The 55,126-nt window shown below is 63.1% G+C and carries 54 protein-coding genes and 1 pseudogene; 32 read left to right on the top strand and 23 right to left on the bottom strand.

What is annotated here, in order from left to right; all coding sequences use genetic code 11:
- Positions 1-43 precede the first annotated feature (43 nt).
- Together NKI20_RS20150 and msrA are read left to right on the top strand one after the other, a co-directional pair.
- The gene (locus tag NKI20_RS20150; RefSeq protein ID WP_352833434.1) at positions 44-304 is read left to right on the top strand and encodes a hypothetical protein; all 261 of its coding nucleotides are present in this window, start codon (positions 44-46) and stop codon (positions 302-304) included.
- Between the two features lie 111 nt (positions 305-415).
- Positions 416-1,147, top strand: coding sequence for a peptide-methionine (S)-S-oxide reductase MsrA (gene msrA, locus NKI20_RS20145; RefSeq protein WP_352833431.1), 732 nt, complete (start codon positions 416-418; stop codon positions 1,145-1,147).
- Positions 1,148-1,349: 202 nt separating this feature from the next.
- Here the strand turns inward: msrA and NKI20_RS20140 are convergent, their stop codons facing one another.
- The gene (locus tag NKI20_RS20140; RefSeq protein WP_352833428.1) at positions 1,350-2,354 is read right to left on the bottom strand and encodes a cytochrome d ubiquinol oxidase subunit II; all 1,005 of its coding nucleotides are present in this window, start codon (positions 2,352-2,354) and stop codon (positions 1,350-1,352) included.
- A gap of 108 nt (positions 2,355-2,462) precedes the next feature.
- Positions 2,463-3,824: a cytochrome ubiquinol oxidase subunit I gene (locus tag NKI20_RS20135; RefSeq protein WP_023762216.1), complete on the bottom strand. Its 1,362-nt coding sequence runs from the start codon at positions 3,822-3,824 to the stop codon at positions 2,463-2,465.
- Positions 3,825-4,060: 236 nt separating this feature from the next.
- Between NKI20_RS20135 and NKI20_RS20130 the strand changes: the two genes are divergently transcribed.
- Positions 4,061-4,987: an ABC transporter ATP-binding protein gene (locus tag NKI20_RS20130; RefSeq protein WP_352605932.1), complete on the top strand. Its 927-nt coding sequence runs from the start codon at positions 4,061-4,063 to the stop codon at positions 4,985-4,987.
- A gap of 14 nt (positions 4,988-5,001) precedes the next feature.
- Entirely contained in the window at positions 5,002-5,763 is a 762-nt protein-coding gene (locus NKI20_RS20125; RefSeq protein WP_352605982.1) for an ABC transporter permease, read from the top strand.
- Positions 5,764-5,794: 31 nt separating this feature from the next.
- Here NKI20_RS20125 and NKI20_RS20120 read toward each other — a convergent pair whose 3' ends face one another.
- Positions 5,795-6,832: a phosphatidylglycerol lysyltransferase domain-containing protein gene (locus tag NKI20_RS20120; protein ID WP_352605934.1), complete on the bottom strand. Its 1,038-nt coding sequence runs from the start codon at positions 6,830-6,832 to the stop codon at positions 5,795-5,797.
- A gap of 356 nt (positions 6,833-7,188) precedes the next feature.
- Between NKI20_RS20120 and NKI20_RS20115 the strand changes: the two genes are divergently transcribed.
- Positions 7,189-8,379, top strand: coding sequence for a flavin-containing monooxygenase (locus tag NKI20_RS20115; RefSeq protein ID WP_352833423.1), 1,191 nt, complete (start codon positions 7,189-7,191; stop codon positions 8,377-8,379).
- Between the two features lie 130 nt (positions 8,380-8,509).
- On the opposite strand, the gene NKI20_RS20110 is transcribed toward NKI20_RS20115, so the two are convergent.
- Complete coding sequence (locus tag NKI20_RS20110) at positions 8,510-10,513, bottom strand: PhoX family protein (RefSeq protein WP_352833421.1); 2,004 nt, start codon at positions 10,511-10,513, stop codon at positions 8,510-8,512.
- 295 nt (positions 10,514-10,808) lie between these two features.
- Between NKI20_RS20110 and NKI20_RS20105 the strand changes: the two genes are divergently transcribed.
- Positions 10,809-11,291, top strand: a complete 483-nt coding sequence (locus tag NKI20_RS20105; RefSeq protein WP_352833418.1) for a hypothetical protein — start codon at positions 10,809-10,811, stop codon at positions 11,289-11,291.
- Between the two features lie 317 nt (positions 11,292-11,608).
- Positions 11,609-12,097: a hypothetical protein gene (locus NKI20_RS20100; protein ID WP_352833415.1), complete on the top strand. Its 489-nt coding sequence runs from the start codon at positions 11,609-11,611 to the stop codon at positions 12,095-12,097.
- Positions 12,098-12,172: 75 nt separating this feature from the next.
- Here the strand turns inward: NKI20_RS20100 and NKI20_RS20095 are convergent, their stop codons facing one another.
- Both NKI20_RS20095 and NKI20_RS20090 read right to left on the bottom strand, forming a co-directional pair.
- Positions 12,173-12,829 (bottom strand): LuxR C-terminal-related transcriptional regulator, encoded by a 657-nt coding sequence (locus NKI20_RS20095; protein ID WP_023762224.1) that lies wholly within the window; start codon positions 12,827-12,829, stop codon positions 12,173-12,175.
- Positions 12,826-14,217: a sensor histidine kinase gene (locus tag NKI20_RS20090; RefSeq protein WP_023762225.1), complete on the bottom strand. Its 1,392-nt coding sequence runs from the start codon at positions 14,215-14,217 to the stop codon at positions 12,826-12,828. The genes NKI20_RS20095 and NKI20_RS20090 overlap by 4 nt, the downstream gene beginning before the upstream one ends.
- Positions 14,218-14,390: 173 nt before the next feature.
- Here NKI20_RS20090 and NKI20_RS20085 point away from each other — a divergent pair, with 173 nt between their 5' ends.
- From NKI20_RS20085 to NKI20_RS20055, 7 genes are all read left to right on the top strand, one after another.
- Positions 14,391-14,732: a hypothetical protein gene (locus NKI20_RS20085; protein ID WP_031261091.1), complete on the top strand. Its 342-nt coding sequence runs from the start codon at positions 14,391-14,393 to the stop codon at positions 14,730-14,732.
- Positions 14,733-14,746: 14 nt separating this feature from the next.
- The gene (locus NKI20_RS20080; protein WP_352833410.1) at positions 14,747-15,466 is read left to right on the top strand and encodes a phosphatase PAP2 family protein; all 720 of its coding nucleotides are present in this window, start codon (positions 14,747-14,749) and stop codon (positions 15,464-15,466) included.
- Between the two features lie 377 nt (positions 15,467-15,843).
- Positions 15,844-16,077: a hypothetical protein gene (locus NKI20_RS20075; protein ID WP_352605946.1), complete on the top strand. Its 234-nt coding sequence runs from the start codon at positions 15,844-15,846 to the stop codon at positions 16,075-16,077.
- A gap of 388 nt (positions 16,078-16,465) precedes the next feature.
- Positions 16,466-17,122: a response regulator gene (locus NKI20_RS20070; protein WP_352605948.1), complete on the top strand. Its 657-nt coding sequence runs from the start codon at positions 16,466-16,468 to the stop codon at positions 17,120-17,122.
- A complete protein-coding gene (locus NKI20_RS20065; protein ID WP_352833407.1) occupies positions 17,119-18,495 on the top strand; it encodes a sensor histidine kinase in 1,377 nt (458 codons plus the stop codon). The genes NKI20_RS20070 and NKI20_RS20065 overlap by 4 nt, the downstream gene beginning before the upstream one ends.
- A gap of 167 nt (positions 18,496-18,662) precedes the next feature.
- Positions 18,663-19,637, top strand: a complete 975-nt coding sequence (locus NKI20_RS20060) for a glycosyltransferase family 2 protein (protein ID WP_352833461.1) — start codon at positions 18,663-18,665, stop codon at positions 19,635-19,637.
- 40 nt (positions 19,638-19,677) lie between these two features.
- The gene (locus tag NKI20_RS20055) at positions 19,678-21,165 is read left to right on the top strand and encodes a lipopolysaccharide biosynthesis protein (protein WP_352833404.1); all 1,488 of its coding nucleotides are present in this window, start codon (positions 19,678-19,680) and stop codon (positions 21,163-21,165) included.
- A gap of 366 nt (positions 21,166-21,531) precedes the next feature.
- On the opposite strand, the gene NKI20_RS20050 is transcribed toward NKI20_RS20055, so the two are convergent.
- Complete coding sequence (locus tag NKI20_RS20050; RefSeq protein ID WP_352833401.1) at positions 21,532-22,392, bottom strand: SMP-30/gluconolactonase/LRE family protein; 861 nt, start codon at positions 22,390-22,392, stop codon at positions 21,532-21,534.
- A gap of 112 nt (positions 22,393-22,504) precedes the next feature.
- On the opposite strand from NKI20_RS20050, the gene NKI20_RS20045 reads away from it, so the two are divergent.
- On the top strand, positions 22,505-23,305 hold the full coding sequence (locus tag NKI20_RS20045) for a helix-turn-helix domain-containing protein (RefSeq protein WP_031261099.1): 801 nt from the start codon (positions 22,505-22,507) through the stop codon (positions 23,303-23,305).
- Positions 23,306-23,670: 365 nt separating this feature from the next.
- The gene (locus tag NKI20_RS20035; protein WP_352833398.1) at positions 23,671-25,047 is read left to right on the top strand and encodes an adenylate/guanylate cyclase domain-containing protein; all 1,377 of its coding nucleotides are present in this window, start codon (positions 23,671-23,673) and stop codon (positions 25,045-25,047) included.
- 64 nt (positions 25,048-25,111) lie between these two features.
- On the opposite strand, the gene NKI20_RS20030 is transcribed toward NKI20_RS20035, so the two are convergent.
- The 3 genes from NKI20_RS20030 to NKI20_RS20020 are packed head-to-tail and all read right to left on the bottom strand — an operon-like array spanning position 25,112 to position 27,399.
- On the bottom strand, positions 25,112-25,939 hold the full coding sequence (locus NKI20_RS20030) for a C40 family peptidase (RefSeq protein ID WP_352605959.1): 828 nt from the start codon (positions 25,937-25,939) through the stop codon (positions 25,112-25,114).
- A 51-nt stretch (positions 25,940-25,990) separates the two neighbouring features.
- Entirely contained in the window at positions 25,991-26,929 is a 939-nt protein-coding gene (locus tag NKI20_RS20025; protein WP_352833395.1) for a CHAD domain-containing protein, read from the bottom strand.
- On the bottom strand, positions 26,926-27,399 hold the full coding sequence (locus tag NKI20_RS20020; RefSeq protein ID WP_352833392.1) for a CYTH domain-containing protein: 474 nt from the start codon (positions 27,397-27,399) through the stop codon (positions 26,926-26,928). The genes NKI20_RS20025 and NKI20_RS20020 overlap by 4 nt, the downstream gene beginning before the upstream one ends.
- 105 nt (positions 27,400-27,504) lie before the next feature.
- Between NKI20_RS20020 and NKI20_RS20015 the strand changes: the two genes are divergently transcribed.
- The 4 genes from NKI20_RS20015 to NKI20_RS20000 are packed head-to-tail and all read left to right on the top strand — an operon-like array spanning position 27,505 to position 31,208.
- Positions 27,505-28,191 (top strand): CerR family C-terminal domain-containing protein, encoded by a 687-nt coding sequence (locus NKI20_RS20015; protein ID WP_352833389.1) that lies wholly within the window; start codon positions 27,505-27,507, stop codon positions 28,189-28,191.
- Between the two features lie 13 nt (positions 28,192-28,204).
- A complete protein-coding gene (locus NKI20_RS20010; RefSeq protein WP_352833386.1) occupies positions 28,205-29,158 on the top strand; it encodes an HlyD family secretion protein in 954 nt (317 codons plus the stop codon).
- On the top strand, positions 29,155-30,075 hold the full coding sequence (locus NKI20_RS20005) for an ABC transporter ATP-binding protein (RefSeq protein ID WP_352833384.1): 921 nt from the start codon (positions 29,155-29,157) through the stop codon (positions 30,073-30,075). The genes NKI20_RS20010 and NKI20_RS20005 overlap by 4 nt, the downstream gene beginning before the upstream one ends.
- Positions 30,072-31,208 carry an ABC transporter permease gene (locus NKI20_RS20000; RefSeq protein ID WP_023762244.1) on the top strand — a complete coding sequence of 379 codons (1,137 nt, stop codon included), beginning with the start codon at positions 30,072-30,074 and terminating at the stop codon, positions 31,206-31,208. The genes NKI20_RS20005 and NKI20_RS20000 overlap by 4 nt, the downstream gene beginning before the upstream one ends.
- A gap of 272 nt (positions 31,209-31,480) precedes the next feature.
- On the opposite strand, the gene NKI20_RS19995 is transcribed toward NKI20_RS20000, so the two are convergent.
- Both NKI20_RS19995 and NKI20_RS19990 read right to left on the bottom strand, forming a co-directional pair.
- Positions 31,481-32,461: a threonine/serine dehydratase family protein gene (locus NKI20_RS19995; RefSeq protein WP_352833381.1), complete on the bottom strand. Its 981-nt coding sequence runs from the start codon at positions 32,459-32,461 to the stop codon at positions 31,481-31,483.
- A 241-nt stretch (positions 32,462-32,702) separates the two neighbouring features.
- Positions 32,703-33,026, bottom strand: a complete 324-nt coding sequence (locus NKI20_RS19990) for a hypothetical protein (protein WP_352833378.1) — start codon at positions 33,024-33,026, stop codon at positions 32,703-32,705.
- Positions 33,027-33,191: 165 nt separating this feature from the next.
- Between NKI20_RS19990 and mbfA the strand changes: the two genes are divergently transcribed.
- The gene (gene mbfA / locus NKI20_RS19985; RefSeq protein WP_023762247.1) at positions 33,192-34,175 is read left to right on the top strand and encodes an iron exporter MbfA; all 984 of its coding nucleotides are present in this window, start codon (positions 33,192-33,194) and stop codon (positions 34,173-34,175) included.
- 41 nt (positions 34,176-34,216) lie between these two features.
- On the opposite strand, the gene NKI20_RS19980 is transcribed toward mbfA, so the two are convergent.
- Entirely contained in the window at positions 34,217-34,561 is a 345-nt protein-coding gene (locus tag NKI20_RS19980) for an antibiotic biosynthesis monooxygenase family protein (protein ID WP_023762248.1), read from the bottom strand.
- Positions 34,558-34,890 carry an NIPSNAP family protein gene (locus NKI20_RS19975; protein WP_023762249.1) on the bottom strand — a complete coding sequence of 111 codons (333 nt, stop codon included), beginning with the start codon at positions 34,888-34,890 and terminating at the stop codon, positions 34,558-34,560. The genes NKI20_RS19980 and NKI20_RS19975 overlap by 4 nt, the downstream gene beginning before the upstream one ends.
- 206 nt (positions 34,891-35,096) lie before the next feature.
- Here NKI20_RS19975 and NKI20_RS19970 point away from each other — a divergent pair, with 206 nt between their 5' ends.
- Positions 35,097-35,771 (top strand): ArsR/SmtB family transcription factor, encoded by a 675-nt coding sequence (locus NKI20_RS19970; RefSeq protein WP_352833375.1) that lies wholly within the window; start codon positions 35,097-35,099, stop codon positions 35,769-35,771.
- A gap of 256 nt (positions 35,772-36,027) precedes the next feature.
- Here the strand turns inward: NKI20_RS19970 and ligD are convergent, their stop codons facing one another.
- Positions 36,028-38,556, bottom strand: a complete 2,529-nt coding sequence (ligD, locus tag NKI20_RS19965) for a DNA ligase D (protein ID WP_352833372.1) — start codon at positions 38,554-38,556, stop codon at positions 36,028-36,030.
- Positions 38,557-39,090: 534 nt separating this feature from the next.
- On the opposite strand from ligD, the gene NKI20_RS19960 reads away from it, so the two are divergent.
- The 3 genes and pseudogenes from NKI20_RS19960 to NKI20_RS19950 form a co-directional block, all read left to right on the top strand.
- The gene (locus NKI20_RS19960; protein WP_023762254.1) at positions 39,091-39,231 is read left to right on the top strand and encodes a hypothetical protein; all 141 of its coding nucleotides are present in this window, start codon (positions 39,091-39,093) and stop codon (positions 39,229-39,231) included.
- Between the two features lie 179 nt (positions 39,232-39,410).
- Complete coding sequence (locus NKI20_RS19955; RefSeq protein ID WP_502898141.1) at positions 39,411-39,857, top strand: thiol-disulfide oxidoreductase DCC family protein; 447 nt, start codon at positions 39,411-39,413, stop codon at positions 39,855-39,857.
- Positions 39,815-39,904: pseudogene (locus NKI20_RS19950) on the top strand (hypothetical protein); the annotation flags it as partial. The gene NKI20_RS19955 and the pseudogene NKI20_RS19950, both read left to right, overlap by 43 nt.
- Positions 39,905-39,935: 31 nt before the next feature.
- On the opposite strand, the gene NKI20_RS19945 reads toward NKI20_RS19950, so the two are convergent.
- The 3 genes from NKI20_RS19945 to NKI20_RS19935 form a co-directional block, all read right to left on the bottom strand.
- Complete coding sequence (locus NKI20_RS19945; protein ID WP_352833369.1) at positions 39,936-40,337, bottom strand: DUF1850 domain-containing protein; 402 nt, start codon at positions 40,335-40,337, stop codon at positions 39,936-39,938.
- On the bottom strand, positions 40,334-42,445 hold the full coding sequence (locus NKI20_RS19940; protein WP_352833366.1) for a TRAP transporter permease: 2,112 nt from the start codon (positions 42,443-42,445) through the stop codon (positions 40,334-40,336). The genes NKI20_RS19945 and NKI20_RS19940 overlap by 4 nt, the downstream gene beginning before the upstream one ends.
- 101 nt (positions 42,446-42,546) lie before the next feature.
- Positions 42,547-43,506 carry a TAXI family TRAP transporter solute-binding subunit gene (locus NKI20_RS19935; protein WP_352833363.1) on the bottom strand — a complete coding sequence of 320 codons (960 nt, stop codon included), beginning with the start codon at positions 43,504-43,506 and terminating at the stop codon, positions 42,547-42,549.
- Between the two features lie 258 nt (positions 43,507-43,764).
- On the opposite strand from NKI20_RS19935, the gene NKI20_RS19930 reads away from it, so the two are divergent.
- The 3 genes from NKI20_RS19930 to NKI20_RS19920 all read left to right on the top strand — a co-directional run bounded on the left by NKI20_RS19930 (position 43,765) and on the right by NKI20_RS19920 (position 46,538).
- On the top strand, positions 43,765-44,133 hold the full coding sequence (locus NKI20_RS19930; RefSeq protein WP_352608715.1) for a YciI family protein: 369 nt from the start codon (positions 43,765-43,767) through the stop codon (positions 44,131-44,133).
- Between the two features lie 7 nt (positions 44,134-44,140).
- On the top strand, positions 44,141-45,385 hold the full coding sequence (locus NKI20_RS19925) for an RNA polymerase sigma factor (protein WP_352833359.1): 1,245 nt from the start codon (positions 44,141-44,143) through the stop codon (positions 45,383-45,385).
- A 202-nt stretch (positions 45,386-45,587) separates the two neighbouring features.
- Positions 45,588-46,538: an NAD(P)-dependent oxidoreductase gene (locus tag NKI20_RS19920; protein WP_352833356.1), complete on the top strand. Its 951-nt coding sequence runs from the start codon at positions 45,588-45,590 to the stop codon at positions 46,536-46,538.
- A 152-nt stretch (positions 46,539-46,690) separates the two neighbouring features.
- Here the strand turns inward: NKI20_RS19920 and cysK are convergent, their stop codons facing one another.
- The 5 genes from cysK to hrcA all read right to left on the bottom strand — a co-directional run bounded on the left by cysK (position 46,691) and on the right by hrcA (position 51,546).
- A complete protein-coding gene (gene cysK / locus NKI20_RS19915) occupies positions 46,691-47,671 on the bottom strand; it encodes a cysteine synthase A (protein ID WP_023762597.1) in 981 nt (326 codons plus the stop codon).
- A gap of 216 nt (positions 47,672-47,887) precedes the next feature.
- Positions 47,888-48,505: a LysE family translocator gene (locus NKI20_RS19910; protein ID WP_352833350.1), complete on the bottom strand. Its 618-nt coding sequence runs from the start codon at positions 48,503-48,505 to the stop codon at positions 47,888-47,890.
- Positions 48,506-48,710: 205 nt separating this feature from the next.
- Positions 48,711-50,060, bottom strand: coding sequence for a PQQ-dependent sugar dehydrogenase (locus NKI20_RS19905; RefSeq protein WP_352833347.1), 1,350 nt, complete (start codon positions 50,058-50,060; stop codon positions 48,711-48,713).
- A 115-nt stretch (positions 50,061-50,175) separates the two neighbouring features.
- Entirely contained in the window at positions 50,176-50,373 is a 198-nt protein-coding gene (locus NKI20_RS19900) for a hypothetical protein (protein ID WP_013892036.1), read from the bottom strand.
- A 90-nt stretch (positions 50,374-50,463) separates the two neighbouring features.
- Positions 50,464-51,546, bottom strand: a complete 1,083-nt coding sequence (gene hrcA, locus NKI20_RS19895; RefSeq protein WP_023762601.1) for a heat-inducible transcriptional repressor HrcA — start codon at positions 51,544-51,546, stop codon at positions 50,464-50,466.
- Positions 51,547-51,748: 202 nt separating this feature from the next.
- Between hrcA and rph the strand changes: the two genes are divergently transcribed.
- The 4 genes from rph (at position 51,749) to hemW (ending at position 54,866) form a co-directional block, all read left to right on the top strand.
- A complete protein-coding gene (rph, locus tag NKI20_RS19890; protein ID WP_023762602.1) occupies positions 51,749-52,465 on the top strand; it encodes a ribonuclease PH in 717 nt (238 codons plus the stop codon).
- A gap of 183 nt (positions 52,466-52,648) precedes the next feature.
- Positions 52,649-53,059, top strand: coding sequence for a VOC family protein (locus NKI20_RS19885; RefSeq protein WP_352833343.1), 411 nt, complete (start codon positions 52,649-52,651; stop codon positions 53,057-53,059).
- The gene (rdgB, locus tag NKI20_RS19880; protein ID WP_352833341.1) at positions 53,059-53,706 is read left to right on the top strand and encodes an RdgB/HAM1 family non-canonical purine NTP pyrophosphatase; all 648 of its coding nucleotides are present in this window, start codon (positions 53,059-53,061) and stop codon (positions 53,704-53,706) included. The genes NKI20_RS19885 and rdgB overlap by 1 nt, the downstream gene beginning before the upstream one ends.
- Entirely contained in the window at positions 53,703-54,866 is a 1,164-nt protein-coding gene (gene hemW / locus NKI20_RS19875) for a radical SAM family heme chaperone HemW (protein ID WP_352833338.1), read from the top strand. Before rdgB ends, hemW begins: the two co-directional genes overlap by 4 nt.
- Positions 54,867-55,126 lie beyond the last annotated feature (260 nt).

Below are 55,126 nucleotides of genomic sequence, written 5' to 3'. Positions count from 1 at the left end.
CGCCAAGACGGCGCGCCCTTACGACCACCCCAAGGAGACCATCATGACCACTCTGTTTCGCCTGACGCTGCCTGCCCTCGCTTTCGCTCTGTGCTCGACGGCGCTGTTTGCCGGCGGCATCGCCCGTGCCGACGACGCGATCAATGCGATGAAGCCGGCCGCGAATGCCATGAAACCCGCCGCCGATGCCATGAAGCCGGCCGCGGATGCCATGCAGCCTGCAACCGATGCGATGAAGCCCGCCGACCCGATGGCCACCAATTCGATGAAGCCGGCCGCCGACGCCATGAAGCCGGCCAACTAGGCAGATTGCCGGCGGCGCACGCGAATGTGAGCCCCCGCCGCAACTCGTGCGTCGCGCCGCCGTCCCTGATCCAATAGACTGATCCCAATGGAAGCCGTGAGGAGTGCAACCATGACCGACATCAAGACACCAAACCGTTCGCTTGGCTTTGTCAAAGGCGCGCTCGCCGCACTTGCGCTGGCCGCCGCGGGCGCCGCCTTCTGGCTGACGCCGGCGGTTTCTGCCGAGGACGCGGTGAAGATCCCGCCGCCGGCTTTGGACGAGAAGGCGGCGGCCGGCAGTGAAAAGGCAATCTTCGCCGGCGGCTGCTTCTGGGGCGTGCAGGGCGTCTTCCAGCACGTCAAGGGTGTGACCAAGGCCGTCTCCGGCTACACCGGCGGCGACAAGGACAGCGCCGTCTACGAGACCGTCGGCACAGGCCGCACCGGCCACGCCGAATCCGTCGAAATCACCTACGATCCGTCCAAAGTGACCTATGGCCAGCTGCTGCAGGTCTATTTCTCGGTCGCCCACAACCCGACCCAGCTGAACTTCCAGGGACCGGACTCCGGCACGCAGTACCGTTCGACGATCTTTGCCGAAAACGATGCGCAAAAGAAGATCGCGCAGAGCTACATCGCCCAGCTCGACCAGGCCAAGGTCTTCCCGGAGCCGATCGTCACCACGCTGGAAACCGGCAAGACCTTCTATCCGGCCGAGAATTATCATCAGGATTTCCTGACGCTGAACCCGACCTATCCCTACATCGTCTACAACGACCTGCCCAAGGTGGCGAACCTGAAGGCGCTGTTCCCGGCGCTGTACAGCGAAAAGCCGGTGCTGGTGCTGTCGGCGAGCAATTGAACTCTCGAAGGAGACGTCGGCGCGAAGCACCCCCCTCTGCCCTGCCGGGCATCTCCCCCTCAAGGGGGGAGATTGGCGGCTCCGGCGCTCTGCACATTCTTGCGACGTCAGAGATCGGCGAAGGCGACTAAACGCGTAATCTCCCCCCTTGAGGGGGAGATGGCCGGCAGGCCAGAGGGGGGCGCCTCGCGCCCCCGTCATCTCAATCATATGTCAGATCCGTCGCCTTGCCGCCGAACACGCGGTAGGCATAGAACGAATAGAAGATGATGATCGGCAGCACGACCACGGTGCCGGCCAGGATGATGGCCAGGCTTTCCGGCGCCGAGGCCGCTTGCCAGATGGTCAGGCGATCCGGCACCACGAACGGATAGAACGACCAGGCCAGCCCGGCAAAGCCGAGCGCGAAGATCGCGGCCAGCGTCAGGAACGGCGTCAGCGAATGGCGGTCGTCGGGCTTCGGCAGATGGAATGTCTGCCGCCACAGCCACAGAAACAGCAGCGCCGACAGGATCGGCAGCGGCGACAGATAGAGCATCGAGGGCCAGACGAACCATTTGTCGAAGATGCGCGGGCTGGCGAGGGGCGTTGCCAGCGAGATGGCGACCATGCCGAGCGCGGTCAGCACCAGCGTCGTGCGCAGCCAGCGCACCGCCTTCCTCTGCAGCTCACCCTCGGTCTTGTAGATCACCCAGGCCGCGCCCATCGCGGCGTAGGCCGCGGCCAGGCAGAAAGCCACCAGCACGCCGAACGCCATGCCGCCGAAGCCGACATCGAGGCCGAGCACGTAGACGCCCAGCATATAGCCCTGCGCCAGTGAAGCGATAATGGAACCCAGGAAGAAAATACGGTTCCAGCGGTGCTTGTGCTCGGTCGGCACCTTGGCTCGGAAATCGAAGGCGACGCCGCGCAGGATCAGCCCGACCAGAAGCACGAACACAGGAATGTAGAGCGCGGTCAGGATGACGCCATGCGCCTGCGGGAAGGCGACCAGCAGCAGGCCGACGGCCAGCACCAGCCAGGTTTCGTTGGCGTCCCAGAACGGGCCGATGGCGGCGATCATCGTGTCCTGCTCGGCATCCTGCGCCGCGGCGAACAGGATGCCGATGCCGAGATCGAAACCGTCGAGAATGACGTAGATCAGTATGGCGAGGCCCATCAGGCCGGCGAAGATGAGGGGGAGCGCGGTTGGCCAGTCGAAGGTCATTGATCTCTCGTCCTTCTCATTACGGCTTCTGCCCTTCGCTATGGCTGCGGGCGTTCGTCATTCGAAAAGCCAAATCGTTGGCTTTTCGTCCGCTGCGCGGACCATTCCTCACTCCCCCGCGGCCGGCTGCGACATCGGCGCGTTGAGCACGCCCGGCAGCGGCGAGTTATCGCCATCCTTCGCCGCCTTCAGCGCCAGGTGCACCAGCACGCCGAGAAAAGCGATCAGCAAAAGCACATAGAGGACAAGGTAGATGGCGAGCGTCAGGGCGACATGGCTGCCGGCCACCGGGCCGACCGCGTCGGCGGTTTTCAGCACGCCGGTCACCAGCCAGGGCTGGCGGCCGATCTCGGTGGTGTACCAGCCGGCCAGCGTCGCCAGCCAGCCCGACAGCGCCATCGGCACCATCAGCAAAGCGAGCGGCTTCGGCAGGCTGTGCCGACGCTTGAGGAAGAAAGCCGCCGACCACGAGACGAGGAGCATCAGGATGCCGGTTCCGACCATGATGCGAAAGCCCCAGAACACCGGGAACACGGGCGGATGGTTGCCGGGATAATCGTTGAGGCCCGGCACCACGCCGCTGGTCGAGTGCCGCAGCACCAGGCTGGCGCCGTCGGGAATGGCGATCTCGAATTTGTTTTCGCGGGCCGCCTCGTCGGGGAGCGCAAAAAGGACCAGCGGCACGTTGGGGCCGGTGTTCCAGTTGGCTTCCATGGCGGCGATCTTCTGCGGCTGGTGCTCCAGCGTGTTCAGCCCATGCTGGTCGCCGGCGAAGATCTGGATCGGGATCAGGATTGCCGCGGTGAAGACGCCGGTGCGCAGCGCCTTCCACATCGATTCCGAGCGGTCGCCGTTGAGATAGCGCAGCGCCGACAGGCCCGATATCAGGAATGATACCGTCAGCCCGGAGGCGAGCAGCATATGGGTCAGCCGGTAGGGCATCGATGGATTGAAGAGGATCGCCCACCAGTCGACGGCATGCGCCACGCCGTCACGGATCTCGAAGCCGGCCGGTGTTTGCATCCAGGAATTGAGCGCGATGATCCAGAAGGCCGAGACGGTGGTGCCGCCCGCCACCAGCACCGTCGCCAGCGTGTGGATGCGGTTGGAGACGCGGCGGAAGCCGAACAGCATGATGCCGAGGAAGGCCGCTTCGAGAAAGAAAGCGGTGAGGATTTCGTACGCCAGCAGCGGTCCTGCGATGTTGCCGACCGTTTTCATATAGCCCGGCCAGTTGGTGCCGAACTGGAAGCTCATGGTGACGCCCGACACGACGCCCATGGCGAACGACAGCGCGAACACCTTCACCCATGTGAAATAGGCGCGCATCCAAGCGGAATCATTCGTCGCATTGTAGCGCAGCTTGAAGAACAGCAGCACCCAGCCAAGCGCAATGGTGATCGTCGGAAACAGGATGTGGAACGAGATATTCGCGCCGAATTGCATGCGCGACAGGACGAGCGGGTCCATGGTGGGCTCCGGCTGCTACGAATGCCTGGAAGAATAGGGCGCGAGCCGTGCCCGGTCAAAGCGGCGTCGCGTCGCGCAGGGCGGAACGCCGCAGGGCCCCGATATGGCGTCGGCGTGCCCGGCCTCGACGCCCGCAATCGTTGTCGAGAACTGTCAGCAACGGCATTGACTTGCAGTTGCATGGGACGACATTCGGCCTATATCAGGGAACCTCTTTCAAGCAGCCGTTTTCAGCCATGTCTTCCATCCTGTCTATTTCCGGGGTCTCCAAGACCTACGCTACCGGTTTCACCGCGCTCAAGGAGGTCAATCTCGACATCCAGCGTGGCGAGATATTTGCGCTGCTTGGGCCCAACGGCGCCGGCAAGACAACCCTGATCTCGATCGTTTGCGGCATCGTCAACCGCTCGTCGGGCACCGTCACAGTCGACGGTCACGACATCAACAGGGATTACCGCGCCGCGCGCAGCCTGATAGGGCTGGTGCCGCAGGAGCTGACCATCGACGCCTTCGAGAGCGTCTGGGCGACGGTCAACTACAGCCGTGGCCTGTTCGGCAGGCCGGCCAATGCGGCCTTCGTAGAGAAGGTGCTGCGCGACCTGTCGCTGTGGGACAAGAAGGACGCCAAGGCGATCACCCTGTCGGGCGGCATGAAACGCCGGCTGATGATCGCCAAGGCGCTGTCGCATGAGCCGCGGATCCTGTTCCTCGACGAGCCGACCGCCGGGGTCGATGTCGAGTTGCGCCAGGACATGTGGGCGATGGTGCGCCGGCTGCGCGAGGACGGCGTCACCATCATCCTAACCACGCATTACATCGAGGAAGCCGAGGCGATGGCCGACCGCGTCGGCGTCATCAACCGCGGCGAGATCATCCTCGTCGAGAACAAGGCCGAACTGATGCGCAAGCTCGGCCGCAAGCGGCTGGTGCTTGAACTGCGCAATCCGCTGCCCGCAATTCCGGAAGCGTTCTCGCACTACGCGCTGGAGCTGTCGGGCGATGGCGGGCAGCTGACCTACACCTACGACAACCAGGCCGAGCGGCCGGGCGTCGCCTCGCTCATCCGCGACCTCGAGGCGGGCGGCATCCATTTCCGTGACATCGACACGCAAAACAGTTCGCTCGAGGAGATCTTCGTCAACCTGGTGAGAAGAGAGCCATGAACCTGCCCACGGCCATGAATCTACGTGCAGTATGGGCGATCTACCGTGTGGAAATGGCGCGTGCCTTCCGCACCGTGCTGCAAAGCATCGTCTCGCCGGTCATCTCGACATCGCTGTATTTCGTCGTCTTCGGCTCGGCCATCGGCTCGCGCATCACCGAGATCGACGGCATCAGCTACGGCGCCTTCATCGTGCCGGGCCTGATCATGCTGTCGCTGTTGACGCAGTCGATCTCCAACGCCTCCTTTGCCATCTACTTCCCGAAATTCGTCGGCTCGATCTACGAATTGCTGTCGGCGCCGGTCTCCTATCTGGAGATCGTCATCGCCTATGTCGGCGGTGCCGCGACGAAGTCGATCATCCTCGGCCTTATCATCCTGGCGACAGCGTCGCTGTTCGTGCCGCTCACCATCCTGCACCCGTTCTGGATGGTCGCCTTCCTGGTGCTGACGGCGGTGACCTTCAGCCTGTTCGGCTTCATCATCGGCATCTGGGCCAAGAGTTTCGAGCAGTTGCAGCTGGTTCCGCTGCTGATCATCACGCCGCTGACTTTCCTCGGCGGCAGCTTCTATTCGATCAACATGCTGCCCGGCGTCTGGCGCACGGTGACGCTGTTCAACCCGGTCGTCTATTTGATCAGCGGCTTCCGCTGGAGCTTTTACGGCAAGTCCGACGTCTCGGTCGGCATCAGCCTCGGCATGACGGTCGTCTTCCTGGCCATCTGCATAACGATCGTCGCCTGGATCTTCAGGACCGGTTACCGGCTGAGGAACTGAGCGGCGAAAGTGCCCTGTGCCGCAGCCAGGTCTAAATCGCCTTGACCAGCCGCAGCAACCCCAGCATCTCGACATGCGTCCCCTTGCGGAAGGCGATGTAGACAGGCTCCTCGACACCATGGAAGCGGCGCTTGAACGCCGCCTGGCCTTGCAGGTTGAACCTGCGGCGGTTGACCCAGGCAGAGTCGTAGGCGCGCTGAAAAGTGTTGCGCCAGAAATCGCTCTCGGCAAATCCGCTCGGCCCGATGTCGACGAGCGGCGACAAGCCAAGCGTGACCACCGATATGCCCTCTTCGCGAAACCGGTCGACGGCGAACTTGGTCAGGCCGATCTCGGCGTGCGGCGAGGCATCGATATGCTTGCGCTTGAAGGCGGTGGTGTAGCCGATGACCTTGCCGTCGCGATACAACGGGTCGAAGTCGAGCAAGGCGACCAGCTCGCCATTGGGACCATGCAGGACGAAACGGCGCATATCGGTGCCCAGATGGTCGGCGAACGGGCGGTTGAGAAAGCCCATTTCCCTACGCTTGACGATGCGGTCGCCGCGCCAGTTGTCGGAAAGCCGGGCGATCTCGTCGAGATGGATCGTGCGCTTGTCCTCTTCGAACGAGAAGCCCTTCTTCAAGAGCCAGCGCTCGGAGTAGCGCACGGTCTCGTTGCGCTTTCCGGAAAAATCATGATCAGGCAGGGTGAGGCGGGTATCGATGCCGAGCCGATTGACCTTGTAGCCGAGCCCGGCCAGCACGCGCGCGGTCTCCTCGCCGATCTGCACGAACCACGGGCTGCCGCCGGTCTCGACGAAGCGTCTGATGTAGTCGGGCCGCAGCATTGGAGCCGCCACCGGATCGCCGAGTGCGAAATGATGCTTCATCTTGGTGCCGAAGGCGATGTAGCCGTCGGAGTCGCCGAAATAGGAAAGCTTGTTTTGAACGGCGCTTGAATAGGCGAGCGAGAAGTCGCCATGGCGGCGAACCAGCGCCAGGCGCTCGACATGCGTCAGCTCCTGCCGCGCCACCTTGGGCGCGGCGCCCTCGAGGATTTTGTCGAAATAGATCCGCAAGGAGGGCATGGCCGAGATTCCGCGTGCCGCCACAGCGCCGTGCGTTCAAGACGCGCAAAGGTGCTGTAACACTTTGATTCTGCGCATGACCTCGAAAATCGAACCCTTCCGGGCATGCGCGTGAGGATGACAAAGACCAGCCAGCCCCCCAAGGCCTCGAATCAATCACATTGCCGCGACCTGATTACCGCTGATATCGCGCATATGCCATATAGAGCGCAACCGCGGCCCAATGGATGGCTCGAAAATCGTATATGGCTCGAAAATCGGCAGCAGTTTGTTGTATGGATACTGCGCGGGGTCAAACGGTTACAGTGTTCTGCGAGCCATGCGGAAGGACGGGTCGAATGGGGATTCGAGGGTGAATGACTGATACGACAATCCGGTCGGTTGCGGACCTGCCGATAACGGTCGAGCCGGCAATCGTCGTCGGCGCCGGTGTTGCCGGATTGGTCGCGGCGCATGCCCTGATGAATGCTGGCGTGCCGACGGCGATCCTGGAAAAGGAAAGCCGGCTGGCCGAGCCCTGGCACCGGCGGCACCAGCAGTTGCATCTCAACACCCACCGCGATCTCTCTTCGCTGCCCGGCCTTGCCTATCCCCCCGGCACGCCTGCTTTTCCGCAAAGGACGGCCGTCATCCGCCATATGAATGATTTCAGTGGGGAGAACCAGCTGCCGGTGCAGTTTGGCGTCGCTGTCGAAGAGATCACCTTCAAGGGCGATCATTGGGCGCTGCGGACCAGCGCCGGACTGCGCCTTGCGCGCAATGTCGTCATTGCCACTGGCCGCGACAGGTTGCCATTCATTCCCGAATGGAAAGGCATGAAGGATTTCGCCGGCCGCATCATCCATTCGGCGGATTTCGGCGACGCGCAGGGCTATGCGAGCCAAAAAGTGCTGGTCGTAGGCGCCGGCAATTCGGGTTTCGACGCGCTCAATCATCTGACCGGCATAGCCACGGCAGCCATCTGGCTGTCGGCCCGCAACGGCCCCGCTTTGCTGCCCAAGCGGATCAGCAAGATCGCCGTGCATAGGCTTTCGCCGCTCATGGCGCGCTTGCCGTTGCGGATCGCCGATGCGGTGATGGCAGCAACGCAGCGCCTGGTCTTCGGCGACCTGACCAAATTCGGCCTGCCGCCAGCGCCCTCGGGCGGCGCCAGCCGGTTGACCTCGGACTACACAGCGATCGCCGCCGACGACGGCGCCGTCAGCGCCATCAAATCGGGCAAGATCACCGTGGTGCCGGCCATACGGGAATTCACCCGCGACGGCGTCATACTGGCCAATGGCAGCCTGGTCTATCCCGACATCGTCATTGCCGCGACAGGCTATCGCACCGGGCTGGAGCCCATGGTCGGCAAGCTCGGCGTGCTCGACGGCAAGGGCGTTCCTCTCTTCAATGGCGGCCAATCCGATCCGAAATTCCCCGGCCTGTGGTTCACCGGCATGCGGCCAAGCATTCGCGGCTGTTTCGCCAATGCCGGCATCCTGGCCAAGGCGATCGCCAAACGGATTGCAGGTGCCGCTGGCGCCTCATCCGGTGCCTCACGCTGATTTCGGTTCGAGCCGCCGGGACTCGACGACCTCCATCATCAAGTCCTCCTCGACCATTCCGGCATTGTGCATGGAAACAAAGACCTAAAGCGCGGCGCATGAATCCATTTCGACGCGACGCGCTTTAGTATCAGACCGCGATCTTGCCGCCGCCCTGTTTGGTGATCGCGACCACCGCCGGCCGTACCGGCATGTCGGGTTTGAAGTCGGGCCAGCGCGTCGACAGGTCCTCGTAATAGGACGGGCGGCCGAACGGCTCCCAGTCCTCGCCGCCGTCGCCCGGATGCTGGACGGCGACAAAGGCGGTCTGGTCGTCGGGCGCGAACAGCGGGCCGCACATTTCGGCGCCGATCGGCACGCGGAAGAACAGTTTCGAGGTCGCCCGCGCCGCGCCTTCGGTGTCGACCGCCCACAGACCATCTGTGCGGCCGGTGGTTTTCGGGCCCTGGCCGTCAGTGGCCACCCACAGGCGCCCAGCCGAATCGACCGCGCAATTGTCGGGCATGCCGAACCAGCCATTGGCCGTCGTCGCCGTCGAGAAGGTGGCGCCGACATCGGCGACGGAGGGATCGCCGCATTTCAGCAGCACTTCCCACTTGCCCTTGATGGCGGCGAAATCGCCGCCATCTTCCGATATTTCGATGATGTGGCCGAAGGCGTTGTCGGCGCGCGGATTGGCGGCATTGACCTGGTCGGCCTTGCGCTTCGAATTGTTGGTCAGCATGACATAGACCTTGCCGTTGACGGCATTGGGCTGGATGTCCTCGGGGCGGTCCATCTTGGTGGCGCCGAGCAGGTCGGCGGCGCGGCGTGTCTCGATCAGCACGTCGGCCTGGCTGGTGAAGCCGTTCTCAGTCGTCAGCGGCGCCTTCCCGAAGACGATCGGCAGCCATTCGACCGAACCGTCCTCGGCGAACTTGGCGACATGCAGCGTACCGTCGTCGAGCAGATCCTTGTTGACGGCATGGTCGTTGGGATTGAACGCCGCCTTGGTGACGAATTTGTACACATAATCGAAGCGCTCGTCGTCGCCGAGATAGAAGACAACGCGACCGTCCTTGGCGACGATCGATTCGGCGCCCTCGTGCTTGAAGCGGCCCATGGCGGTGCGCTTCCTCGGCGTCGAGGTCGGATCGTTGACATCGACCTCTACGATCCAGCCGAAGCGGTTGGCCTCATTGGGCTCCTTGGCGAGGTCGAAACGATCGTAATGGGCGGCCCATTCATAGGCGCCTTCAGGGATGCCAAGGCGCTTGTAATTGGCGGCCTCCTTGTGGCCCTCCGGCAGGTCGCCGGAGAAATAGCCATGGATGTTCTCCTCGGCCATCACATAGGTGCCCCAAGGGGTGACGCCGCCGGCGCAGTTGTTGAATGTGCCGAAAACCTTGGTACCGGACGGGTCGGCGTTGGTCTTGACGCGGTCGTGGCCGGCGACCGGACCAGACAGCGCCATTTCGGTGCTGGAGGTGATGCGGCGGTTGAGCTTGCCGTCGCGCACCACCTGCCATTTGCCCGAGACCTTGCGTATCTCGACGATGGTGCCGCCGTGGGCAGCCATCTCGACATCGACCTGCTCCTTCGAGAGCGGTGCGACTTCGGCCGATTTCTTACCGTCCTTGTCGACGATCTTGACGACGCCCGGAAACATCAGATGCGGGTTGGTGTATTCGTGGTTGACGACCAAAAGGCCGTGTTCGGCCGAACCGTCGATCGGGAGATAGCCGACATAGTCGTTGTTGTAGCCGAACTGTTTCGCCTGAGCCTGCGCCGACTGTTTCGTCGGGTCGAACTCCGGCGAATCGGCAAACAGCGGATCGCCCCAGCGCAACAACACATCGGCATCGTAGCCCGGCGCGACATGGTGTTTGTCGTCGATGCCGGCCTCCAACTCGTCGAACGCGAAGGCGGAGCCTTCTGCGGCCCGGGCCTCGTCCGCACTGACCAGCGCCAGCGGACTAACGGTTGCGGCGATGGCCGAGACGGCCAGTGAACCTTTGAGGAAGCCACGGCGCGAGAACCGCGCGGCGATGATCTCGCCCATGGTGCGGTTGTCCGTAGGGTTGGCTGCGGGGCCGTCGTTTTCCTCGAGCAGGCTGGTGCGGAATCGGGCGTCGGGGGAGCGTTTTTCGGTCATTTAGGACTTGCCTCTGGCTTTGGGCGATGGCTGGAGCGTGTTGCCTGTTTAACCCCTTATAGCCGGTCGATCACATTTTCGTGACATCTCCAGTCGCTTTCACCGGATTTCACGACCCGCCAGCCGACCCTTTTCGCAACCGAGCGACGCGAGGGACCAAAGTCCTGCTCAGGCCGAGCAAAGGTCCCTGTCGGCGCGGCATTGGTCGTGGGCCCCCTATGCCAAGGCCACTATGCCGGCAATAGTCGGCCGCTTGCCAAAGCCGGCATCGGCCTGATGTATAGGAGGATCCGTGATGCGCGGATCGACCCCCGCCCGCTTTCGTTGGCTGGCTCTGAGAGCAACATCGGCATTGGCGCTGGCTGTCGCCCCCTATCAACTCGCCTTCAACGGCTCCGCGCCCGGCCTCATTGCCGCAGCCGCACACGCCAAGGATAGCGGACATGATGGTGGCGCTGGTGGAAGCGGCGGAAGCGGCAGCGGAAACAGCGGAAATTCCGGGTCTGGTGGCGGCGACGACGGCGCCAGCAACGATCATGGCACCACCGACAATTCCGGAACCGGAAAAAGCCAAAACGATGGCGGAGCCGGCCATCACGTCAACGCGGCCACTGGCGACAAGGTTGACGTGGATCGCAACAAGATCGAGGTACAGCATCCCGATGGCACCACCGAAGAGATCGCGAACGGCCGTTTCGAGATGAAGGATGCGCTCGGCCGAACGATCGTCGAACGTGCAGCGACGGCGCGCGATTACAGTCGTCTTCAGGCTTTGTGAGGCAGGCCACCCAGGCAACGGCCTGCTTCGCAGTCACCTCCGCCGCCCCCGGCGGAGGTGACTTGATGTTCGGCGTCTGCCGTCGTCAGGCATCATGGAAACCCAGTATCCCGCTCGACGATGGCGATCGCGGCGCCGTTCATACAAAGCTAATATAGCATGCGATTAGGACTTTAGTCCAATCTTGCGCTTGCAAAGGTCCTGGGTGACAACGGCAACGGTCGGAGGTCGCTTCCGGGCACCGCGTCTTTCGGCGATGTTGGTTGCAACCGCAACGTTGAGGGTGGGCGCGCCGGGCTCAATCGACGGAGATCAGGATGCACAGATCGCTCACAACGCGTTGTTGCCGGCTTGCGCTTAGATCCGCGGCTGCGCTGGCGTTGACCATCGCTCCCTATCAAATTGCCTTCCACGGCTCCGTACCCGCGATTTACGGCGCCAGCGCACAGGCCGGCAAGGGTGGCGGCAACGGCGGCGGCGGTGGAAACGGCGGTGGCGGAAATGGCGGCGGCGGCAATAGCGGTAGCAGTGGCGGCAACAGCAGCAGCAGCAGCGGGAATGGCAACAGTGGCAATGCCGGCAAGTCGGGTGCCAACAAGGGTAAGAACGGCAACAGCGCGAGCCATGTCAATGCAACGACCGGCGACGAGGTCGACGTGACAGGCAACAAGATCACGATCCGGCATCCCGACGGCATAACGGAAAAGCTCGAGAACGGTCGTTTCAGGATGGAGGATGCGCTCGGTCGCACGATCATCGACCGCCGGGCCACACCAGCCGACGTCGGCCGTCTCAAGGCCTTGTGAAGCCGACCAACAGGCAACGGCCGGCCTCACACGTCACCTCCGTCGCCCCCGGCGGAGGTGACCTCGTTTGGGGGTTTAAGACTGGTTGCGGTCGCGCAGCTCACGCATCATCAAAGCCGCTTCGGTGCGGTTGCGCACATTGAGTTTCGACAGCACCCCGGTCATGTGATGCTTGACGGTCTTCTCCTGCAGCTCCAGCCGCAACGCGACTTCCTTGTTGCTTAGCCCCTCCGCCACCAGCCGCAGAATTTCCGTCTGCCGTTCCGTGAGTTGCCGCAGCCGGTCCGCATTGCCGTTGGTCGGATGCTGGGACTGGAGATCCGAAAGCAGGCGAGCCGAGAGCGTCGGCGAAAGATAGCTTTCGCCGGCCGCCACGCTGCGCAGGATATCGGCAAGCGCGCGCGATCCGATGCCTTTGAGCACATAGCCGCACACCCCTGCATTCAGGGCCATGGTCACATCGGCATTGGCCTCCGAAACGGTCAGCATGACTATCTTCTGGGCGGGATGGCCGGCGAGGATCCCCGCAACCGCGGCCAGGCCGCCGCCCGGCATCGAAATATCGAGCAGCAATATGTCCGGCCGAACGGTCGAGACGATGCGTTCGGCATCCTGCGCCGTGGCACCCTCGCCAACCATATCGAAGCCTCCGATCTCCGATAGGCTGCGCGTCACACCTTCGCGGAAGAGGGGATGATCGTCGACAATGGCGATGCGAATGACACCAGTCATGCTTGCTCCTCGACCGATAGACGGATTACCAGACGCGTGCCTTGCGGCCCGGTCAAGGTTTCAAACTGGCCGCCAATGCTTTCGACCCGCTCTCTGAGGCCGGCGAGCCCGAGGCCCTCGTCCCGTGCCGGATCGAAGCCTGGCCCGGCATCCGATACTTCAACGTAAAGCCTGCCACCCTTCATTCCGGCACTCACCGCCTGATCCTTGCCTCGCGCGTGGCGATAGGCGTTGTTCAGCCCTTCCTGCACGAACCGATAGATACTGATCTTCTCCGACGCACCGGGCTCTGGCAACTGTCCGGCCAGCGTGAGGGTCACGGACGTTCCCGTCCTCAGCTGGTGTTCGTTGACCGCCAGCCGCAGAATGTCGTTTGCGGCAGCCGTCTCGATCTGCGGCAGGACGAGGCCGGTGCAGATACCGCGTATCTCGCGCAACGCATCCTCCAGTGTCTTGCGGATCATCGCGACCTCGGTGGAGCGGCTTTCGCCCGAATGGCCATCGCCGGAAAACACCGGACTATCCATGCGCAGCGCCGCCAGGGCCACGAGTTGTGCCGGACCGTCATGCAGATCGGCGCCGATTCGGCGCAAATACCTTTCGTTGAGCGCGGTGGCGCGACGGGACGCCCGCTGCACGCGCACTCGCAAGGCGCTGTTCTGCGTCACCAGGCCCTGGAGCTCCGACACCTGGCGGCGCAGCGCCCCGCGCTGATCGTCGATGGTGCGGCTGCCGCGCAGGACGATGCCCGACAGGAGCAGGAAGGCCGCCAGCGTCGCGCCGGCGACGATCAGCCAGCTTGACCACAAAGCGGAAGCCAGCGTGGCTTTGAAGTCGTCGGCGATCTCATAGAATTCGGTGACCGCCACCACCTCGCCGGACCACGGCTCGCGCACGGGATTGTAGATCTCCAGCAATGGCAGGCCGGAAGCCTTCTCCTCACCTTCACTATCATCGAACGTATTGAATTCTGCGACGACACTGCCTTTGAAGGCGGAACGCAGATTGTCGCTCGGATCGAAGCGGCGGCCGATCAGCGCCGTCTCCTTGGCGTAGAGAACTGTGCCGTCACGGCTCCAGAGCTTGAAAGATACGAGGCGCTTGCCGAGCGCGCCCTGGCCAAGCGTCTCGTCGAGCGCCTGCTTGACGGAGTCGCTGAGCTTCTGCTGCTTGCGCAGGTCCGGGAGTAGGGGCGCAATCACGCTGTCGACATACAGCGCCGTCGTGGCGGCCGAATTGCGGATGACGCCATCCCGGATCTGACCCGTCACCCAGGCTCCCACCACCAGCATGACGGCCAGCAGGCCAAAGCCGCCGGCAACGACGAATTGCAGGGCAAGGGAAAGCTCGCTCCAGCGCCGCGCCAAGTTTTGAACAATACGAATCATGAGCCCCTGACCGCCCTTCAATCGATAGGCTGGGCGATTTCAATACATTGGGCTTCCGCCTTGCTGTTGCCAAGGCCTACGTTCGGTCGAGGTCGCTTGACGTCCCGGCACGCTTCGGAAACAACGTCCGCGAACTCACGCGGCGGGAGCTGCTTCGAGAGGGGGATGAAACATTGAGTCTTTCGGGATTGCTTCAGCTCGGCTTTTCGACGGTCATCTTCCTGCTGGCGGCCACCGCCGCCAAACAGTGGGGCCTTGCGCCGAGCCTTGGCAAGATCCTGCTGACGCTGGCGCTCTATTCCTTGGGCAATCTGATCATGCTGCGGCTGATCCGCGAATTCGGCATGTCGGTGTCATTCAGCCTGTCGGCAGTCATCCAGCTGGTTTCAGTGAATGCCGTCGCGCTGGTCTTCTTCGGCGAGCGCGTCAACGCGTTGCAGGCCACCGGCATCATTCTGGCAATCGCAGCCGTGGCACTGATCACGCTCGGACCCTATCTACAAGGCCGATTGTAACGGGCGAATTGCCGATGAAGAACGCCGCGAACGCTCTGCTCAACCGTGTCGAATTCCCGGTGCTTCTGGCCGGTCTGGTCATCGCCGCCGGCCTGTGGGGGCTCGAGGAATTGATCGAGGTGGCGCGGGCCGCCACGCCGCACGCTTTCGACACCGAAATCCTGCTCGCGTTCCGCAAGGCAGGCCAGCCCGACAGTCCGATCGGTCCGCCCTGCCTGGAGGGGGCGATGCGCGACATCACCAGCCTGGGCAGCGGCAGCGTCGTGGTGCTGATCGTAGCAGCGGCAATTTTTTATCTCTTGCTTATCCGCAGGCCGGCGACCGCCCTTTTCGTCTTTGTGGCGGTGGCCGGTGGTCAGGTGCTGTCCAGCCTGCTGAAAGCTGGCATCGACCGGCCCCGCCCTGAACTCGTCTCGCATCTCGCCAACGAGACAACGCTGTCTTTTCCGAGCGGCCACGCCATGCTGTCGGCGGTGACGTATCTGACGCTCGGCGCGCTGGCAGCGCGCTTTCTGCCTGGGCGAACGACGAAGATCTATGTGTTGTCATTGGCGGTGTTGACGACGCTGCTGGTTGGCGTCAGCCGCGTCTACCTCGGTGTGCACTGGCCGTCGGATGTGCTGGCCGGCTGGTGCGCCGGCTTCGCCTGGGCGATGCTGTGCTGGCTCGCTGCCCGTGCATGGCAGCGGTGGCGCGCGCAGCGCCTGAACGGCGGCAAGGAGACCGGAGACTAGATCAGCCGGTTGATCAGCCCATGCCCGCAACCCGTTAGCAGGAAAACCACCGACAGCAAGCATGCCGATGTCGTGAAGGTCTTGAAAATAGCCAACCGCGTTATCCCCCTGCCCGTTTGGAACACCCTAACGCGCAATCCTCGGGAAGTATCCTGAAAAATGGCTGCTGGTGATTGGGCGCTAAGAACTCGATGACCAGCAGCGCGCCAGCGAGGCTGCAACGGTCGCCAATGGTTTGGTATCTATCTTTGCACTTCGAGCGACACCGTCGTCGCTTGCAAAACCCGGGCGCTGTGCACTGACGGTCTCATCGGTATCGGCGGCGCCGCGAATCTGTGCTAAGCCGCCGCCGCCTAACCAACCAAAGGACGACCCCTGTGAGCGAACTGACCGTGGCCGAAGCGATCGAACGCATCTATGCCTCGCTCCGGGCGGATAATGCCGACCTCGACGTACATATCGCGAGCCTTAAGGCAGCGCTGGCACGAGAGGGAACAAAACAGGCGGTGTTCGTTCCGACCAAGCTGGCGCAAAACAACCGCTCGGGCCGCAAGTTGATGCAGGCCTATTTTCGGCAGCACGGGGTAAGCGTCAGGTTCTCGGATCAGTAGAACCGCGCGGGTTGAAGGTTGGCCACTTTTTCGAGCACCCCGCGAACACGCATGTCACGGGCCTGCCTCTTGCCGCGGTCGGCGACCGTTCAAAGGCTGTGATGATGGCGGATTATCGAAGCCTCCGGGTGATGCATGACGCCGTCGAGAGTGGGTGCGTGATCATTCTCATGGTCAGGTACTTACCTCGTTTTCTCTGGCCATGGGGTTTCGCGGGCCGAAGCTGACGGTCGCGGCCGCATCGCCGGACCTCCTCTCGCTTGCTCTCGCAACCGTGACGAGACGCCCCGCCCGTAACCTGATTTTGCCCGCAAAATGCCGCGATGGCGTCCTTGGTTCACAATCGGATCGGGAATTCAGGCGGTTCACCGCAACGGAAAGGCATCGCATGCGGCTGCTTCTGGTTGAGGACGATTTGATCCTCGGCTCTTCGCTGAAGAAGGCTCTCGAAAAGCATGCCTATGGGGTGGACTGGATGAAGGATGGCGAGGCTGCGATCGCGGGGCTCGAGGACCTCGCCTTCGACGTGGTCGTGCTCGACGTCAACCTGCCTGGGGTGAACGGGATTGAGGTCCTGCGCTCGGCGCGGAAGAATCGCAACGCCGTGCCGATTCTTCTGCTTACCGCCCGTGATACGTCCCTGCAGAAGGTCGAAGGGCTCGACAACGGAGCCGACGACTATCTGGTGAAGCCGTTCGATCTCGACGAATTGCTGGCACGGTTGCGCGCCCTCATGCGCCGGCGGGAGGGCCGCACCGAGATCATCCTGAAAAGCGGCCCTATCGAAATGGATCCGGCGGCAATGGTAGTGCGCGGCGCCGAGGGCCAGATCGCGATGACCGCCAAGGAATTCCGGCTGCTCAAGCTCCTGATGGAGCGGGCGGGCAAATACGTCACCAAGAGCGACATCGAATACGCGCTCTACAGCGCCGACAGCGCGGTGGAAAGCAACACGACCGAGGTCATCATCTACAATCTGCGCAGAAAGCTCGGCGCCGACTTCATCCGCTCCATCCGGGGCGTCGGCTACATGATCGAGCCATGAGGCGCCTGACCCTTACCTGGAAGCTCTTTCTGCGGATAACGCCGACGATCCTCGTCGCCATCGCAGTCATCGGGGTCCTCGCCTTCCGCTCAGCCAGGCGCGAGATCGACAACATCTACGACGCCAAGCTGATCAATGACGCCAACGTGCTCTGGACGCTGCTGGAACATCAGATCGAGGAGCCGGGCAACCACCCGCCCAGGCAGGTCAAGGATATGGACTTTGCGATGGGCAACCAGCTCGCCATGAACGATCAGGCGGACGACTATGCCGACGCGCACGTATTTCGCCTGTGGAAGGACGGCAGGATCCGTATCTTTACCAACGGCGCCTTCCCCGAGAGCGTTCCAGTCCAAAGGGCCGGCTTCACCGAGCTGAATTATGCCAACGAGCGATGGCTCGTCTATTCGCTGCCGATCCCGAACACCGGCATCGTCGTGGAAGTCGGCGAAAAGCGAGCCCTTCGCGACACGCTGGTGTCGAACATCATGCTCAATCTGTTCTTTCCGCTGCTGGTGTTGGTGCCGGTCATCGGGCTGCTGGTTTGGTATGGCATCAGCAACGGCCTGGGACCCATTCACGGCCTGGTCCGCCAGATCCGCAGCCGTTCGCCCGACGACCTCTCCGTCATCGCGATCGATGCGTTGCCGCGCGACCTGCATCCGTTGGGCATGTCGGTGAACCAGTTGCTCAGCAAGCTCGACCGGTCGCTGACGGCGGAAAGGCGCTTCGCCGACCAGGCGGCGCACCAGCTGCGAACGCCTCATGCCGGGATAAAGCTTTTGCTGCAGATGCTGGCGCATGCCGACAGCGAAACGGAGCGGGAGACGATCCTCGCCGACCTGACGGCCAGCAACGACAAGGCCACCCGTCTCGTCAAGCAGATGCTGGAGGCGGCGCGCATCAGCCATCAGCCGGTCGAGCTGAGAGTGGTCCGGCTCTATGATGTCACCGCGTCGGTGATCGCCGAGTTCGGCACGATCATCACGCTCAAGCGACATGATGTCTCGCTCGACGGAGACGAGGCTGCCGAGGTCAAAACGGACGAACCCATGCTTCGCCTGTTGATAGGCAATCTGATCGACAATGCGATCAAGTACACGCCGGCTGGCGGGAAAATCAAGGTCTCGATCTCGCCTGAACCCGGCGCCTGGACGCTTTCAATCACCGACAGCGGCCCAGGCATCGCCCCTCAGCATCGCGAGGCGGTATTCCGCCGGTTTTATCGCGTGAATGTGCCCGAGGTGGAAGGAAGCGGACTGGGCCTCGCCATCGTCTCGGGCATCGTCGAGCGTCTTTCCGCGAACATCGCCCTCAGCACGCCTTCGCCCGGCGGTGGCCTTCACGTCGCGGTCACGTTGCCGCAAGCCTGAAGTTACAACCCTGCTGATCGGCACAGTGTGAGGCTTCGGCTTCAATTTCAGTTTCGCTTCATCGCGGCCTAATCCTGATCTCAGCGACGGCTGATAGGGAGGTGCGGCTTTCTCAAGAACCCGGGAATTGGCGGGATCCACCGGGTTCGTTTCCCCGGAGGTTTCCGATGAACGCTAATTTTCGTATCCCTGCCCAGAAACCGCCCTTTGCACGCCCTACTGTTTCGGTCTTGATCGCCGCCTACAACGCGGTTCCGTTTCTCGAACGCGCCGTGAATTCCGCAAGGGCGCAGGGGGATGCAGTTATCGAGATCATAGTCGTCGATGATTGCTCGACCGACGCAACCCTGGAGGTTGCCGGCGCAATGTCGCGGCAGGACGGCCGCGTCAAAGTCGTTCACCTGCCCAGGAATGGCGGACCTTCAGCCGCCCGCAATGCCGGCCTGGAGGCTGCCAGCGGCGACTGGATCGCAATCCTGGATGCCGATGATGCATACGCGCCGGGGCGGGTGGAGCGGCTTGTCGAAATTGCCGCAGCACAAGACGCCGATATCGTCACCGACAAGTTCTCGTACTACGATCCGGCAAGCGACGCCTCCAGTCCCGCGACCATCGCGTTCACCAAAGATACGACGCTGATCGACATCGAGACGTTCCTGGCGCATGCGAGGCCCTTTGGCGTCGACACGGACTGGGGTCTGCTCAAACCGGTCTTCAGGCGAAATTTCCTGGCGGATCGATCACTGCGCTACCCCTCCAATTCTCGTCACGGCGAGGACTTTCTTTTTGTGACGGATGCGCTGCTCGAAGGCGCAAAGTACGTGGCCAGCGACTTTCGGGGCTACTTGTACACCCATCGAGGCGCCGGCTGGAGCAGGACGAAGGTGAACTACGACGGCCAGGTGGATCAGTCGCAATCGCTTTTGCTCGATCGACGGCTGTCAGGCAATTCGAGACTTGTTTCCCTCCTCAAGGAGCGCATTCGCGCCATGAAGCGCCTGTCGGCCGAGTACAAGACCCAGGCACTGATCGCCGAGAGGAGGTTGTTGCCGCTTGCGACCGCCGGGATGATGGATTGGCGGATCGCCGCGTCGATCCTGCGGAAGGCCAAAAACAAAATCACGACTGTTCAAGCTGGTTGAAATGGCCCAGGTCAAGCGATTTGCATTTTCTGAAAGCCGGATGTCACGGGCCGAACTCAAGGTCGCCTCGGTGAATGGGGCGGCCATCAACTTCGGGTCGCAGGCGCTGAAGTTTCTGATGCAATTCTGCTACCAGATCCTCATTGCCCGGCTTCTTCTGCCCGAGGATTTCGGCATCGTGGCGATGGCGGCGCCATTGTTCGCGTTCGCGGCGCTGTTTTCGGATTTCGGCCTGACCCAAGCCACGGTCCAAAGGGATGAAATCAACCAGGAGCAGCTCAGCTTCGTCTTCTGGGTCAATGTCGGGCTGAGCGCGGCAATCTGCCTGGCGGTGATAGCGCTTGCCCCGGCAGCAGGTGCTTTTTTCAGAGAGCCCCGGGTCGTGCCCATCGTGACGGGCCTTAGCGCGACCTTTGTGATTGGCGGTCTCTGCGCCCAGCATATGGCCTTGCTCAATCGACAGCTTCTCTTCTCGAAAATAGCCCTGGTCGAGTTGTTCAGCTTTCTGGTCGGGTCCGTGACAGGCCTGCTCTTTGCCTGGAACGGCTCCGGCTACTGGGCCCTCGTCTACAGCCAGATAGCGGTATCGCTGACCACACTTTTGCTGGCCTGGTGCTTTGCCGGATGGGTTCCGAGCAGGCCTGCTCTGCAAACGCAGAACTTCCATCTGTTGAATTTTGGCGCCAACATAACGTCCTTCAATTTCCTGAACTTTTTCGCCAGGAATTTTGACAACATATTGATCGGCCGCTTCCTCGGCGAGATGCCTCTCGGCATCTATGACCGGGCATACAAGCTGCTCTTGCTGCCGCTCAGCCAGATCACCACGCCAATAGCGAAAGTCGCGCTTCCTTCGCTTGCGAGAACCCTGAACGAGCCGGAAACATACCGCCGTTTCTATTTCCGAATGCTGGAACTGATAATTCTCGCCACCTACCCGGCGGTGATATTCGCCATCGTCAACAGCCAGCTGCTCATCGTCACGTTGCTGGGGCCGCGATGGTCGGAGGTTTCGCAGGTATTTTCCATTCTTGCCTTTGGCGCCATCTTCGCGCCGATCAGCAGCAGCACCGGCTGGCTTTTCATCAGCCAGGACCGGACCAGGGAAATGCGAAACTGGGGCGCCCTGAGCTCCACCCTGTTTGTCGCCTCTTTCTTGTGCGGATTGCCGTGGGGAATAAGCGGGGTCGCCGCCTTCTACATCGGCGTGGGCACTATCCAGGGCCCGATCCTGTGGTGGGGGGCGACAAGGCGTGGCCCACTCGACTTCAGGCAGCTGCTGGAGACCCTGTGGCCGTATTGTGTCTCGGCGATAATAACCGGCGGCCTGGAATACAGCCTGAAGACATCGCTGCCAGGCACTTTCGTGACGCTGTTGATCTCTCTCGTCGCGTCCTACGCCATTTTCCTCGGCGTCGTCATGGTGTTCAGCTCAAGCCGCAAAGGGATCATCGAGCTGGCCTTTGAGGCAAGCGTGATGGGGGGCCGCTTTTACCGGAAATTCGCCCATGGTGGCTCGGTTCCGTGACGGAGGCATTTGCCGATGTTCGCCGGGATGACTGTATGCCTAGGTGCGGCGAGGCCTTGGCGCGGCCGAGCACGTTGCGCGGCGTCTGTTCGCCCTGGCGGAGCCAGCGCCCTGGTGCCCCGAACGACCATCTCCGGAACCCAAAAAGGGGGCCGTCATTTACAATACAAATGGGACCTTTGCGCCGCAAAGCGGTGCCGCAGTAGAATCTCTGCTTTCGGATACCCGCGGGCAACGTCGTTGCGGCTAAGATGGGGTCGTTGAACGAACCCAAAGGCGACATCAAACATCTGCTTGGCAATGTCGACCATCTCACGGCTGTTGGCGAAGGTCTCGGAGATCGGCCCTGAGGCGCCGATCTGGCTCTCAGTCGAGCTTTAGCGCCGCCACCTCGCCCTCGTTCATCAACGGCACATAGAGGATCGACTCGCCGTCGGTGCCGATGTCGGCGCTGCCGGGCTTGAAATGCGCCACCGCTTCCGGTGTGCCGCTGGGACGATAGCGGTAGAGCGTGCCGGTCATGTAGGCGGTGGCGTAGATGGTGTCACGAATAGCGACGACGCCATCGAGGTCGGCGAATTCTTGAGCGCCCGGCAAGGGCGAAACCATCTTGCTGGCGATGTCGACCGACAGCAGTCCGCCCGGCTCCGCCGTGCTGAAATCGGGCTTGATGCCCTTGCCCCAGGAGGCGACGATCAGCCTGCTACCGTCGGCGAAGACGCCGTTGGGCGAAGCCAGCGCCGCGTCCTTGACGAACAGTTCCGGCCGGTCGCCGTCGATGCGGTAGATTGTGTCGGCCAGCATGTCGGTGACATAGACTATGCCTGATCGGTCCGATGTCATGTCGTTCAGGAAGACGGCGTTCGGCACCGCGACGCTGGCGACGAGTTTGCCGCTGGCGAGATCGACGACGCGGACCTTGGTGATGTCGGCGACATAGAGCTTGCCGCCCGATATTGTCATGCCCTTGGGTGCGTCCATGCCGTCGGTCCAGTGTTGGGTGACGGTTTTGCCGTCCAAGGACAGCACGCTGAGATAACCGTTGCCGTCGGCCTCATCGGGATTGCCAACGATGTTGGAGACGATGATGCGGTTGTTGGCGGCATCGAACAGGGCCGATTCCGGCTGTTCGAGACCGGTGGCGCGCCAGAGTTCGCCGGCCTCGGCGGCGGGCGCCGCCGCGATACCGACGATTGCGAGAAACGCTGTGGGGATGAGGCTGTTCATGGCTGTCTCCTGTGATGACAACGGAAACCTATGATTTTCGATACTTTCCGGAAAGGCCGATTACCACTAGTATCGAAAGTCGATACGAAACTGCAGGCAAGAGGTGCATTCCATGAACGGCCTGATCTTCGACGCGTTGAAGCGGACACTGAAGGCGAAGGGTGTCACCTATCGCGAGCTCGCCGAACGCATGGGTGTTTCCGAGCCGACGGTGAAGCGCATCTTCCACGAGCGCAACTGCAAGCTCGACCGGCTGATGGAGATCTGCGCTGCTGCAGGCGTCGAACTCGAGAACGTGCTCGGCTCGATGAACAGGGGGCCAGGGCCCGTCAACCACATCGCGCCGGAGATCGAGCGTAGGCTCGCCGGCCGGCCGGCACTGCTGTTCATCTTCGTCATGCTGTCCGAAAAGTTCACGCCCGAGGGCATCATGCGCTCGCAAGGTCTGAGCGAAGCCTCGATGTTTCTCTACCTGCGCGACCTGGAGGAACTCGGCCTGATCGCGCTCGGCCGGGGTCTTTCGGCGAGATTGCTGGTCGAGACGCCGATCCAGTGGAATTTCGAAGGGCCGCTGCGGCCGCTGTTCGAAATGACCAACAAGAACTTCATCGGCTGGGCCATCACCCATATCGATAACGAAGCGAGCTTCGTGAGCTTTAGCAGGCGAATGCGTCCGGAGACGGCGGAGATGGTGCGGCGCGAGGCCGAGGATCTGGCCGATCGCGCCAGATTGCTGGCCCATCACGATCAGCATACGACGCCGGAGGACGGGCTGGTCGGCTACAAATGGACGTTTGCCTTTGGTGCAACGCCATTTCCCGCGATCATGCCAATCGGACCGCATCCGCGCGACGCCGGCGCGTTCGATCGGCCCGCCGCTCCCGCAAAGGGACGCCGCCCGTTACCGGCCTGACACGGCCAATCATCCCGAGCAGGATAGGGCGCGTTGGGATAGAACAGATCCGGCACCAACACGGTATAGCCCTCTGCAGCCAGGCGTTCCGCCATGCCGCCCAGCGCCGGCCGCGGGCCGAACGCATCCATGTAGAGAATGACGCCGGGCGCTGCGGTTTTTTGGTGATCTTCGTGAAAACCGAAGCCTCCGCCTGTCGTGCTTCGGTTTTCACGAAGATCTTTTGTCCGGACATTTTTGCTCTTTGCAGCCGCGGTTCAAAAATGAAATCACATTCATGATAGAGTTCGCGCACTGATTTGCCAGACTGTAGAGGGCGGGTTTGCCGAATGCGTGACACCTCCCCGTGAAATCGAAGTGATCCTATGCCGACCGCGCCAACACTTGAACTTCGCCGCTATTCGCGCCTGAAAAATTTGCGGGCGCGCGCAGAACGCCAGGGTGCTGCATTGCAGTTCTGGGCCCGTACGGCATCGCTCGCGGTGATCTCCTGCTTCTTTTCATTGATCAGCCGCTGGGATGCTTCGCTGCTCTTCGTGCTGGCGGGCCTCGTGCTGTTCCAGCTCGTCGGCCTGATCCAGTTTCTCTTTGCGCGCCGTCGCACGGCGCGATGGTGGATCGGTTACCTCGTCGGTACGCTGGACATCATTCTGTTGACCGTTCTGCTGGTAACGCCTAACCCGTTTTCCCTGGAGGTCGCGCCGGCCGCGATGCAACTGCGCGAGGGCAGCTTCAAATTCCTGCTGATTTTCGTATGCCTTGGCGCGCTGACCCTTTCGACACGATTGGCGCTCTATCTCGGCGCGCTCGCGGCCTTGACATGGGCGATCGGGGTGGGATGGGTGATTTCTCATCCGGGAACCGTCATTCCGGCGACGAACCTCTATTCGCTGCCGATGACGGAGCGACTGAACCTCTATCTCAACCCCAATTTCGTCGATACATTTGCGCAGGCGACCAACGTGTTGGTTGTGCTGATTATCGGCGCGATCATGGCGCTGGTCGTCTATCGTTCCCGACATCTGTCGGAAGACTATGTCAAGGCAGAGCGCGCCCGCGCCAATCTCGCCCGGCATTTTTCGCCCAATGTCGTCGACCAGCTCGCCACCGATGACGAGCCCTTCGGCCCGGTCCGCCGGCAGGATATCGCGGTGCTGTTCGCCGACATCGTCGGCTTCACGCACTATTCCGAGGATCATCCTGCCGAAGCAGTGTTCGAACTTCTGCGTCAGTTCCACCGTCGCATGGAACAGGTCGTTTTCGACCACCATGGCACCGTCGACAACTATATCGGCGATTGCATCATGGCGACATTCGGGGTTCCGCAGGCCAGCCATGACGACGCGACTCGGGCCATCCAGTGTGCTGAAGCGATGGTCGCCGCTCTCGAAGACTGGAATGTACAGCGGGTGTCCAGGGGATACCCGCCGCTGGACGTTCGGATCGGTGCACAATATGGCGCAGTGGTCATCGGCGCGGTCGGCAGCGAGCGCAATCTGTCCTTCGCGGTGGTGGGCGACACCGTCAACGTCGCCAGCCGTTTGCAGTCGCTCTGCCGTGAGCTTCAGGCGAATATTTGCTTTGGGTCACGACTGATTGAGGCCGCGAAGGCGGAATCGCCCACGACACAGTTGAATGCGCGCGATCATGGACCGGTGAGCATCCGCGGCCGGGACGAACCGGTCCATGTCTGGGTCGAACACGGAGCCGAAAACCAGGGTGCTATTGCGGTTTCGGCGTGATAAGGCCGCCATGTGAAACGCCTGCACCTCGGCTGGATAGCGGTAGGCCGCGCCATAGGGGCCGTCACGTGTCTGAGGCGATTTCGCCAGCCTTTGCGGCTGCGGCGTCTGTGCTTGCCTTGTCGTCCCAGACCATCTGCCGGTAGTCGAAACCATATTCCAGCGTCGGTTTGACGATGCGGAAATAGGGCGACAGGTCGAAATCGCGCGGTGTGTAGAGCGAGTGGTGGCGGATGTGCAGGATTTCCTTGCGCGAATAATTCGACTGCGCCGAAGCGCGGCCGGGCGCACGGGTGATCTCGGGCAGGATCGGATAGCGGATCTGGCCATAGGCCTCGGCGATCAGCGTCGAGCAGATCGCCCGCGTCGGGTCGCCGGAGCCGAAGGCCAGCATGCGGCGGCGCCAGCGCACCGGCACCGGCGGCGTCGGGAAGAAGAACCGCAGCATGTCGAAAATGTTCTTGAGGTCGTATTTCAGGCCGAGCTTGCTGACCATGAAGGCGACGACCCTGTCGCGATCCTCCGGCGCCAGTCCGCTCGCCCGGCAGATGCGGGTGTTGTAGGTGCGGTAGCGCGACAACGGCACGGCGACGCAGCCTTCGCCGAGCGTGACCTCGATCAGCCGCCGCCGCTCCGTTCCGTCTTCCGGTTCGGCCAGCGCGTCGCCGACATAGAAGGCCGCATGCGACCAGGTCGACTGGGTCAGGTACTTGATCGCCGCCGAGATCTTCTGGTTGCCCTCGATCAGCAGGATGTCGCCGGGCTCAAGCGTGCGGCGCAGCGTGTCGGCATCGGACGGCGTATAGGGTTCGTAGCCGGAAGATTCTTCCTGCAGCCGGCCGGCAAGCCAGCGGCCAAGTCGATCCAGAAGCGTGTCGACGGGCTCGGTCATGTCCTATGGCGATTAGCATAGGCAGACAGCTGGGCGCCAGCCGCATGTCGGTCAGCCAGCCGCAGCGCTCGCGTCTTCCGGCGGCGGAGCCAGATCGTCGCGCGCCTTGCGCGCCAGTTTGCGCGTCGAACGTTTGGGGCTGTCGCCGAACAGGCCGGCCGCTTCGGCCAGACAGCTCTTCTTCAGTTGCTTCTCCGACCGCTTCAAAAGCTTGCCCAGAAGCTTCGTGTCTTCGGGCGGTCCGAGCGGACGCTCATCGGCTTCGAGCAGGGCGCGCATCACCAGCACGTCATGCAGGTCGCCCAGCCGCTCGCCCAGTTCGTCGACCGCCTTGCGCCGGGCCTTGATCGGGGCCGGCCACAGCCTGCCGAGCAGCGACAGATGCATGCTGTGAGTCTTGGCCGCCTTGCGCAGATCGTGGAAGTCATTGGCTTCGCCGCGCGATCCGGCCTTGTCCAGCGCCTTCTTGGCACGGCGCAAGGTGATGCGGGCGCCTTCGGCGAGCACGTCCGCGGCCTGTTCCGGCTGATCGGGCAAGACAAGGCTTTCGATCCGCTTGAGGCCGTCCTCGCAAGCGGCGGTCGCCGCTCCAATCGCCGCTTCGAGCCCGCTGCCTTCGTGCAATTCATGCTGACGCGCGATCAGGCTGTCGTGCACCGCACCCAGCCCATCGTCGGCGCTCTCCTTGGGAAAGCTTGCCGCCAGCCGGTCGATGGTCTCGATCAGCGCAGTCGCCTCGCGTGGACCGGCAAGCAGGCCGGCGACGTTGCGATAGCATTGGTTTTCAGTCTCGCAGAATGTTTCGTCACCGGAACGGACGAGACGCAACAAGGCACGCGCGCTCTTCAACCGCTTGCGACATTTGTGCAGTGCCTGTTCCGGCCGGCTCCGCGCGGCGTCAAGGTGATGCAGCGCCCTGCCGATTTCCTCGGCAAGGATACGCCTGACCTCGCCGGTCAGCGGCAGGCGCGGATCGATGCGAAAGCTCATGCGGCGATCTCCGGTATCCCCCCGAGGGCGAGCGACGCGTTGTAGAATTCCTGCTCACCGGTGACTTCACGGCCGAGCCAGTCAGGCAGCATTTCGTCCGGCACGTCCTCCGGTGTCTCGAGTTCGGCGATCACAAGTCCCGCAAGCGGACCGCCAAAGACATCGACTTCGTAGAGATGGCCGCGATGCCTAACATGGTGACGTGTCTTCTCGATGACACGTCCGATGGCGAAATCCAGCATCTCCATCGCCTCCGACAGCGGGATCGAATATTCGAACTCGTCGCGCTCGCGCGCCTCGCTGCCGAATTTGAGCGTCAGCTTGGCGGAAGTGCCATCGCTGATGCGCACGCGCACCGTACGCCCGGGGCCGGCAGCGAGATAGAACTGCAGGATGCGGATCTCCGCCTCGGCCAGTTCTAGCCATGCGGTGCTGGAGACCAGGAATTTTCGTTCGACTTCCTTGCTCATGGCCGCGCACTAAAGCGGTTGCCGCCGCCCATGGCAAGACAATGACGTACACAACTGGCGTTCGCAGTTTGACTTTAATCAATCGATTGATTAAAGTGCGTCGTCATGACCAAGCAACCCGATGCCAAAATCCTGCGCCGCGAAGCATCTCCTGCCGAGACGACGCGCGCGGCCCTGGTCAAGGCGGCGCTTAAACTGTTCGGGCGGCGGGGTTTTGACGGCACTTCGACGCGCGAGATCGCGGCCGAGGCGCAAGCCAATATCGGTTCGATCGCCTACCATTTCGGCGGCAAGGAGGGCCTTCGTACTGCTGCCGCCGACTTCATTGTCGAAACCATCCAGACGGTCGCCGGCCAGGCACTCGGCAATGCGCAGGCGCCCATGCCGGGCGGAGCGGAGGCGGCGCAGGCCCAACTCTTCGCTGCGCTTGAGCGGATGGTCGGCTTTGTCGTGGCCAGTCCGCAGGCCGGCGAGATCGTGCAGTTCGTGCTGCGCGAGCTTTCGCATCCGACGGCAGCCCTCGACCGCATCTATGATGGCGTCTTCGAGCCGACGCACCGCCGGATGTGCCAGCTCTGGGAACAGGCGACCGGCGAGCCGGCCGAAAGCGAGGCCACGAGACTCACCGTGTTCACGCTGATCGGCCAGGTCATCTATTTCCGCATCGGCCGCGAGGCGGTGATGCGCCGCATGGGCTGGAACGACATCGGCGCCGCCGAGGCCGCCAAGGTGGTGGCGGTCACATCGGGCAATCTCAAGGCCATACTGGCTGCCCGGAAGAGGCAAGGATGAAGGGGCAAAGACCATGAGCTTTCTGTGTTCGCTGCCGCTCGCCGCGCAGCTTTTCGGTGCCTGTGCCCCGGCTCCCCCGCTGGCCGTCGGCTATGTCGAGGGTGACTATGTGCTGCTGGCGCCGATCGAGGTGGCGCAGGTCGAGACGGTCACTGTGAAACGCGGCGACCGAGTGGTGCCCGGCACGATCGTGGTGACGCTGGAAAGTGCCGATATGAAGATAGCGGTGGCACAGGCAAAGGCCGGGCTTGCCCAGGCGCAGGCGCAACTGGCCGACCTGCAGATCGGCAAGCGGCCGGAAGAGATCGCGGTGCTCAAGGCTCAGCTCGACATGGCCAGCGCCCAGGCCGCTGATGCCAAGCGCAAATACGACCGCGCCGCCGATCTGTTCAAGCGCGGCGCCGGCACGCAGGCCGATTTCGACACCGCGTCGGCGACGCTGGAGACGGCCAATGCGCAGGTCGGCCAGGCCAGTGCCAATCTCGCTGTCGGCGGCCTGCCGGCACGGCCGGAGACGATCAAGGCCGCCGACAACCAGGTCAAGCAGGCGCAGGCGACCTTGGAGCAGGCTGAGTGGCGACTGTCGAAGCGGGTGCTGGCAGCGCCTTCGCCAGGCCGTGTCAACGATGTCATCCGCAATCCCGGCGACACAGCCGGTCCGACCGCGCCAGTCATTTCTATCCTGCCCGACGGCGCGGTGAAGCTCAGCGTCTACATCCCGGAGAGCGCCTTCGCCTCGATCAAGGTCGGTACCTTGCTCAGCGTCCGTTGCGACGGCTGCGGCCCGGATGTAAAGGCACGCGTCAGCTACGTCTCGCCCGATCCCGAATTCACCCCGCCGGTGATCTACTCCTTGGAGAACCGGCAGAAGCTGGTCTACCTCGTCGAGGCGCGGCCGGAGGGCGATGCCGGCCTGCTGCAGCCGGGCCAGATCGTCGATGTCGACCTGGCGGATGGCGCAAAATGAACGCAATCGACGTCCGTGGGCTGGTCAAGCGTTTTAGCGGCAAGACCGTCGTCGACCATGTCACGATGACAGTCGCCGAAGGCGAGATCGTCGGCTTTCTCGGGCCTAATGGTTCGGGCAAGACCACCACCATCCGCATCATGTGCGGCCTGCTGACGCCTGACGAAGGCGAAGGCACGGTGCTGGGCTTCAACATCCGCACCGACAGCCTGCGCATCAAGCGCGAAGTCGGCTACATGACGCAGAAATTCTCGTTCTACGAGGACCTGACGATCGGCGAGAATCTCGAATTCGTGGCGCGGCTCTACAGGCTGAAGCCAGTCGAGGAACATGTCGCCAGGACGCTTGAAGACCTCGGCCTGGCGACGCGCCGCAACCAACTGGCAGGCACGTTGTCCGGCGGCTGGAAGCAGCGTCTGGCGCTCGCCGCCTGCATCATGCACCAGCCGAAGTTGCTGCTGCTCGACGAGCCGACGGCTGGCGTCGATCCGAAAGCCCGGCGCGAGTTCTGGGACGAGATCCACCGGCTCGCCGCCGGCGGGCTGACCGTGCTGGTCTCCACTCACTATATGGACGAGGCCGAGCGCTGCCACCGCATCAGCTACATCTCCTACGGCAAGATGCTGGCCACCGGCACCGTCGCCGACGTGGTCAGGAATGCCGGACTGACCACATTCGTCCTGCAGGGTCCGCGGCTCGACCAGGTGGCCGAAGCGCTAGAAGGCCGCCCGGGTGTCGACCAGGTGGCGCCGTTCGGCGCGACACTGCATGTCGTCGGCTCCGACAAGAAGAAGCTTGAGGCGGCACTTGCCGATGTCGAAAGAGAGCACAAGGACGTGAAAGTTTCGGCTGGTGAAACCAGCCTCGAGGATGTCTTCATCCAGTTCATGTCCGGCTCGAAGGACAACATGGCATGAACAACGTCTTTTCCGTGGCCCGGCTTGGCGCCCTGCTGATCAAGGAATTCATCCAGATGCGGCGCGACCGCATCACCTTTGCCATGATGCTCGGCGTGCCGCTGATGCAACTGGTGCTGTTCGGCTACGCCATCAACAATGATCCGAAAAGCCTGCCGGCGGCACTCGTGGCGACGAGCAGCGACCCCTACACGCGGGCCATGGTCTCGGCGCTGCAGACCACCGGCTACTACCGTTTCGACCACGTCTCGCAAAGTGCTGCCGATGCGGAATTCCTGATGTCGCGCGGCGATGTCGCCTTCGTCGTCACCATACCCGCCGACTTCGCCCGGCGGGTCGAGCGCGGCGACAGCCCGCAGATCCTGATAGAGGCCGACGCCACCGATCCGGCCGTAGCCAGCGGCGCCATCTCGACGCTCGGCACCGTCGCCAGCCAGGCTCTGCTTCGGGCGCGCGGCATGCAGGAGGCGGCCGCCGAGGCAGCGCTTGGCCAGCTCCAAGTGGTGGTGCACCGGCGCTACAATCCCGAAGGCATCTCGCAATACAACATCGTGCCCGGCCTGCTTGGCGTTATCCTGCAGATGACGATGGTGATGATGACCTCGATCGCGCTGACGCGCGAGACGGAGCGTGGCACGATGGAGAACCTTCTGGCGATGCCGTCGAGCCCGCTCGAGATCATGTTGGGCAAGGTACTGCCCTATCTGGCGGTCGGCGCCGTTCAGGTGGTGGTTGTGCTGGCGGCGGCGAAGCTTCTGTTCGCCATTCCGTTCACCGGCTCGATATCGCTGCTGCTCAGCGCCGTGCTGATCTTCGTGCTGGCGCTGGTGCTGCTCGGCTATACGATCTCGACCATCGCCCGTACGCAGATGCAGGCGCTGCAGCTCACCTTCTTCTTCTTCCTGCCGTCGATCATGCTGTCCGGCTTCATGTTTCCCTATCGCGGCATGCCGGGCTGGGCGCAGGTATTCGGCGAGATACTGCCGCTGACGCATTTCCTGCGCATCATCCGCGCGGTGATGCTGAAGGAAGCCGAACTGCCGGCGGTCGCAACGGAGATCGGCTGGCTGGTGATGTTCGTGGCATTGTTTGCCGGCGTAGCACTGGTGCGGTTCAGGCGAACGCTGGATTAGACGCCGCCCTGAGCGTCAGGGCGCCTTTGCGGTGCAGAAGGTTTTGGAAGCCGGCGGGACAGCACCCCCCTCTGGCCTGCCGGCCATCTCCCCCGCAAGGAGGGAGATTACGCACTCCAACCGCTTTCGCCAACCTCCGGCATTGCAGAGATGAGCGGCACCTCGAAGCTGCGATCTCCCCCCTTGCGGGGGAGATGCCCGGCAGGGCAGAGGGGGGTGTGAAGGATCGCTGCAGCCACCATTCTGCGCCGGTGCAATCCTTCGGCAGCCAGCTATGCCGCCATGATCCCGGCATACGTTCCGAAATCGACATTGCCGCCCGACAGCACCACGGCAACGCATTTGCCCGACAGGTCGATCTCGCCTGATGACAGGGCCGCCAGCGCTACGCAGCCGCCGGGCTCGACCACCAGCTTGAGATAGGCCATGGCGTCACGCATCGCCTGTGCCGTCGCCTCGTCGGATACGGCGATGGCACCAGTGAGATTCCTGCGGTTGATCTCGAAGGTGATCAGGCCGGGCTCGGCGGTCAGGATCGCGTCGCAGATCGAGGCGTGGCCGGGCTCGTTCGAAACCCTGGTGCCGGCGGCCAGCGAGCGGCGGGTGTCATCAAAGTGCTCGGGCTCCACCGCCCACACCGCGGTGCCGGGCGAGGCGTCCTTGACGGCAACGGAAATGCCGCTCGACAGGCCGCCCCCGCCGCAGGGTACGACAACCGCGTCGAGGCTGACGCCAAGCGCTTTTGCCTGACGCATCAATTCGAGGCCGATCGTGCCCTGGCCGGCAATGATGGCCGGGTCGTCGAAGGGCGGCACCAGCGCCATGCCCTTTTCGAGATAAGGGCGGATCACGGTCATGCGGTCGTCGCGAAAGCGGTCGAATGGTACCACCTCCGCCCCCATCTTGCGGACATTGGCGATCTTGATCGTCGGTGCATCGACCGGCATGGCGATGACGGCCTTGACGCCGAACATTGCCGCCGCCGCCGCGACGCCCTGCGCGTGGTTGCCCGACGAGAAGGCGACGACACCCCGGCTGCGTTCCTCTTCGCTGAGCGACGACAGCTTGTTGTAGGCGCCGCGGAACTTGAACGAGCCGGTGCGCTGCAGCGTCTCCGGCTTGAACAGGATGCGCGCGCCGAAGCGCTTGTTCAGCTCCTGCGATTCGATCAAGGGCGTTTCGACGATCAGACCGGAGAGAAGCGCGGCGGCGGCATGGATGTCGGCGATGCCGGGAGAGGTCATGGTGGTCATGCGAGGTCCAGTGGAAGAGACGATGTCCTCGCATGATGCGCGCAAACAGATGTGGCGCACCAATGAAAAAATGTGACCGTTACAAAGTTTGGCGGGGCGACCGCCAACGTCACGGCGCTGTCCCGCCGACATCTGGCGGTCGAGCGCTCAGCCGGGGGCCCGCTGCCTACGGCAGCTCCCCGGTTCGAGCCCTTTGAAAGGTCCACCGGACCTTTCAATTCGCCTGCGGCGAACCGGGCTCTCACCCCAACAGCGTCCGCTGCCGCTTGCTCCCGCCCAGCTTGCGCCAGTTGTTGAACCGGTGCGTGGCAGCGGCGAATGAAATCTTCATCTGCTGGGCGACTGAATAACGCGACTTGCCTTCGTCGAACATGCGGTAGCAGCACTCGACGCCTTCCTCGGTCAGTTTGCCGTCCGGCGCCTTGTTGTGCGGGTTGGCGGGATCGAATTTCTCGACCTGCTGCTCGATCAGCCCTTTCAGGCGCTGCAGATCGGTTTCGATGCTGGCGATGAGATCGAGAACGGGCTTGGGATCATAAGGGTGCGGACGCTGTTTTGCCGTCATCTGCGGATTCCTCGTTCTTGGCTTGGCCCGACTATATAGGTGAACATTCACTGATAATGAAGGCCTTGCCTCGTGCGGGGTTTCAACAATTCTTGACCGCGCGCAATTGACCGAAGGCATCACAGACCATAGTTTAGAACCATTCTAAACTAGGGTGAATTCCTCATGCTTTCCCGCGTCTTCGGCTTCGGCCGCCGTCCCTTCGAATCGCTCACCGAACAGGAAATCCTGGCGCTGGCCATTTCGTCCGAGGAGGATGACGGACGCATCTACCGCGCCTACGCCGACGGACTGGCTGAAACCTTCCCGCAATCGGCCAAAGTGTTCGAGGAGATGGCCGAGGAGGAGGATGGCCATCGCGACGCGCTGATCGAGCTTTTCCGCGAGCGGTTCGGCGAGCGCATTCCGCTGATCCGGCGCGAGCATGTGAAAGGCTATTACGAGCGCAAGCCCGACTGGCTCGTGAGGCCCCTTGGCATCGAGCACGTGCGCAGCCAGGCCGAGGCGATGGAGCGGCAGGCCTATCTGTTCTATGTCGAGGCGGCCAAGCGCACCACCGACGCCTCGACCAGAAAGCTGCTCGGCGATCTGGCGATTGCCGAGCAGGGGCACGAAACGCTGGCGCAGCGTCTGGAGCAAAAGCACGTACCGGGCGAAGTGAAGGACGAAGAAGCCGCCGCCGAGCAGCGCCAGTTCATCCTCACCTATGTGCAGCCGGGGCTTGCCGGGCTGATGGACGGGTCGGTGTCGACGCTGGCGCCGATCTTCGCCGCCGCTTTCGCCACGCATGACACCTGGCAGACCTTTCTGGTCGGCCTTGCCGCCTCGATCGGCGCCGGCATCTCGATGGGCTTCACCGAAGTGGCTTCCGACGACGGCAAGCTATCAGGCCGTGGTTCGCCGATAAAACGCGGCATCACCACCGGCGTCATGACATCGGCGGGTGGCCTTGGCCACGCATTGCCCTATCTCATCCCGCATTTCTGGACGGCGACAGGCGTCGCGGCGGTCGTGGTGTTCTTCGAACTGTGGGCGATTGCCTTCGTCCAGAACCGCTACATGCAGACGCCCTTCCTACGTGCCGCCTTCCAGGTGGTGCTGGGCGGCGCCCTGGTGTTTGCGGCGGGTGTGCTGATCGGGAATGCTTGAGCGCGGTTCTCCCTTCTCCCTCAGGGGCCAAGATAGAACCCTCACCCATTCACCGCCCGACTGTCTGCCGGCGCCTCGTCCCGATCCGTCAGCCCATAGTCGCGCACCACATGCGCGATACGCAGACGGTAGCCGGCAAAGATGCCGCCGCGGCCGGCCTTCTGCGCCTGCCGGTGTTCGTCGGTGTTGCGCCAGGCCTTGACCGCCTCCTCGTCGCGCCAAAAGGACAGCGATAGGATACGGTTCGGGTCGACCAGACTCTGGAAGCGCTCGATGGAAAGAAAGCCGTCGATGCCATCGAGCAGCGGCCGCAAGTCGGCGGCGATGCTCAGATACGCATCGCGCCTGCCCGCCGCCGGCTCGACCTCGAAGATGACGGCAATCACGGCAGCACCAGTTTCGCGTGCGGGCCTGACGCCAGTTTCAGGAACATGCGATCCTCCTTCACAATGAATCTTTCGCGCTTGGCGAACTCGTAGTTTGCCTTGCCGGCGGGATCGGCGGCAAGTCGGGCGCGATAGGCTTCGTAGGCTGCCAGGCTGTCGATGTTGTAGGCGGCGTAGGCGGTCGTGGCCGAGCCCTCATACGGCGCGAAGTAGCCGATCAAATCGGCGCCGCAGCGCGGAATGGCCTGGCCCCAGTTGCGCGCGTACTCCTCGAAGGCCGGCTTGCCGAACGGGTCGATCTCGTAGCGGATGAAGCAGGTGATGGTCATTGTGGTCTCCTTGGGTTTCGATAGTTCGAGCGGCGTCGAAACGTCGTCCCGCTTGATCTGCTAGCAGTGGTAGGCGGTCATGCCCGCCAAAAGGATTTCGCGCCGTGGCGCAGGTCCTGTGGTGTCAGGCCAAGACATCGTCGTCTCCTTGATCTGGTCGGAGGGTAGTGGTTATCTGACAGGAACGCTTCGATGAGGAACGAACTATGCGTGAAGGACCCGACATCGCCCGCATCGCCGGCCTGGTCGGCGACCCGGCGCGGGCAAATATGCTGAATGCCCTGATGGGCGGCACCGCGCTGACGGCGAGCGAATTGGCGCTCGAGGCCGGTGTGTCCCTGCCGACCGCCAGTTCGCATCTGGGCAAACTGATGGAAGGCGGGCTGCTCACGGTGGCGAGCCAGGGCAGGCATCGCTATTACGGCCTCGCCGGACCGCAGGTCGCGGGCATGATCGAAGCAATCACCGGTGTCGCGGAGGCGGTTGGGCCGAAGCGTGTGCGGCCGGGTCCCCGCGACGGCGCCATGCGCGTGGCACGCGTCTGCTACGATCACCTCGCCGGCGAGCGGGCGGTGGCGATGCTCGACCGTCTTGTCGCCAGAAAAATTCTTCTGCGCGACGACAAGGAGATCAGGCTTGGGCCGGCGGCCGCGTCGCATTTCGCCGCCATCGGCATCGATGTCTACACCAAGCCGCGCAGGCCGGTGTGCCGCGCCTGCCTCGACTGGAGCGTGCGGCGCTCGCACCTCGCCGGCACGCTGGGTGCCGCCATTCTCGACAAGATACTTTTGGAGAAATGGGCACGCCGCGAAAAGGACAGCCGCGCGGTCATTTTCTCACCGCCAGGCAAGCAGGCTTTCGAGAGGGTGTTTTTGACGTGACTGTGGCGGTGCCGGTTTCGCGATGTTGGCGGGACAGCACCCCCCTCTGGCCTGCCGGCCATCTCCCCCGCAAGGAGGGAGATTATTCGCTCCACCGCCTTCGCCAATCTCCAAAATTGTATGGTTGGGCGACACCTTGAAGCCGCCGATCTCCCCCCTTGCGGGGGAGATGTCCGGCAGGACAGAGGGAGGTGTGAAGGATCGCTACATCCGCAATTCGGCTGGCGTTGCATCCGAAGATGTCTCCCGCCTCCAATCACCCCCGCTTGAGCACCGTCCCCCGCCCGAAAAAGTCCGCCCACGGATCGGCCTGCGCCAGCTGCTTCAGCGTCGTCTTGTCGCCGATCGGAAAGGCGTTCGGCGCCAGTCCGGCCTCGATCTCGGCCCAGGTCACCGGCATCGACACAGTGGCGTTCTTCTTGGCGCGCGACGAATAGGGCGCGACTGTCGTCGATCCCCTGCCGTTACGAAGATAGTCGACGAAGATCTTTCCTGTGCGCGCCTTTTTCGACAGCGTCGCCGTGTAACGGTCGGGGGCAGCCTGTTCGAGCGCACGGGCAAAATCATGGGCGAAGGGCTTAACCGCCTCCCAATCCGCCGAGGGTTTCAGCGGTACCAGCACATGAAAGCCCTTGCCGCCGGAGGTCTTGACGAAATTCGGCAGCGACAGCTCGTCGAGCTTGCCCCTGATATCGAGCGCCGCGGCGCGCACCGCCTTCACGTCGACGCCTTCATCGGGATCGAGATCGAAGATGATCTGGTCCGGCTGTTCAAGCTTGTCGATTGTGCAGCCCCAGATGTGGATCTCGACCACGCCGTACTGGACCAGTGCCGCAACGCCGTCGAAATCCCGGATGAACAGGATCTCCTCGCCGTCGGTCGGGTCCTTCATGCGGGCGATCTTGTCGCTCATGCCGGCCGAAGCATGTTTCTGGAAGAAGCGTTGCCCGCCGACGCCGTCCGGTGCGCGCACCAGGCTGAGCGGCCGGTTGACGACGAACTGCTGCATGCGCGGCCACACCTGCGCATAGTGGTCGAGCAGCGCTTGCTTGGATATTTTTTCGTCGGGCCACAGCAGCTTGTCGGGATGCGAGAGTTTGATCGTGGTCGTCATCGACCCGGAGGGTTTGGCCGCGCTGCCGGCCGCAGACCTAGCCTTTGCCGCGCCCTTGCCTGTCGATGCCTCGCCTGTCGACGCCTTCGGCTTTTCTTGCACGACTTCCTCCGCCGGCTTGTCCTCGCGCAGTCCCTGGAACGAGGCATGGCGTATTATACGGTCGGACGTCCAGCTGCGAAACTCCACTTCGCCGACAAGTTCCGGCTTGACCCACACCAGTCCCTTGCCCTTCGGCACGGCGGCGGAGAAGGGTGAGGCAGTCGCCTTCAGCCGGTCCAGCTTTGCCTTTAGCTCATTGGCGCCCTTGCCGGAAAAGCCGGTGCCGACGCGTCCGGCATAATGCAGTTTGCCGCCCTCGTGGAAGCCGACGAGGATCGAGCGCAGTCCGCGTCCGGTCTTGTCCGACGGCAAATACCCTCCGATGACGAATTCCTGCCGCGCCGTGCATTTCGACTTCACCCAGGTGGGGCCGCGTCCACTGCGATAGGGCGCATCGGCACGCTTGGAGACGACGCCTTCGAGCCCCATGCGGCAGACATGCTCCAGCATGATGTTGCCGGGTTCGGCGAAATGGTCGCTGAAACGAACTGCTGCATACTCCGGCTGCTTGCCGAGCAGGTCCCGCAGGGCCTGCTTGCGTTCGACCAATGGTTCGGCGCGCAGGTCTTTGCCGTCAAGGCGCATCGTGTCGAAGACATAGTAGAGGAAGCGATCCGTCCGCCTGGCTGAGAGATCGGCTTGCAGCAGCGCAAAGGACGAAACACCGCTGTCGGCCAGCACGACGATCTCGCCGTCGATGATGGCGTCGCTGCATTTCAGTCCGGCGAGTTCAGCGATGATCTCGTCGCCGAACTTTGCGGTCCAGTCGAGACCGGTGCGGGTCAGCAGCCGCACATCGGTGCCGGCGATCTGCGCCTGCATGCGATAACCATCGAACTTGACTTCGTGCAGCCAGTCCTTGCCCGGCGGCGCATCCCGCTCCAGCGTGGCCAGCTGCGGCTCGACGAAGTCGAGTTTCTTGCCCCCGGCCTTCGCCTTGCCGACGACCAGCTTGTTTGAATGCCAGACCTTTGGCTCCTGGCCTTTGGCGGTCTTGCCTTCGCCGACTTCTTCGATCATCAGGCCCGACTTCACCGATTCCGGTGCCTCCTTGAGAATATCCTCGCCGGGGCGGGCCGCGGCATCGTCCGATTTGATCAACAGCCAGTTGTCGTGTTTTTCTCCCGCGCGTGGCTTCAGCCGCACCAGATGCCAAAGACCGTGCAGTTTGTGTCCCTTGAGCTCGAAGCTGATGTGGCCCTTCTTCATCGCCTTGGCCGGGTCGATCTCGGGGACCCAGGTGCCCTCGTCCCAGACGATGACCGAACCGCCGCCATATTCGCCCTTGGGTATTGTGCCTTCGAACGGTGCGTAGTCGATCGGATGATCCTCGACATGCACGGCCAGCCGCTTCTCATGCGGGTCGAGGCTCGGGCCGCGCGTCACCGCCCAGCTCCACAGCACGCCGGCATGTTCGAGGCGAAGGTCGTAATGCAGCCTTGTCGCTGCGTGCTTGTGGATGACGAAGATACCGCCAGCCTTGGACTTCTTGTCGCGAGAAACCTTGCCGGCCGGTTCAGCCGTCTTCTTGAAATCGCGCTTGGAATGATACTGTTCGAGGCTGGCCATCTCTTGATGTCCTCAGGCTGACTTGGCGCGCCGGCCTTCGCAGGCCCGGCATCCGACGGCAGGCTCTTCTTCATCAGGTCGAACGAAGGCTTGGGGGCCGCCTTCGCCGTGGGCCCAGCGACAGCCTCGGATGGCCTTTCCCGGCCGGGCGCGGCGCCATGATATCTTCCCTTCCAGAACCCGGATGAAGATGAACGGGCAGAGGCCGCTCCAGTTCCGCCATGCGCGACGTCGACGACGCGAAGGCCGCTTTCCGGGATGGTCGCGCCAGCACGGAAATTTCCCAGGCGCGGCAAAAGCTGAAACAGAATCGCGCGCAGGCGGCATTCGAACGAAACATATGTGATGCAAAAGTCACATTGGTCGGAATGCCGACCAACTGCACGGAAAGACCCCGAATCAGCCGCATTCCAGCCACGAAGCAAGGCCTTCTCGACCAGATATTAACATCACGTTCACCGACTATTCACCCCTCGACGCTATGATGACCGCAATTCGGAAGGGACATCCGAAAACGGGACAGGGACCAGGTAAATGAACTTCCTCGCGCACCTCATCGGCTATGCCGCCGTCATTCGCGAATTCGTCGCGCCGACCTATCGGCCCGAGCGCTATTACATGCGCGGCCCCGGCCCGGCCTGCGCCCGTCGCGGCAACTCGCTGGGCGCGCACTGATCATGACTTTCGAGAGCCGCCACGACAGCCGGATCTGCAGGCCCGCCGCCTCAACCCGCGCCACCACCTATCGCGCCGAGCGTCCCGCTCTCGCCGACAGGCGGCGTGCGACATCGCCACGGCTTTGATGCCGCCTCCGGCTGGCTTAGTGTCATAGGGCACAAGCAGCCGAGGCCTGCGTGACCGACCTTCCCAAGTCAAGCAGTCCCTCCAAAACATCCTTCGATGCACGCCATCCGCTGATCGTCTTCGATGGCGTCTGCGTGCTGTGCTCCGGCTTCGTGCGCATGGTGGTCAGGCTCGACCGCCAAAGCCGTTTCCGCTTCGCCACCGCGCAGTCGCCGTTTGGCGAAGCGCTGTTCAGGAAGCACGGGCTGCGCACGGACTCCTACGAAACCAATCTGGTCCTGATCGACGGCATCGCCTTCACGCGGCTCGACAGCTTCGTTGCCGTCATGTCGGAACTCGGCTGGCCCTGGCGGGCGATGAACGCTTTGCTGTTGCTGCCGCGCCCGCTGCGAAACTGGCTCTACGATTGCATCGCCAGGAATCGCTACACCCTGTTCGGCAGGAAGGACAGTTGCGAGATACCCGCACCCGAGCTGCGGGGACGAATGATTGGCTAGGGGGTCAGGTCGGCAGGAGATTTCACGAGGCCGTCGAAAACGGCCGCTTCCACTTCCATGTCGAGATTTCCCATCCGCTCACCGGCCTGATCGTGCGCTATCGGGCTGGCTCGTGCCGTCCGACCCGCATGGTTCCAGCACAATGGAGGCACCAGCCACCTTGCCGAGTTCACGGCAGCCTTGAACCGTGCACAGCATCCAGCCGTCGCCGGTCTCGCCGGAGGCGGCAAGCACGAGGCGTCGCTGTGGGCCTACATCAGGCGCATAGATCCACCAGCCGTCGCGCAGCACCGCGCCTTCCGGCGGCTCCATGCCCGCGCCCGAGCCCTTGATCCGCGCCTCGACCACCTGCAGGCCGGAAGGCGTCACCTTCCAGTCCTCTGCCCAGCGCGTCCGTTCCACCGAATGCGTCCAGGACAGCGTGAAGGCGGCAACCGAGAGCGTCACCGTCTTGCCGGCGGCCAGGATGCACAGGCTCATGCGGAGATCGATGCTTGCTGCGCCCGCCACCAGTGCCAGCCGATCCAAGCAAGCGACAGCGCCCAGCCGGCCTCGTCAGTGAGTGGCACCGCCGCGACCAAGAGCACGCCGGCGGCGAAGGCCAGCAGCCGCTCCCACCACGCCATGCGCCTGATGAGGAAGCCGACCGCGGCAGCACCCCACAGCACGATCCCCATGCACGCCTTGGCGACGATGTAGGCGACCTCGACGGGATAGCCGAACTGGGCGGCGATCGGCCCGGCGTCCTGCAGCATCAGCGCCGGCGTATAGACCGCCATGAACGGCACGACGAAGCCGGCAATGGCGAGCTTGGTCGCCTGGATGCCGATCTTGAGGCCGCTTTCCCTAGCCATCGGGGCGGCGGCAAACGCCGCCAGCGCCACCGGCGGCGTCAGGTCGGCCATGATGCCGAAATAGAAGACGAACATGTGGCTGACCAGCAGCGGCACGCCGAGCGACAGCAGCGCCGGCCCGGCGAGCGACGAAGTGATGATGTAGTTGGGAATGGTCGGGATGCCCATGCCGAGCACCAGGCAGGTGACCATGGTCAGCACCAGCGACAGGAACAGATTGTTCTCGCCGATTGAGATGATCCAGCCGATGAAGGTCGAAGCGATGCCGGTCAGCGTCAGCGTGCCGACGACGATGCCAACGATGGCACAGGCAATGCCGACCGGCAGCGCGTTCTTGGCACCTTCGGCGAGCGAGTCGACGCAGATCCGCAGCGTCTCGCGGCCGCCCCTGGAGGTGAAGCAGGCGACGACCAGCGCGGCGATGACGAGGCCGAGGAGGTTGACGCCGAACTTCATGAACAAGGCGGCGGCGAGCCCGAGCGCCAGCCAGAAGACGACACGGAAGGCGAGCGGCCCGATCGCTGCCGCCAGCGGCGTACCGAGGATAAGCACGATGGTCAGCGCTAGGCCCATCGTGCCGGCGAAGATCGGCGTATAGCCGGCGAACAAAAGATAGATGAGGGCCGCAAGCGGCAGCACCAGCGGCCAGTGTTGTTTCACCGCGTCCCACGGGTTGGGCAGGTCCGCCTTGGCCATGCCATGCAGGCTGGCCTTGCCGGCTTCCAGATGCACCTGCCAGAAGCAGGCGCCGAAATAGAGCAGCGCCGGGATGATCGCTGCCTTGACCACTTCGGCATAGGGCACGTTCAGCGTCTCGGCCATGATGAAGGCGACCGCGCCCATCACCGGCGGCATGATCTGGCCGCCCATCGAGGAGGTTGCCTCGACGGCGCCGGCGAAAGCCGCGCGGAATCCGAAGCGCTTCATCAGCGGGATGGTGAACTGGCCGCTGGCCACCACATTGGCGACGCCCGAGCCGGAAATGGTACCCATCAGCGCCGAGGACAGCACGCAGACCTGCGCCGGGCCGCCGCGCCAGGTGCCGACAAGACCGAGCGCGAAATCGTTGAACAGCGCAATCATGCCGGCGCGTTCGAGAAAGGCGGCGAAGACGACGAAGATGAAGATGTAGGCGGCTGAAACATAGATCGGCGTGCCGTATATGCCTTCGGTGCCATAGGCGAAGGTGTCGACGAGTTGGGCGAAATCATAGCCGCGATGGACGAGCGGCGGCGGCAGATGGTTGCCGACGAAGCAGTAGGCGAGGAAGATGAAGGCGATGACCGCCAGCGGCAGCCCCATCAGCCGCCTGGCGGCCTCGAAGACCAGCACCACCAGCACCGCGCCGACGATCAGGTCCGGCGTGGTCAGGAAGCCGGAGCGGCGGATGAGGTCTGTATAGAACACCCAATTGTAGAGTCCGGTGCCGAAGCCGAGCACGCCGAGCGTCCAGAACACGGCTTTTGCCGGCATACTTTTGGCGCGCAGATTGGCGATCAGGCCGAAGCCGAGCAGCAGCAGGAAGCCGACATGCATGGCTCGCACCACCTGGCTCGGAATGCTGCCATAAGCGGCGACGTAGATCTGGAACACGGAAAAGGAGACGGCGATGAGAAAGGCGGCCTTGCCGGCGAGCCCTTCGCCGAAGCCCGGCGGCAGGCCTTCGACCTGCTCTTCGGCGACGGGGAGATGGAAGGTGGCGGATTTGCCGTCGGTTGTCGTTGCTTCGCTCATCCATCGATCTCCAAAAGGAGCGAATTGTAGCGCGAGGCGCCCCCCTCTGCCCGGCAGGGCAGAGGGGGCGCCTGGCGAAGACATGTCGGATTGCCACGCGCCTACTTCAGCAGCCCTTTCTCCTTGTAGTACCGCTCGGCGCCGGGATGCAGCGGCACCGGCATGCCGTCTAGCACCTTGGCGGGGTCGATCGCCTTGGCGGCGGCATGGGCGGCGGCAAGCTGGTCCAGATGCTCGAACAGCAGCTTGGTCATCCGATAGGCGGTTTCGTCGGAGACATCGGCGCGGGTGATAAGGAAATTGCCGACGGCAGCGGTGGCGACATCCTCGCTCTGGCCCTCATAGGTTCCCTTGGGAATGATCACCGAAAGATAGGGCGCGCCGATCTTGGCGACGTCCTGCGCCGGCACTGCCACGACATTGATCGGCACGGAGGTGGCGAGATCGCGGATCGAGGCGACGCCGAGTCCGGCGGATTGCAGCGTGGCGGCGAGCTGGCGGTTCTTGATCAACTCGACCGATTCGGCGAAGGGCAGGTATTCGACCCTTCCGAGATCCTCGTATTTCAGCCCGGCGGCAGCGAAGATGGCGCGCGCGTTGAGCTCGGTGCCGGACGCCGGCGCACCGACCGACAGGCTCTTGCCCTTGAGATCGGCCAGCGTCTTGATGCCGGACTCCCGGCTGGCGACGATCTGGATGTAGTTGGGATAGATGGCGGCGATGCCGCGCAGTTTGTCGAGCTTGCCCGGGAAGCCCGCTTCGGTGTTGCCTTCAGCGGCCAGCTTGACGGAATCGCCGAGCGCAAAGGCGATCTCGCCCCTGCCCTGCTGCAACAGATTGAGGTTTTCGACCGAAGCCTTGGTTGCCTGCACCTGGGTACGCGCGCCTTCGATGCCCTTGCCGTAGATTTCAGACAATGCGACGCCGAGTGGATAATACACGCCGGACGTCCCGCCGGTCAGCACATTGATAAATTCTTGCGCGCTGGCTGAGACGGCACCCAGGCCAAGCGAGAGCGCCACGGCACCGGCTGCAACGAATTTCGTTCTGAAATGGAACATCGGGGCCTCCTCCCTGAAATATCGGCGACCGCACCGCCTCCCAGGTGCGACCACGGCGAGTTTAGACAGCGAGCCGCAAATGCCAACCCGCAATTGTGCTCGTTAGACGAACGGTTGAGAGATCGGAAACAGATCGCGGCTTGCGCAAAAAGCCAGCGGAGCCGAAAGTTTTTTGAGCTGTCTGTCGAAATCGCGCGCTGCCGCGCGACATACGTCCGGCTCGCAACGAAGCGGCCTTCGAAACAACGGGAGAAGACCATGCGATACATGATTTTGATCTACGCCGACGAAGCCGCGATGGCGAATGCACCGGCCGAGGCGACCTACCAGATGAGTGCCGCCTATGGTGCCTATACCGAAGCCTTGAAGAAGTCCGGCGCCTGGCTGGCAGGGGACCGACTGCGCCCGAGTCAGGCGACCACCTCTGTACGGGTGGCTGGGGGCAAGACCAACGTGCTCGACGGCCCCTATGCCGATACCAAGGAGCAGCTTGCCGGCTTCTACATGATCGAGGCCGAGGATGCCGACGCCGCGATCGCCTGGGCGGCGCGCTGCCCGGCGGCCAGCACCGGTACTGTCGAGCTGCGGCCGATCTGGGAAATGACCGAGTACCTGTCCGAGAGATGATGATGTGATGGACAGTCGCTCGGAGATCGCCCGGGTGGCCGCCGAGGCCGCCGCCCGACAAAGCTACGGCAAGCTGGTTGCCTGGCTCGCGGCGCGAACGCGTGACGTGGCCGCTGCCGAAGACGCGCTGGCTGACGCCTTTGCCGCGGCACTCGAACGCTGGCCACGAACCGGCGTGCCTGAAAGGCCGGAAGCCTGGCTGCTGGCGGTGGCAAGGCGGCGCCGCGTCGATGCGGTGCGGCGGCGGCTGACCAGCGAGGCCGGCCGCGAGCATCTCAAGCTGATTGCCGAGGAGATGGAGGCGGGCATGACCGACGATGACCTTCCCGACGAACGGTTGCGGCTGATGTTCGCTTGCGCCCACCCGGCGATCGAGCCCGGCATTCGCTCGCCGCTGATCCTCCAGACCGTGCTGGGTTTCGACGCGGCGACGATCGCCTCAGCCTTCCTGGTGTCGCCGGCAACCATGGGCCAGCGCCTGGTTCGCGCCAAGACCCGCATCCGTGAAACCGGCATTCCGTTCCGCGTTCCGGAGCGGACCGAACTCGGCGAAAGGCTGGATGCGGTGCTGGAAGCGATCTACGCCGCCTTCGCCGAAGGCTGGTCCGATCCGGCGGGCACCGAAACGCGGCGCCGCAATCTGGCCAGCGAAGGCATCTGGCTCGGTCGCCTGGTGGCTTCGCTGATGCCGGAAGAGCCCGAGGCGCTGGGTCTGCTGTCGCTGATGCTGTTCGCCGAAGCGCGGCGCGCGGCACGGCGCGATCCGGCCGGAGATTATGTTCCGCTGGCCGAGCAGGATCACACGCTGTGGGATGGCATTTTGGTTGACGAAGCGGAATCCCTGCTCCGCCGCGCCGCCACGATGGGCGTCATCGGCCGCTACCAGCTTGAGGCGGCGGTTCAGTCCGCACATGCGGCACGACGGCTGACCGGCCGCACCGACTGGGTGGCGGTCCGCGAACTCTACGACGCGCTGCTCTCGATCGCGGGATCACCGGTGGTGGCGATCAACCGCGCGGTGGCGATTGCCGAGGCCGAGGGTGCAGTGGCTGGATTGGCGGCCCTCTACGTGCTGGGCGAGGACAAGCGGCTTGATGAGTATCAGCCCTATTGGGCAGCCCGCGCCGGTCTCCTGGCCAGGCTTGGGCAGGTATCGCAGGCGTGCCAAGCCTATGACCGGGCGATCGGCCTCGAGCGCGACCCGGCGGTGCGCCGGTTCCTGCAGGGCAAAAGGGCAGCTCTGAAGAATTAAGCGCCGGGGAAACGGCGGCTCGCTGCCGGCAATTCGTCTAGTCCGAGTGCGGCCTCCGCAGTGAAGCCGCCGCTGCCGGGCGCGCATAAACGCCATTTTGCCGAGGTCTGGTCTTGCAACTGGTACCAGTTTGCGCAACCCTCAGCCACAACAGACTGGTCATCCGGTGGATGCCTGATTACCTGAATCTGGGAGGGGCGAAGTGTTCGGCGAGCCCACTACCGTTCTCATGGTCAATGAGTACCCTGACTACATTGATGCCCAAGTATGGGCTGCCGAGCTTAAAACCCGCGTGCCGCAGCTGGAGTTCAGGCTTTGGCCAGACGCCGGGAACAAAAGTGATATAGATATTGTGCTGATCGACAAGGGCGCCAGTCCTGGCTTTTTTGACGCCATGACGGGGCTAAGCGCCGTTGTCTATTTGGGGGCCGGTGTCGAGGGTATTGACCTTCAGAGCTTTCCCAAGGGTGTTCCGCTCATCAGGCTCGCAACGCGTGAGCAGGCGTCGGAAGTGGTGCAGTACATCGTCCTTCGGGTTCTCTGCCAGCAGCGGCATGTTGCAGAATACATGAGTCTGCAAGCCCGCAAATCCTGGAATCCGCTCGCGCCTCGGAAGATCTCCGAGACAAAAATTGTTGTGCTGGGTGCGGGCCGGATCGGTGGCTGGGCCGCAAAGCTGTTTGCGGACTTGGGCTACGACACGGCAGTCTGGTCTCGTCATCAAAAGACGCTTCCCGGTATACATAGTTACTTTGGCCGCGCCCAGCTTGCGGACGCACTCACAAATCGGGACTACGTTATCTGCTCACTTCCCCTGACTGGTGACACTCGTGGGATACTGAACTCCATTGCCTTTAGAAAAATGAAGCGAGGTGCCTACCTTGTGAATGTCGGCAGGGGCGCGCATGTCAACGAAGCCGACCTGATCCGCGCGCTCGATGAAAGTCAGCTTTCTGGTGCTTGTCTTGACGTGTTTGAGCGTGAACCCCTGGAGGCTTCATCGCCGTTGTGGACTCATCCCAGGGTGACCATCACACCTCATGTTGCGAGCTTCTGGGTGGATTCTGGAATCGACCAGGCCGCCGATCTTTGCGGTCAAGTCGCAAGAGGAGAGCCTCTGTCCAACAAAATCGACCTCGAACGGGGTTATTGAATCGAAGTCTTTACCCACTTTAGCAGGTTCCGATCTTCACGAAGCGCGGACATCAGCGCCCGCGGCGCCCGGCAAATGCATAGGGCTCCGAATCGAATCACTCTGGCCTCTGACAAAAGCGGCGCCGAAGGTCAACGTCCCTTCACCTTCGGCTAAGCCCCCAACCCCTCGAACAAAATCGTCGACAGATAGCGCTCGGCGAAGGACGGGATCACCACGACCAGGTTCTTGCCCTTGTTTTCCGGCCGCGAGCCGACGACGATGGCCGCCTGCAGGGCGGCGCCCGACGAGATGCCGACCGGTACGCCTTCGAGGCGGGCGACGAGGCGGGCATTTGCGACCGAATCCTCGTTCGATACCCTGACGATCTCGTCATAGATCGTCGTGTCGAGGATTTTGGGCGCAAAGCCGGCGCCGATCCCCTGGATCTTGTGGGGGCCAGGCTGGCCACCCGACAGAACCGGTGAGGAGTCCGGCTCGACTGCGACGACATGCACCGAGGGCTTTCGCTTCTTCAGCACCTGGCCGACGCCGGTGATGGTGCCGCCGGTGCCGATGCCGGCGACGAAGATATCGACCTCGCCATGCGTATCGTTCCAGATTTCCTCGGCCGTCGTCGTGCGATGGATTTCCGGGTTGGCGGGGTTCTCGAACTGCTGCGGAATGATTGCGTTGGGGATCGTCGCGGCCAGTTCGTCGGCCTTGGCGATGGCGCCTTTCATGCCTTTCGGACCCTCGGTCAGCACCAGCTCGGCGCCGAGCAGCGCCAGCATCTTCCGGCGCTCGATCGACATCGTTTCCGGCATCGTCAGGATGAGCTTGTAGCCCTTGGCGGCAGCGGCGAAGGCAAGCGCGATGCCGGTATTGCCCGACGTCGGTTCGATCAACGTGGTCTTGCCGGGAGAAATCTTGCCGGAAGCCTCCAGCGCCTCGATCATCGCCACGCCGATGCGGTCCTTGACCGAGGCGATCGGATTGAAGAATTCGAGCTTGGCGATCAGGTTGGCGACGATGCCCTTTTCCCGAGCGAACTTGTCGAGCCGCACCAGGGGCGTGTCGCCGATCGTATCGGTGATGGAATCGTAGACGCGGCCGCGACCGGGTAAACGGGCAGAGGTGACGGGCTTGTTCATTGGTTTCGCTCCCAGAATTTTCAGGCAAGGGGAATTTCAGGCAAGTGGGGAATTTCAGGCAAGTGGAATTCAAGCCGCCAAGATAGGGCCTTTGGCCGTGCAAGATAGACTGTCGGCTGAAAATATCCGAGTGGGACCTGTGTCGAAAACATCGCCCTCTCGGAAAAGCATTTCCCGCAAAGGCCTGTTTGCGAAATGGTTTGGCCGAAAAGCCCTCTATTGCCGGGCGGCAATCGCTGCAGCGGCGCCGACCATGAAGCCGGCGGCGGTGCGGTTCAGCGCCTTGAGCGCGCGCGGCGACTTCAGGAACCAGCGCGCCTTGGCCGCCAGCGCCAGATACGGCACCAGCACCACCAGAAGTACGACGACCGTCAGCGCAACGAGAATGCTGTAATCGGTAAGTGTGATGGTCTTCAGGTCGACGATGGTCGGCGTGATCGCGAGGTAGAAGATCATCGTCTTCGGATTGCCGAGCGTGACGGTCAGGCCGGCGGCAAAGCTCGACAGTAGCCCACCCTTGCCCTTTTTCGCTTCGACTGTCTCGGGCGTGATGCCGCTGTTCCAGAAGCGCCAGCCGAGAAAGGCCAGGTAGGCGACACCGAGCCATTTGATAGCCAGGAAAACCACGCCGAAGGTCTGCGCGACGAAGGCGAGACCCAGCACCACGGCGGTCAGGTAGGTGAGATCGCCAGCCATCAGCCCAAAGGACATCGCCAACGACGAGCGGAAGCCGGAGCCGAGCGCACGCGCAACGAGCGCGGTGACGCCGGGACCAGGGATGGCGGCGGCGATGCCGAGCGCCGCACTGTAGGCGAGGAATCCGGTGAGCGTCATGGCTGCGGCCTCAAATCAGAACGCCTTGTCGCATAGAATGGACCAGGATTGAATTCCCTGGGATCGGAATCCATTGCACCAGATGTCGCTGCAACACGCAGAGAAGGCGCCCTCATCCGGCCGCTTCGCGGTCACCGTCTCCGCCGGGGAGAAGAGCCTGGCGCCGCCGTTGGCAATCCGGGTGAGGGGTTTGTGTCAAGATTGCTCAGGAGCGATCGCCGTCATGGGTGACGCGCCAGATGGTGCCGTTGCCGTCCTCGGTCACGATCAGCGCGCCGTCGTTCGCCACCGCCACGCCGACCGGCCGACCCCAGACCTCGCCGTTGGAGACGACGAAGCCGGTGATGAAATCCTCGTATTCGCCGGTCGGCTTGCCGTCCCTGAACAGCAATCTCACCACCTTGTAGCCGGTCCTGTTGCCACGGTTCCATGAACCATGCAGCGCGACGAAGGCGTCGCCCCTGTATTCGGCCGGAAAGGTCTTCCCTTCGTAGAAGGCGATGTTGAGCGGCGCCGAATGCGCCTGCATCAGCACGTCGGGAATATCAGCCTTGCCGGCAAGATCGGGGCGCTCGCCCTTGTGACGCGGATCCTCGTTGTTGCCGACATAGTACCAGGGCCAGCCATAGAAGGCGCCGTCCTTGACCACGGTCGCATATTCCGGCGGCACATTGTCGCCGAGCCCATCGCTTTCGTTGACGACACACCACAGCGCGCCGGTCGCCGGCTGCACGGCCATGCCCGAACAGTTGCGCAGGCCAGTGGCGACGATGCGTCCGTTCTTGCCGTCGGGATCGAAGGCCAGCACAGCCGCGCGGCCATCCTCGGGACCCCAGGCAGCGCCGAGCGGCTGCGACGTCGCCCAGGCGTCGAGGCCGCCCTTCGGTTCTTTGCCCATATGCTGCGCGGCATTCGAACCCGAGCCGACCGATAGATAAAGCGTCTTGCCGTCCGGAGAGAAAGCGATGTCGCGGGTCCAGTGATGACTTGAAGGGATGTTGTCGACGATGGTCTCCGGGTCGCCGGCGGCCTTCAGATCGCCGCTGTGATAAGCAAAGCGCACAATGCCGTCGCTGTTGGCGACATAGACCCATTGCGGGTCGTTGCCCGGTGGATAGAAAGCAATGCCATAGGGCTGGTTGAGATTGCGGGCAAAGATGCCGTGCTGCGCCGGCTTCGCGCTACCGTCGGCCAGGCGGTAGACGCGGATCTGGTTGGCTTCGCTGTCGGCGACGAACAGGTCGCCGTTCGGCGCGACGCGGACGACGCGCGGATTGTCGATGCCCGACGCGATCAGCTCGGCCGAAAAGCCCGGCGGCAGTTTCGGCTTGGCATCTGCCGGCCTTTCGGCAAGGCCGGCGCTGTTGGAGGCGGATTTGGTGACGTCGGGTTTTGGCAGATCGTTCGGCTTGATCAGGCGGCGCACACCGGGCCTGTCGGCACGCCAGTCGCCGAAGGCGGCGGCACCTTTCAATACGGGCTCCGCTTGCTGTGCGAATGCAGCGGCGGCGAGAAACACCGCAGCGGAGAGAGCCAGCCCAGCCAATCGGATCATTCAATCCTCCAAACCTGGTCACATAGTGAACGGCTGCAAAGGGGGCAAACGAGCGGTTTCGTCCGTTGTTCCGCGGCACACGATCAGTTGAAGCGAAAGCGGAGGTTTTTTAGCCTCAGGTCCCAGCGGCGTAGAAATCGTCATCGAGACGCTTTTCCAGCGCGACGAGATCGGCCGGCAGCGGCAGGCCCATGGCGCGCATTTCCCGCAGTTTTTCGCGCAACTGCTCCTGGATCTCGTGCTGGTCTTCCGGCTGGTTGACCATCTCCTCGAGCAGCAGGCTGATCCGGGCCTTGAATTCTTCGAGCGCCATTGTTTTTCTCCTCAGCTGCTTGTTCTTTGTTTTTTGAGTCTAAGGTGTTGAGATTCAGGTCAGGCCGGCATCACCTGAACATCAATACGCTTAGCGCAGCATGCGGGAAATCAGCTGCGCCGTATAGTCGACCATCGGCACGATGCGGGCATAGTTGAGCCGGGTCGGGCCGATGACCCCAAGCGCACCGACGACGCGGGCGTCTTTGTCGCGATAGGGCGCGACCACCAGCGACGAGCCCGACAGCGAGAACAGCTTGTTTTCCGAGCCGATGAAGATGCGCACGCCCGATCCTTCCTCGGCGAGGTCGAGCAGTTGGATCAGTCCGTCCTGCGTCTCCATGTCCTCGAACAGGTGCCGCAACAGTTCGATATCGGCCTGGGCGGTGACGTTTTCGAGCAGATTGGCGCGGCCGCTCACGATGAGCCGTGCCGGCAGGCCGCTGTCCGCGCCGGCCCACACCGCGAGCCCCTTCTCGACGAGGTCCTGCGACAGCGTGTCGAGGGCGGCCCTGGTCTCTTCCTTGATGCGGGCGATCTCGACCCGCGCCTCCGCCAGCGTGCGGCCGCGGATATGAGCGTTGAGGAAGTTCGAGGCCTCGTGCAGTTGCGAGACGGTGATGCCGGCGGGCAGCTCGACGACGCGGTTTTCGACGTCGCCATTCTGCGACACCAGCACCGCCAGCGCCTTGGTCGGCTCGAGCTGGATGAATTCGATGTGCTTCAGCGCCACTTCGTTCTTGGCGGCAAGCACCAGGCCGGCACCGCGCGACATGCCCGACAGCATCTGGCTGGCCTCGGTCAGCATGTGTTCCAGCGTCGCGCCCGAGCCGGATGCCCGCACTTGCGCCTCGATGGCGCGGCGCTCCTCGTCGGAGAGATCGCCAAGCTCCATGAAGGCGTCGACGAAGAAACGCAGGCCGGCCTGCGTCGGCAACCGGCCGGCCGAGATGTGCGGCGCGTAGATCAGGCCGAGATGCTCGAGATCGCTCATCACGTTGCGGATGGTGGCCGGCGACAGCGAAGACGGCAGGATGCGCGATAGGCTGCGTGATCCCACGGGTTCGCCGTCCTTGAGGTAGGAATCGACGATGCGCCGGAAGATGTCGCGCGAGCGCATGTCCAATGATTGAAGCGCGGGCGCCTGCGAACTTGGATCGACTGCCTTGGTCATTGCGGCCAAAAACCTCCGGCCCAAAGATATAGACTTCGCTACGGCCCGCGCAACCCGGTGTCTGTGTCAGATCGCCCCGGTGTCTGCGTCAGATCACCCCGGTGTCTGTGTCGGATCGTCAAGCCATTTTCCTTTGCGCCATGCGTCCCATGCGGCTACAAGCCGGCCAAGATTCCCGAAAAATGACAAGAAAGCAGCCTGAATGCGCCCCTCCAAACGCCAATTCGACGAAATGCGCGCCATCTCCTTCGAGCGCGGCGTCTCCAAGCACGCCGAAGGCTCATGCCTGGTGAAGTTCGGCGACACGCATGTCCTGTGCACGGCCAGCCTGGAGGAAAAAGTGCCGGGCTGGATGCGCAATTCCGGCAAGGGCTGGGTGACGGCGGAATACGGCATGCTGCCGCGCTCGACCGGCGAGCGCATGCGCCGCGAGGCTTCCGCCGGCAAGCAGGGCGGCCGCACGCTGGAGATCCAGCGGCTGATCGGCCGTTCCTTGCGTGCGGTGGTCGATTTGCAAGCACTGGGCGAGCAGCAGATCACCGTCGACTGCGACGTCATCCAGGCCGATGGCGGCACCCGCACCGCCTCGATCACCGGCGGCTGGGTGGCGCTCTACGACTGCTTGCGCTGGATGGAAGCTCGCCAAATGGCCAGCGTCGCCAAGGTGCTGAAGGACCACGTCGCGGCGATCTCCTGCGGCATCCATGACGGCCAGCCGGTTATCGACCTCGATTACATCGAGGATTCGTCGGCCGGCACCGATGCCAATTTCGTCATGACCGGCAAGGGCGGCATCGTCGAGATCCAGGGAACCGCCGAAGGCGAGCCTTTTTCGGAAGGGCAGTTCGCGGAATTAATGGGCTTGGCCAAGAAGGGCATTCAGCGCCTGGTCAGTTTGCAGCAGATGGCGGTGGCTTAGTTCTCAAATGCCGAGCTTGAGCGCCCCCCTCTGGCCTGCCGGCCATCTCCCCCTCAAGGGGGGAGATCGGCTATCCCGCTGGTTTGCGCCACCTTCCGGCGGCGTGAGATGTGCGGAGGCGCCAAAGCTGCCAATCTCCCCACTTGAGGGGGAGATGGCCGGCAGGCCAGAGGGGGGCGCCTCGTGACGCCCTCTGCTATCCTGGAATCTGCTCTCTACGTCACCGACCTCGTCGCCGCGGAAACCTTCTACACCGGCGTCCTGGGCCTCACCCTCTTCGGCAAAGTCGATGGCCGACACCTGTTCTTCCGCTGCGGCCCGGGCGTGTTGCTCGTCTTCAATGCCGAGGCAACCAAAATCCCGCCGGCGCCCGACGCCAGGCTGCCCGTGCCGCCACACGGCGCTGTCGGCGAAGGCCATCTCTGCTTTGCGGCGACCGCTGACGAAATCGCCAACTGGAGAGCGCATCTCGAAGCGAAAAACATAGCCATCGAAAGCGAATTCGAATGGCCGCAGGGCGGCCGTTCGATCTATATACGCGACCCCTCGGGCAATTCGATCGAATTCGCCGAGCCACGAATCTGGGGCCTTTGATGCACTCTCTCGATGGAAAGAAGATCGTCGTCGCCAGCCACAATGAAGGCAAGCTGCGCGAATTCGCCGACCTGATGGGGCCGTTCGGCTTCGAAGCGAAATCGGCCAAGGACTACGGCCTGCCCGAGCCGGACGAAACCGGCACCACCTTTGAGGAAAACGCCTACATCAAGGCGCTGGCCGCGGCCAAGGCGACCGGCCTGCCGGCATTGTCGGACGATTCCGGCCTGTGCGTCGACGCGCTTGACGGCGCGCCCGGCGTCTACACCGCCAACTGGGCCGAAACACCCGACGGTTCGCGCGATTTCGGCATGGCCATGCAACGCACCGAAGTGGCGTTGCAGGAAGGCGGTGCGGCCTTGCCGCAACAACGCAAGGGCCGCTTTGTCGCCGTCATCTGCCTGGCGTTTCCCGACGGCGAGGCCGAATATTATCGCGGCGAGGCCGAAGGCACGCTGGTCTGGCCGCCGCGCGGCGACCTCGGCTTCGGCTACGACCCGGTGTTTCTGCCCGACGGCTTCGAAAAAACCTTTGGCGAGATGAGCGCCGAGGAAAAACATGGCTGGAGGCCCGGCCAGCCGACGGCGCTCTCACACCGCGCCCGCGCCTTCCAGAAATTCGCCAAAGCGAGATTGGGCTCGACATGAGCATGCTGCTCGACCGGGCGCCCGGCTTCGGCATCTATGTCCACTGGCCGTTCTGCGCGGCCAAGTGCCCCTATTGCGATTTCAACAGTCATGTTCGCCACCAGCCGGTCGACCAGGATCGTTTTGCCAGCGCATTCGAGGCCGAGCTTGCGACGATGCGCGAACGCACCGGGCCGCGCGAGGTAACCAGCATTTTTCTTGGCGGCGGCACGCCGTCGCTGATGAAGCCGGAAACGGTGGCCAGGGTCCTTGACGCCGTGGCGAAGAACTGGACCGTTCCCGACGGGATCGAGGTGACGCTGGAGGCCAATCCATCCTCGGTCGAGGCCGAACGCTTTCGCGGCTACCGGGCGGCCGGGGTCAACCGCGTCTCGCTCGGGGTACAGGCGCTGAACGACAAGGATTTGCGCTTCCTCGGCAGGCTTCACAATGTCGAGGAAGCGCTGCACGCGATCGGGCTCGCGCGGGAAATCTTCCCAAGATTGTCCTTTGACCTGATCTATGCCCGACCCGGCCAGACACCGGAAGCGTGGCAGGCCGAACTCGAACAGGCGATCGGCCACGCCGCCGATCACCTGTCGCTGTACCAGCTGACCATCGAGGAGGGCACGCCGTTCCATGCCTTGCATGCCGCGAAGAAATTCATCATCCCCGACAACGACCACGCCGCCGATCTCTATGCGCTGACGCAGGAGATCACCTCGGCGCATGGCCTGCCGGCCTATGAGATTTCCAACCACGCCAGGCCGGGCGCTGAAAGCCGGCACAATCTGACCTACTGGCGCTACGGTGAATATGTCGGTGTCGGGCCAGGCGCGCATGGCCGCTTCGTCGAGAACGGCCGCCGCACAGTCACGATCGCCGAACGCATGCCGGAAACCTGGGCCAATCTGGTCGAGGCCAAGGGCCATGGCGTCACCGGCGGCGAGATCCTGACGCGTTCGGAAGAAGCCGACGAGTTCCTGCTGATGGGCCTGCGGCTGGCCGAGGGCATCGACCTCTCCCGCTACGAGGCGTTCTCCGGGCGCGGCCTGTCGAGCGCGCGACTCTCGATGCTGCAGGGCGAAGGGCTGGTGGCACCGATCGGCAACGCGCGGCTCCGCGCCACTCCGGCCGGCATGATCGTGCTCGATGCGGTGGTGGCGGACCTAGCGCGATAACCAAACAGGCTTTGGGTGCGCGGCGAGGATGACGCCCACGCCCCCAATCTCCGAGGCTGAGGATTGCGGAGCAATTCCAGGAAAAGTGTGACGCGGTTTTCCGTCCGGAATTGCATCAAGACAAAGAGTTAGAGCGGCTCGCCGTTACCGCGAAACGGTGAAATGCTGTAACAGGCTGTTGAAGAAGTCCATTTGCGGGCGATGAAGTCTGCTTCGTCGCCGCGTTGGAAGCAGATTTGTCCGTTGATAGAGCCGTCTGG

The sequence above is a fragment of the Mesorhizobium sp. M0830 genome, from assembly GCF_040319965.1.
GTDB lineage: Bacteria > Pseudomonadota > Alphaproteobacteria > Rhizobiales > Rhizobiaceae > Mesorhizobium.
The sequence above is the reverse complement of the archived record's forward strand: the minus strand, read 5'-3'. Positions and strand labels throughout refer to the sequence as shown.

What these genes read in the sequence shown, in the direction of transcription:
- NKI20_RS19910 (WP_352833350.1), bottom strand. Translation starts at nt 48,505, where the DNA reads ATGACGCTCACCGGATTCCTCGCCTACAGTGCGGCGCTCGGCATCGCC.
- NKI20_RS20135 (WP_023762216.1), bottom strand. Translation starts at nt 3,824, where the DNA reads ATGGACCCGCTCGTCCTGTCGCGCATGCAATTCGGCGCGAATATCTCG.
- NKI20_RS20045 (WP_031261099.1), top strand. Translation starts at nt 22,505, where the DNA reads ATGAACGGCCTGATCTTCGACGCGTTGAAGCGGACACTGAAGGCGAAG.
- msrA (WP_352833431.1), top strand. Translation starts at nt 416, where the DNA reads ATGACCGACATCAAGACACCAAACCGTTCGCTTGGCTTTGTCAAAGGC.
- NKI20_RS20120 (WP_352605934.1), bottom strand. Translation starts at nt 6,832, where the DNA reads ATGCCCTCCTTGCGGATCTATTTCGACAAAATCCTCGAGGGCGCCGCG.
- NKI20_RS20080 (WP_352833410.1), top strand. Translation starts at nt 14,747, where the DNA reads ATGAAGAACGCCGCGAACGCTCTGCTCAACCGTGTCGAATTCCCGGTG.
- NKI20_RS20150 (WP_352833434.1), top strand. Translation starts at nt 44, where the DNA reads ATGACCACTCTGTTTCGCCTGACGCTGCCTGCCCTCGCTTTCGCTCTG.
- hrcA (WP_023762601.1), bottom strand. Translation starts at nt 51,546, where the DNA reads ATGACCAAGGCAGTCGATCCAAGTTCGCAGGCGCCCGCGCTTCAATCA.
- NKI20_RS20000 (WP_023762244.1), top strand. Translation starts at nt 30,072, where the DNA reads ATGAACAACGTCTTTTCCGTGGCCCGGCTTGGCGCCCTGCTGATCAAG.
- NKI20_RS19945 (WP_352833369.1), bottom strand. Translation starts at nt 40,337, where the DNA reads ATGAGCCTGTGCATCCTGGCCGCCGGCAAGACGGTGACGCTCTCGGTT.
- NKI20_RS20095 (WP_023762224.1), bottom strand. Translation starts at nt 12,829, where the DNA reads ATGACTGGTGTCATTCGCATCGCCATTGTCGACGATCATCCCCTCTTC.
- NKI20_RS20020 (WP_352833392.1), bottom strand. Translation starts at nt 27,399, where the DNA reads ATGAGCAAGGAAGTCGAACGAAAATTCCTGGTCTCCAGCACCGCATGG.
- rph (WP_023762602.1), top strand. Translation starts at nt 51,749, where the DNA reads ATGCGCCCCTCCAAACGCCAATTCGACGAAATGCGCGCCATCTCCTTC.
- NKI20_RS19975 (WP_023762249.1), bottom strand. Translation starts at nt 34,890, where the DNA reads ATGACCATCACCTGCTTCATCCGCTACGAGATCGACCCGTTCGGCAAG.
- NKI20_RS19900 (WP_013892036.1), bottom strand. Translation starts at nt 50,373, where the DNA reads ATGGCGCTCGAAGAATTCAAGGCCCGGATCAGCCTGCTGCTCGAGGAG.
- NKI20_RS19940 (WP_352833366.1), bottom strand. Translation starts at nt 42,445, where the DNA reads ATGAGCGAAGCAACGACAACCGACGGCAAATCCGCCACCTTCCATCTC.
- NKI20_RS20130 (WP_352605932.1), top strand. Translation starts at nt 4,061, where the DNA reads ATGTCTTCCATCCTGTCTATTTCCGGGGTCTCCAAGACCTACGCTACC.
- NKI20_RS20125 (WP_352605982.1), top strand. Translation starts at nt 5,002, where the DNA reads ATGAATCTACGTGCAGTATGGGCGATCTACCGTGTGGAAATGGCGCGT.
- NKI20_RS20070 (WP_352605948.1), top strand. Translation starts at nt 16,466, where the DNA reads ATGCGGCTGCTTCTGGTTGAGGACGATTTGATCCTCGGCTCTTCGCTG.
- NKI20_RS19960 (WP_023762254.1), top strand. Translation starts at nt 39,091, where the DNA reads ATGAACTTCCTCGCGCACCTCATCGGCTATGCCGCCGTCATTCGCGAA.
- NKI20_RS19995 (WP_352833381.1), bottom strand. Translation starts at nt 32,461, where the DNA reads ATGACCACCATGACCTCTCCCGGCATCGCCGACATCCATGCCGCCGCC.
- NKI20_RS20035 (WP_352833398.1), top strand. Translation starts at nt 23,671, where the DNA reads ATGCCGACCGCGCCAACACTTGAACTTCGCCGCTATTCGCGCCTGAAA.
- NKI20_RS20015 (WP_352833389.1), top strand. Translation starts at nt 27,505, where the DNA reads ATGACCAAGCAACCCGATGCCAAAATCCTGCGCCGCGAAGCATCTCCT.
- NKI20_RS20100 (WP_352833415.1), top strand. Translation starts at nt 11,609, where the DNA reads ATGCACAGATCGCTCACAACGCGTTGTTGCCGGCTTGCGCTTAGATCC.
- rdgB (WP_352833341.1), top strand. Translation starts at nt 53,059, where the DNA reads ATGCACTCTCTCGATGGAAAGAAGATCGTCGTCGCCAGCCACAATGAA.
- NKI20_RS20010 (WP_352833386.1), top strand. Translation starts at nt 28,205, where the DNA reads ATGAGCTTTCTGTGTTCGCTGCCGCTCGCCGCGCAGCTTTTCGGTGCC.
- ligD (WP_352833372.1), bottom strand. Translation starts at nt 38,556, where the DNA reads ATGGCCAGCCTCGAACAGTATCATTCCAAGCGCGATTTCAAGAAGACG.
- NKI20_RS20110 (WP_352833421.1), bottom strand. Translation starts at nt 10,513, where the DNA reads ATGACCGAAAAACGCTCCCCCGACGCCCGATTCCGCACCAGCCTGCTC.
- NKI20_RS19990 (WP_352833378.1), bottom strand. Translation starts at nt 33,026, where the DNA reads ATGACGGCAAAACAGCGTCCGCACCCTTATGATCCCAAGCCCGTTCTC.
- NKI20_RS20055 (WP_352833404.1), top strand. Translation starts at nt 19,678, where the DNA reads ATGTCACGGGCCGAACTCAAGGTCGCCTCGGTGAATGGGGCGGCCATC.
- NKI20_RS20105 (WP_352833418.1), top strand. Translation starts at nt 10,809, where the DNA reads ATGCGCGGATCGACCCCCGCCCGCTTTCGTTGGCTGGCTCTGAGAGCA.
- NKI20_RS20060 (WP_352833461.1), top strand. Translation starts at nt 18,663, where the DNA reads ATGAACGCTAATTTTCGTATCCCTGCCCAGAAACCGCCCTTTGCACGC.
- NKI20_RS19925 (WP_352833359.1), top strand. Translation starts at nt 44,141, where the DNA reads ATGGACAGTCGCTCGGAGATCGCCCGGGTGGCCGCCGAGGCCGCCGCC.
- NKI20_RS20090 (WP_023762225.1), bottom strand. Translation starts at nt 14,217, where the DNA reads ATGATTCGTATTGTTCAAAACTTGGCGCGGCGCTGGAGCGAGCTTTCC.
- cysK (WP_023762597.1), bottom strand. Translation starts at nt 47,671, where the DNA reads ATGAACAAGCCCGTCACCTCTGCCCGTTTACCCGGTCGCGGCCGCGTC.
- hemW (WP_352833338.1), top strand. Translation starts at nt 53,703, where the DNA reads ATGAGCATGCTGCTCGACCGGGCGCCCGGCTTCGGCATCTATGTCCAC.
- NKI20_RS20005 (WP_352833384.1), top strand. Translation starts at nt 29,155, where the DNA reads ATGAACGCAATCGACGTCCGTGGGCTGGTCAAGCGTTTTAGCGGCAAG.
- NKI20_RS19970 (WP_352833375.1), top strand. Translation starts at nt 35,097, where the DNA reads ATGCGTGAAGGACCCGACATCGCCCGCATCGCCGGCCTGGTCGGCGAC.
- NKI20_RS20025 (WP_352833395.1), bottom strand. Translation starts at nt 26,929, where the DNA reads ATGAGCTTTCGCATCGATCCGCGCCTGCCGCTGACCGGCGAGGTCAGG.
- NKI20_RS20050 (WP_352833401.1), bottom strand. Translation starts at nt 22,392, where the DNA reads ATGAACAGCCTCATCCCCACAGCGTTTCTCGCAATCGTCGGTATCGCG.
- NKI20_RS19930 (WP_352608715.1), top strand. Translation starts at nt 43,765, where the DNA reads ATGCGATACATGATTTTGATCTACGCCGACGAAGCCGCGATGGCGAAT.
- NKI20_RS20115 (WP_352833423.1), top strand. Translation starts at nt 7,189, where the DNA reads ATGACTGATACGACAATCCGGTCGGTTGCGGACCTGCCGATAACGGTC.
- NKI20_RS20065 (WP_352833407.1), top strand. Translation starts at nt 17,119, where the DNA reads ATGAGGCGCCTGACCCTTACCTGGAAGCTCTTTCTGCGGATAACGCCG.
- mbfA (WP_023762247.1), top strand. Translation starts at nt 33,192, where the DNA reads ATGCTTTCCCGCGTCTTCGGCTTCGGCCGCCGTCCCTTCGAATCGCTC.
- NKI20_RS19935 (WP_352833363.1), bottom strand. Translation starts at nt 43,506, where the DNA reads ATGTTCCATTTCAGAACGAAATTCGTTGCAGCCGGTGCCGTGGCGCTC.
- NKI20_RS20140 (WP_352833428.1), bottom strand. Translation starts at nt 2,354, where the DNA reads ATGACCTTCGACTGGCCAACCGCGCTCCCCCTCATCTTCGCCGGCCTG.
- NKI20_RS19905 (WP_352833347.1), bottom strand. Translation starts at nt 50,060, where the DNA reads ATGATCCGATTGGCTGGGCTGGCTCTCTCCGCTGCGGTGTTTCTCGCC.
- NKI20_RS20030 (WP_352605959.1), bottom strand. Translation starts at nt 25,939, where the DNA reads ATGACCGAGCCCGTCGACACGCTTCTGGATCGACTTGGCCGCTGGCTT.